The 57,671-nt window shown below is 41.0% G+C and carries 45 protein-coding genes and 1 pseudogene (1 of these 46 running past the window's edge); 14 read left to right on the top strand and 32 right to left on the bottom strand.

Going from position 1 to position 57,671, the window contains the following annotated elements:
• The 5 genes from ABD873_RS11585 to ABD873_RS11565 form a co-directional block, all read left to right on the top strand.
• On the top strand, positions 1-3,233 hold the 3' portion of the coding sequence (locus tag ABD873_RS11585; protein WP_345068489.1) for a SusC/RagA family TonB-linked outer membrane protein. Its footprint begins 34 nt before the window's first position; the window shows 3,233 of its 3,267 coding nt (coding positions 35-3,267); its start codon lies off the left edge, out of view; the stop codon is at positions 3,231-3,233.
• Between the two features lie 26 nt (positions 3,234-3,259).
• Positions 3,260-4,963, top strand: a complete 1,704-nt coding sequence (locus ABD873_RS11580; RefSeq protein ID WP_345068487.1) for a RagB/SusD family nutrient uptake outer membrane protein — start codon at positions 3,260-3,262, stop codon at positions 4,961-4,963.
• A 58-nt stretch (positions 4,964-5,021) separates the two neighbouring features.
• On the top strand, positions 5,022-5,501 hold the full coding sequence (locus tag ABD873_RS11575) for a gluconate 2-dehydrogenase subunit 3 family protein (protein WP_039052686.1): 480 nt from the start codon (positions 5,022-5,024) through the stop codon (positions 5,499-5,501).
• A 6-nt stretch (positions 5,502-5,507) separates the two neighbouring features.
• Positions 5,508-7,220 (top strand): GMC oxidoreductase, encoded by a 1,713-nt coding sequence (locus ABD873_RS11570; protein WP_345068484.1) that lies wholly within the window; start codon positions 5,508-5,510, stop codon positions 7,218-7,220.
• A gap of 85 nt (positions 7,221-7,305) precedes the next feature.
• Positions 7,306-7,962, top strand: a complete 657-nt coding sequence (locus ABD873_RS11565; RefSeq protein WP_039052687.1) for an HAD family hydrolase — start codon at positions 7,306-7,308, stop codon at positions 7,960-7,962.
• A 106-nt stretch (positions 7,963-8,068) separates the two neighbouring features.
• On the opposite strand, the gene ABD873_RS11560 is transcribed toward ABD873_RS11565, so the two are convergent.
• The 5 genes from ABD873_RS11560 to ABD873_RS11540 all read right to left on the bottom strand — a co-directional run bounded on the left by ABD873_RS11560 (position 8,069) and on the right by ABD873_RS11540 (position 13,538).
• On the bottom strand, positions 8,069-9,541 hold the full coding sequence (locus ABD873_RS11560; RefSeq protein WP_345068480.1) for a S41 family peptidase: 1,473 nt from the start codon (positions 9,539-9,541) through the stop codon (positions 8,069-8,071).
• A gap of 179 nt (positions 9,542-9,720) precedes the next feature.
• On the bottom strand, positions 9,721-10,707 hold the full coding sequence (gene nrdF / locus ABD873_RS11555) for a class 1b ribonucleoside-diphosphate reductase subunit beta (RefSeq protein ID WP_345068478.1): 987 nt from the start codon (positions 10,705-10,707) through the stop codon (positions 9,721-9,723).
• Between the two features lie 97 nt (positions 10,708-10,804).
• The gene (nrdE, locus tag ABD873_RS11550; protein ID WP_345068475.1) at positions 10,805-12,910 is read right to left on the bottom strand and encodes a class 1b ribonucleoside-diphosphate reductase subunit alpha; all 2,106 of its coding nucleotides are present in this window, start codon (positions 12,908-12,910) and stop codon (positions 10,805-10,807) included.
• Positions 12,870-13,274 (bottom strand): class Ib ribonucleoside-diphosphate reductase assembly flavoprotein NrdI, encoded by a 405-nt coding sequence (gene nrdI, locus ABD873_RS11545; protein ID WP_039053865.1) that lies wholly within the window; start codon positions 13,272-13,274, stop codon positions 12,870-12,872. Before nrdI ends, nrdE begins: the two co-directional genes overlap by 41 nt.
• A gap of 27 nt (positions 13,275-13,301) precedes the next feature.
• Positions 13,302-13,538: a glutaredoxin family protein gene (locus tag ABD873_RS11540; RefSeq protein ID WP_345068472.1), complete on the bottom strand. Its 237-nt coding sequence runs from the start codon at positions 13,536-13,538 to the stop codon at positions 13,302-13,304.
• A 426-nt stretch (positions 13,539-13,964) separates the two neighbouring features.
• Between ABD873_RS11540 and ABD873_RS11535 the strand changes: the two genes are divergently transcribed.
• The 3 genes from ABD873_RS11535 (at position 13,965) to ABD873_RS11525 (ending at position 17,572) form a co-directional block, all read left to right on the top strand.
• Positions 13,965-16,367: an alpha/beta hydrolase family protein gene (locus ABD873_RS11535; RefSeq protein WP_345068470.1), complete on the top strand. Its 2,403-nt coding sequence runs from the start codon at positions 13,965-13,967 to the stop codon at positions 16,365-16,367.
• A gap of 95 nt (positions 16,368-16,462) precedes the next feature.
• Positions 16,463-16,870 (top strand): Rrf2 family transcriptional regulator, encoded by a 408-nt coding sequence (locus tag ABD873_RS11530; protein ID WP_345068468.1) that lies wholly within the window; start codon positions 16,463-16,465, stop codon positions 16,868-16,870.
• 51 nt (positions 16,871-16,921) lie between these two features.
• Positions 16,922-17,572 (top strand): NAD(P)-dependent oxidoreductase, encoded by a 651-nt coding sequence (locus ABD873_RS11525; RefSeq protein ID WP_345068466.1) that lies wholly within the window; start codon positions 16,922-16,924, stop codon positions 17,570-17,572.
• Between the two features lie 48 nt (positions 17,573-17,620).
• Here the strand turns inward: ABD873_RS11525 and ABD873_RS11520 are convergent, their stop codons facing one another.
• The 22 genes from ABD873_RS11520 to atpD form a co-directional block, all read right to left on the bottom strand.
• On the bottom strand, positions 17,621-18,145 hold the full coding sequence (locus tag ABD873_RS11520) for a DUF2911 domain-containing protein (protein ID WP_039053862.1): 525 nt from the start codon (positions 18,143-18,145) through the stop codon (positions 17,621-17,623).
• A gap of 191 nt (positions 18,146-18,336) precedes the next feature.
• Complete coding sequence (ilvA, locus tag ABD873_RS11515; protein WP_345068463.1) at positions 18,337-19,590, bottom strand: threonine ammonia-lyase IlvA; 1,254 nt, start codon at positions 19,588-19,590, stop codon at positions 18,337-18,339.
• A gap of 286 nt (positions 19,591-19,876) precedes the next feature.
• The gene (locus ABD873_RS11510) at positions 19,877-21,751 is read right to left on the bottom strand and encodes a phosphodiester glycosidase family protein (RefSeq protein ID WP_345068461.1); all 1,875 of its coding nucleotides are present in this window, start codon (positions 21,749-21,751) and stop codon (positions 19,877-19,879) included.
• Between the two features lie 181 nt (positions 21,752-21,932).
• Positions 21,933-23,663, bottom strand: coding sequence for a RagB/SusD family nutrient uptake outer membrane protein (locus ABD873_RS11505; RefSeq protein WP_345068459.1), 1,731 nt, complete (start codon positions 23,661-23,663; stop codon positions 21,933-21,935).
• An 11-nt stretch (positions 23,664-23,674) separates the two neighbouring features.
• Entirely contained in the window at positions 23,675-27,202 is a 3,528-nt protein-coding gene (locus ABD873_RS11500; protein WP_345068457.1) for a SusC/RagA family TonB-linked outer membrane protein, read from the bottom strand.
• Between the two features lie 168 nt (positions 27,203-27,370).
• Positions 27,371-28,546, bottom strand: coding sequence for a FecR family protein (locus ABD873_RS11495; RefSeq protein WP_345068455.1), 1,176 nt, complete (start codon positions 28,544-28,546; stop codon positions 27,371-27,373).
• Between the two features lie 68 nt (positions 28,547-28,614).
• Positions 28,615-29,181 (bottom strand): RNA polymerase sigma factor, encoded by a 567-nt coding sequence (locus ABD873_RS11490; RefSeq protein WP_345068453.1) that lies wholly within the window; start codon positions 29,179-29,181, stop codon positions 28,615-28,617.
• A 250-nt stretch (positions 29,182-29,431) separates the two neighbouring features.
• On the bottom strand, positions 29,432-30,586 hold the full coding sequence (locus ABD873_RS11485; protein WP_345068451.1) for a 2-isopropylmalate synthase: 1,155 nt from the start codon (positions 30,584-30,586) through the stop codon (positions 29,432-29,434).
• Positions 30,587-30,621: 35 nt separating this feature from the next.
• Positions 30,622-31,695 carry a 3-isopropylmalate dehydrogenase gene (leuB, locus tag ABD873_RS11480; protein WP_345068449.1) on the bottom strand — a complete coding sequence of 358 codons (1,074 nt, stop codon included), beginning with the start codon at positions 31,693-31,695 and terminating at the stop codon, positions 30,622-30,624.
• Between the two features lie 67 nt (positions 31,696-31,762).
• Positions 31,763-33,253, bottom strand: coding sequence for an ATP-binding cassette domain-containing protein (locus ABD873_RS11475; protein ID WP_345068447.1), 1,491 nt, complete (start codon positions 33,251-33,253; stop codon positions 31,763-31,765).
• An 8-nt stretch (positions 33,254-33,261) separates the two neighbouring features.
• Positions 33,262-33,864: a 3-isopropylmalate dehydratase small subunit gene (leuD, locus tag ABD873_RS11470; protein ID WP_345068445.1), complete on the bottom strand. Its 603-nt coding sequence runs from the start codon at positions 33,862-33,864 to the stop codon at positions 33,262-33,264.
• A 34-nt stretch (positions 33,865-33,898) separates the two neighbouring features.
• Positions 33,899-34,720, bottom strand: a complete 822-nt coding sequence (locus ABD873_RS11465; protein WP_345068443.1) for a methyltransferase domain-containing protein — start codon at positions 34,718-34,720, stop codon at positions 33,899-33,901.
• A gap of 17 nt (positions 34,721-34,737) precedes the next feature.
• Entirely contained in the window at positions 34,738-35,424 is a 687-nt protein-coding gene (locus ABD873_RS11460) for a class I SAM-dependent methyltransferase (RefSeq protein ID WP_039053867.1), read from the bottom strand.
• Positions 35,425-35,434: 10 nt separating this feature from the next.
• A complete protein-coding gene (gene leuC, locus ABD873_RS11455; RefSeq protein WP_345068441.1) occupies positions 35,435-36,832 on the bottom strand; it encodes a 3-isopropylmalate dehydratase large subunit in 1,398 nt (465 codons plus the stop codon).
• Positions 36,833-36,920: 88 nt separating this feature from the next.
• Entirely contained in the window at positions 36,921-38,402 is a 1,482-nt protein-coding gene (gene ilvC, locus ABD873_RS11450) for a ketol-acid reductoisomerase (RefSeq protein WP_039053857.1), read from the bottom strand.
• Positions 38,403-38,442: 40 nt separating this feature from the next.
• Positions 38,443-38,910: a DinB family protein gene (locus ABD873_RS11445; protein WP_039053866.1), complete on the bottom strand. Its 468-nt coding sequence runs from the start codon at positions 38,908-38,910 to the stop codon at positions 38,443-38,445.
• A gap of 6 nt (positions 38,911-38,916) precedes the next feature.
• The gene (ilvN, locus tag ABD873_RS11440; protein ID WP_345068438.1) at positions 38,917-39,507 is read right to left on the bottom strand and encodes an acetolactate synthase small subunit; all 591 of its coding nucleotides are present in this window, start codon (positions 39,505-39,507) and stop codon (positions 38,917-38,919) included.
• 1 nt (position 39,508) lies between these two features.
• A complete protein-coding gene (gene ilvB, locus ABD873_RS11435; RefSeq protein WP_345068436.1) occupies positions 39,509-41,251 on the bottom strand; it encodes a biosynthetic-type acetolactate synthase large subunit in 1,743 nt (580 codons plus the stop codon).
• Positions 41,252-41,323: 72 nt separating this feature from the next.
• The gene (gene ilvD, locus ABD873_RS11430) at positions 41,324-43,024 is read right to left on the bottom strand and encodes a dihydroxy-acid dehydratase (RefSeq protein ID WP_345068434.1); all 1,701 of its coding nucleotides are present in this window, start codon (positions 43,022-43,024) and stop codon (positions 41,324-41,326) included.
• Positions 43,008-43,898, bottom strand: coding sequence for a branched-chain amino acid transaminase (locus tag ABD873_RS11425; protein WP_039053855.1), 891 nt, complete (start codon positions 43,896-43,898; stop codon positions 43,008-43,010). The genes ilvD and ABD873_RS11425 overlap by 17 nt, the downstream gene beginning before the upstream one ends.
• Positions 43,899-44,265: 367 nt before the next feature.
• Positions 44,266-44,514 (bottom strand): ATP synthase F1 subunit epsilon, encoded by a 249-nt coding sequence (gene atpC / locus ABD873_RS11420; RefSeq protein ID WP_039053854.1) that lies wholly within the window; start codon positions 44,512-44,514, stop codon positions 44,266-44,268.
• Positions 44,515-44,598: 84 nt separating this feature from the next.
• A complete protein-coding gene (atpD, locus tag ABD873_RS11415; RefSeq protein WP_039053853.1) occupies positions 44,599-46,104 on the bottom strand; it encodes a F0F1 ATP synthase subunit beta in 1,506 nt (501 codons plus the stop codon).
• A gap of 280 nt (positions 46,105-46,384) precedes the next feature.
• On the opposite strand from atpD, the gene ABD873_RS11410 reads away from it, so the two are divergent.
• From ABD873_RS11410 to ABD873_RS11400, 3 genes are all read left to right on the top strand, one after another.
• Entirely contained in the window at positions 46,385-47,950 is a 1,566-nt protein-coding gene (locus ABD873_RS11410; RefSeq protein WP_345068431.1) for a M14 family metallopeptidase, read from the top strand.
• Positions 47,951-47,960: 10 nt separating this feature from the next.
• A complete protein-coding gene (locus tag ABD873_RS11405) occupies positions 47,961-49,721 on the top strand; it encodes a M14 family metallopeptidase (RefSeq protein ID WP_345068429.1) in 1,761 nt (586 codons plus the stop codon).
• A gap of 141 nt (positions 49,722-49,862) precedes the next feature.
• Positions 49,863-51,005, top strand: a complete 1,143-nt coding sequence (locus ABD873_RS11400; RefSeq protein WP_345068427.1) for an aldose epimerase family protein — start codon at positions 49,863-49,865, stop codon at positions 51,003-51,005.
• A gap of 100 nt (positions 51,006-51,105) precedes the next feature.
• Here ABD873_RS11400 and ABD873_RS11395 read toward each other — a convergent pair whose 3' ends face one another.
• On the bottom strand, positions 51,106-51,579 hold the full coding sequence (locus ABD873_RS11395) for a hypothetical protein (protein ID WP_345068425.1): 474 nt from the start codon (positions 51,577-51,579) through the stop codon (positions 51,106-51,108).
• A 415-nt stretch (positions 51,580-51,994) separates the two neighbouring features.
• Positions 51,995-52,834, bottom strand: coding sequence for a hypothetical protein (locus ABD873_RS11390; RefSeq protein ID WP_345068423.1), 840 nt, complete (start codon positions 52,832-52,834; stop codon positions 51,995-51,997).
• Positions 52,835-53,273: 439 nt separating this feature from the next.
• Here ABD873_RS11390 and ABD873_RS11385 point away from each other — a divergent pair, with 439 nt between their 5' ends.
• Together ABD873_RS11385 and mobV are read left to right on the top strand one after the other, a co-directional pair.
• The gene (locus ABD873_RS11385; protein ID WP_345068421.1) at positions 53,274-53,435 is read left to right on the top strand and encodes a plasmid recombination protein; all 162 of its coding nucleotides are present in this window, start codon (positions 53,274-53,276) and stop codon (positions 53,433-53,435) included.
• Positions 53,432-53,869, top strand: coding sequence for a MobV family relaxase (gene mobV, locus ABD873_RS11380; protein ID WP_345068419.1), 438 nt, complete (start codon positions 53,432-53,434; stop codon positions 53,867-53,869). Before ABD873_RS11385 ends, mobV begins: the two co-directional genes overlap by 4 nt.
• Positions 53,870-54,229: 360 nt before the next feature.
• On the opposite strand, the gene ABD873_RS11375 is transcribed toward mobV, so the two are convergent.
• Positions 54,230-55,354 carry an IS3 family transposase gene (locus tag ABD873_RS11375; RefSeq protein WP_345068417.1) on the bottom strand — a complete coding sequence of 375 codons (1,125 nt, stop codon included), beginning with the start codon at positions 55,352-55,354 and terminating at the stop codon, positions 54,230-54,232.
• Between the two features lie 175 nt (positions 55,355-55,529).
• Between ABD873_RS11375 and ABD873_RS11370 the strand changes: the two genes are divergently transcribed.
• Positions 55,530-55,664, top strand: coding sequence for a hypothetical protein (locus tag ABD873_RS11370; RefSeq protein ID WP_345068415.1), 135 nt, complete (start codon positions 55,530-55,532; stop codon positions 55,662-55,664).
• A 394-nt stretch (positions 55,665-56,058) separates the two neighbouring features.
• Here the strand turns inward: ABD873_RS11370 and ABD873_RS11365 are convergent, their stop codons facing one another.
• Both ABD873_RS11365 and ABD873_RS11360 read right to left on the bottom strand, forming a co-directional pair.
• A complete protein-coding gene (locus ABD873_RS11365; protein WP_345068413.1) occupies positions 56,059-56,931 on the bottom strand; it encodes a hypothetical protein in 873 nt (290 codons plus the stop codon).
• Positions 56,932-57,304: 373 nt separating this feature from the next.
• A pseudogene (locus tag ABD873_RS11360) lies at positions 57,305-57,671 on the bottom strand (integrase core domain-containing protein); the annotation flags it as partial.

The raw sequence follows: 57,671 nt of genomic DNA, 5'->3' as shown, positions 1-57,671 counted from the left end.
TACCAAAAGGTATTCCATTTAATCGTTGCATTTGCGTTTCTGCAGCAGTTGTGCTTAGCAGTCATATTGCAACAGCAAATCATTTCACTCATCATTTTTGGGCGGACCCACCTCATGCTTTATGGATACAGGAGCAAACGATCAGAGGAACCGTAGTTTCTGCTTCTACCGGTGAGCCCTTACCAGGTGTTACCGTACGTGTTGTGGGAAAGACGTCTGTGACGGCCACGAATCAAGATGGACAGTTTGAAATCAAGGCTTCGGCAAATGATGTCTTGGAAATTAGCTATGTAGGATATGCATCGCAAACTGTTACCGTGAGCTCGACGACTTCCTCCCTTCAGATTCGATTGCAAGAAAATAGTCATTCGTTGGAAGAGGTTGTCGTGACAGGTTACGGATCGCAGCGTAAGAAAGACCTTACGGGATCTGTGGCGATAGTCGATGTGGATCAGCTCAAAGCACAGCCGGCAGCTACGGCAGTGGAAGCTTTACAAGGTAAAGCGACGGGGGTGCAGATTGTAAATGACGGAGCTCCAGGCTCTACTCCACAAATCAAAATTCGGGGATATTCAACAATTAACAACAATGAACCACTTTACATTATAGACGGAGTGCCTTTTGAAGGCAAGCTCAGCTGGTTGAACCAGAATGATATTGAATCTATGCAGGTGTTGAAGGACGCTTCTGCAGCATCTATCTACGGGGCACGGGCAAACAATGGTGTGGTGATCATCACTACACGTCAGGGAAAGATGGGAAAACCTCAGTTTACGTTTGACGCTTATGCGGGCTCTCAGGTGCCACAGCGTGACCGCTTCCCGAAGATGCTTACGCCGCAACAGAACTTGGATATGCAAAATCAGATTAACGGTACCAACCTTACTTTGCCGGAATATCTGTTGGCGGGCTCTAAGTCCGGTCATGATGTGACTGCGGCAGATGCCGACATGTCCAAATACAACTATTCGCGTGATTTCAGTACCTTCTATCAGATAACAAAAGCGAACAAAGAAGGAACGGACTGGTTCAGAGAAATTACGCAGAATGCTCCAACCCAGTCGTATCAGATAGCGGCTTCCGGAGGATCCGACAATACGAGCTATTCGATGTCCGGTGGATTTCTAGACCAAAAAGGAACTGTAATCCACTCCAGCTTTAAGCGCTATAACATACGTACCAATACGCAGTTCAAAGCTTTTGAGGGTAAACTGCGTATCGGGGAAAACATGCAGTACAGCTACACAAGAGGAGTAGGGATGGGGGTAAACCCTAATACGGCTGGAGGCTATATGGGAGATGAAAGTGTTGTGGGATGGGCATATCGTATCCAGACTATAGTTCCCGTGTATGATGAGGGCGGAAATTTTGCAGGAACAAGAGGAGGTTATGGGAATGGACAAAACCCTGTCGCTGTGGCTTACCGCATGAAAGATGATGTTAACAAAAGCAACTTCTTCTTCGGAAACGTCTTTGGGGAAGTGGACCTTTTACCGGGACTGATGTTCCGCACGAATTTCGGTCTTCGTTATGAAAATTATAACGGCATTGACATTACCTATCCTAACCCTGAATTTGGTGAGGGCTCGATGAACAATGCACTAAGTGAATATTTTGGTTATGGTTCGGAATGGACATGGACCAATACGCTTACTTGGAGGAAACAATTCGACCAACATAGCCTGAATGTTTTGGCCGGTACGGAAGCAATCAGCAACAGAAGTAGGGACCTGTCAGGAAGCAGAAACAGTTTCTTCACGCTAAACAGTCTTGATTATTTCTATCTGAATGCAGGAACGTCCAATTTTGGCAATGCGGGGTCAGGTGGTGTAGGGTCGCTCTTTTCTATCTTCGGAAAGGTGGATTATAGCTATAACGACCGTTATATTCTAAGTGCGACGCTTCGTAGAGATGGTTCTTCCAACTTTGGTCCTAACAACAAGTATGGTTTGTTTCCTGGAATCTCGGGAGCATGGCGTATTTCCAGCGAAGAGTTCATGCAGAATGTTTCTTGGATTACGGACTTAAAGTTTAGAGCAGGTTATGGTGTTACAGGTAACCAGCGTATCCCAGGCTTCCAATATATCAACCGTTATGCTAGTTCAATTACTCAATCTTCATATCCTATAGGTGGTGCCGTACAAAGTGGATTGTGGCAAAGTGACTATTCTAATGAAGATGTAAAATGGGAGCAAGTAAAGGCATTGAATATAGGTATGGACTTTACCCTATTCGATGGAGTTTTTGACGGTGCTGTTGAATATTATGATAAGAAAACAGAAGATATGCTGTTCCGCGTGCCGTTGCCGGCCATTGCGGTGGGACGTGCCAACTCCCCTTATGTCAATGTAGGTAATATGCGTAACCACGGTGTAGAGCTGTCTTTGGCCTATCATCATGGACGCAATCAAAACAAAGATTTCACATTTGATATTAGCGGTACTTTCTCAAAGAATGTAAACAAGGTTGTTGCTTTAGCGCCGGAGGTTACTTCACAACTGTATGGTAACTTCAGAAGTATTACCACTACTATCCTTACCCCAGGACAGTCGTTCGGTACTTTTTATGGCTATAAAGTGTTAGGCGTGTACAGGGATGATGCTGACGTAGCCAATTCACCTAACTATGCTGATGGCAAAGCTAGACCGGGAGGCCTTAAATATGCTGATATTAACAACGATGGTGTCATCAATGACCAAGACCGAACCTTCATAGGAAATCCGCATCCCGATTTTATTTACTCCTTGGGTATCAATGCTAACTATAAGAACTGGGACCTATCGATGTTCTTCTACGGGTCTAAGGGCAATGATGTGTTCGACATGACCCGCTACTTTACGGACTTCTCGGTATTTTCGGGAGCGAAGAGTGTAAGACTTCTAGAGGCTTGGTCGCCGACAAATCCTAACTCGAATATGCCGTCGCTGACGTCAAATGCTTCTGCCTTTGAATATGCTACTTCCAGCTATTTTGTGCAGGACGCCAGCTTTTTGAAGATGAAAAATTTGCAGATAGGTTATACTCTTCCTGTAAAATCCTTATTTGGAAATAATACCAATATAAACCGTCTGCGTATGTATGTAGGAGTGACCAACCTGTTTACTATCACCAAGTATGACGGCTTGGATCCTGAGGTGACAGCTACACCTTCAGATTATCCTGCTATAGGCGTGGATTTAGGTGTATATCCGCAGTCACGTCAGTTTTTGTTTGGTTTGAGTTTAGGTTTTTAACTATTGAAATTTTGAATATTATGAAAATGCGTTCTATATATACAGCCTTAATTGCGTCAGGCTTATTGCTTAGCAGTTGTGGTAAAGACTTTTTGGAGAAAATCCCGCAAGGCCAACTGGGAGAAGGGCAGGTCAGCAATGGGGAAGGTATTGAAGCGGTGCTCTTGGGGGCCTACAGCATTATGAATGGTAATGTTAGTGGTACCTGGGGCAATTATGCTGCGGCGCCAAGCCAATGGATTTTTGGGGAAATCACCTCCGATAATGCACATAAAGGATCGGAAGAGACGGACCAGCCCAACATGAACCTGTTGGAAATGCTGAATCCCAATCCTGCTAATGACAACTTGACTACGATGTGGCAGGTGTATTTCGAAGGGGTGTTGAGAGCCAACACTACCCTCCGTCTATTGAAGAAGGACCAAGAAGGTGCCAAAGAGATTTCTTCAGCAAGGGCCTTAGAGATCGAGGCAGAGGCGCGTATGTTGCGTGGCCACTATTATTTTTTCATGTGGCGGGTCTTCAGAAATCTGCCATGGATAGATGAAAACACTCCTCTCGAAGAAGCCAAGACAAAGCCTAATGATACCGATATCTATGATAAAATCATTGATGACGTAAAGTTTGCTTCGGAGAATCTTCCTGTAACGAAAATCAAAGGAGAAGCCGGACGTATGGATAGAAATATTGCCAAGGCTTATCTGGGAAAATTATATCTCTATCAAAAGAAATATGATTTGGCTCTTCCTTTATTTCAAGAAGTGATAGCAGGTAAGGACCTTACGACCATGCCTTTCCAAGACAACTTCGATATCGACAAGGAAGATGGTCCTGAAGCATTGTTAGTATCTAAACATGCTATCAACCCTAACGGATCGGGCGATAATGCCAACGTGGGCGACATGCTCAGCGGTATTTATGCTGCACCAGTAAGCTGCTGTGGCTTTTATCAGCCTACCATTGACTTGGTCAATGCTTATAAGGTAGATGCTAATGGCTTGCCTTATCTAGATAACGAATACCGTAATAACCCTTACCTTTCGGATTTTGGATTGACAGGAGCGGCTAAGACCAACTATCAGGTGGATGTGACCCTTCGTGTTGACCCTCGTTTAGACTATACGGTAGGGAGAAGAGGGGTTCCTTTCCTAGATTATGGCATCATGCCGGGAGACGCTTGGATACGTTCGGTATCTTTTGCAGGCCCATTCGTGGGTATTAAAACCATGATCAAAGAAAGCCAGTTTGCTGGAAATACCGTTTCCGGAGAAGCTTATATCACAGGCTTAGACGTAAATATCATGCGTTTGGCCGATGTGTATCTGATGGCCGCAGAATGTGCGGTGGAGCTGAATGATCTTTCCACCGCCTTGGAATATGTAAATGCTGTGCGCCGTAGAGCTGCCACTCTTCCTCCAAAGACGGTTAATGGGGTGCCGGTAGCTGACTATCAGGTGAATCCTTATCCTTCGTTCCCGAATCAGGAGTACGCGCGCAAAGCCGTACGTATGGAGCGTCGTCTGGAGCTGGCCCTCGAAGGTCACCGCTATTTCGATTTGGTACGTTGGGGAATAGCTAAAAATGTACTGGAAAGCTATTCACAATTTGAAGGCACTTATCTGCCTTTCTATAGAGGGTTGGTTTATAATAGTCATAACGACTATTTCCCGATTCCACAGACTGAAATTGACCGCAGTGGCGGCACATTAAGACAGAACTTGGGGTATTAATCCCCAAAAAGATAGCCTTCTAATTAGGAAGGCTATCTTTACTTTTAAACTTGTTTATATGGAAAGAAGAACAGCTATAAAGCAGATGTTTATCCTGGCCGGAGGTATGCTGATAGCCTCCTCTTGTGTTAACGATGGTAACAAGGCCAGTATAGCGCTCAGCAATGTAGACTTTTCCAAGAGCGATGAGGAGCTACTGGCACAGCTGGTAGAAGCTATTATCCCCGAAACAGATACTCCGGGAGGCCGCTCACTGAACCTGCATCTTTTCGTGATGAAAATGGTGGACGACTGTCATAGTCCGGAGGAACAGGCCGCTTTTGTGAATGGGCTGAGAGTAGCCCGAAAAGTAAAGGATAAATCCACTGAGGAAATATTGTCCTATATCAAATCTTTGTCTCAGGACGATACTTTTAGCGTCATTCTCAAGCAAAGAACCATTATGGGCTACCTCAACTCGGAATATGTGATGAAGAATAAGCTCATCTACGAGCTTGTTCCAGGACGATACAATGGAGAAATGAAAATCAAGGCATAACAAATAATGGCTTATCTAAATATTGATTCAAAGAAAGAAAGAACCTATGATGCTATAGTGATAGGGTCAGGCATAAGCGGAGGATGGTCTGCCAAAGAATTATGTGAAAAAGGGCTTAAGACTTTGGTGCTCGAAAGGGGACGTGATGTCAAACATATAAAGGATTATCCCACAACCAATATGTACCCTTGGGAATTCGAACATCGCAATGAGATACCTTACCAGATAAAGAAGGAAAATCCTATTGTGAGCCGCTGCTATGCCTTCCATGAGGATGCAGCTCATTTTTTTGTCAAGGATGCCGAACATCCATATTTACAGGAAAAACCTTTCGACTGGATTCGCGGATATCAAGTAGGGGGCAAATCGTTGCTATGGGCGCGGCAGACCCAACGTTGGTCCGATTTTGATTTTGAAGGTCCCGCACGGGATGGCTTCGCCGTAGATTGGCCTATACGCTATGCTGATCTAAAACCTTGGTACGACCATGTAGAACGTTTTGTGGGTATTGCAGGCAATAGGGATGGCTTGCCGGAATTGCCGGATGGAGAGTTTTTGCCCACATATCCGCTGAATATTGTGGAGAAATATTTCAAAACAATCATAGAAAAGCAGTTCCCCGAAAGAAAGGTTATCTCTGCACGCTGTGCCCATATATCCAAGGTGCAGCCTATCCATATAGAGCAGGGCAGAGGGCAATGTCAGAATCGCACATTGTGTCAGCGCGGCTGTCCTTTTGGAGGATACTTTAGTTCAAATGCCTCTACTCTCCCTTGGGCAGCAAAAACCGGAAATCTGACCTTGCGCCCCGACGCTGTAGTACATTCCATCCTCTATGACGAGCAAAAAGAAAGAGCCATAGGGGTTAAGGTTATTGACCGTAATACTAAAGAAGAAATAGACTTCTATGCTAAGCTTATTTTTGTCAATGCGGCGGCACTGAATACTAATCTTATTCTGTTAAACTCTAAATCAAACAGATTTCCGGAAGGCTTAGGTAACGATAGCGGCACCCTTGGCAAGTTTGTAGCTTTCCACAACTATAGTGCGCGTATCTACGCTGAATACGAGGGGCTTTTGGATTACGCTGTGGATGGTAGAAATCCTGCGGGAGGAGGCTATATCCCACGTTTCCGCAACCTACACAGACAGGAAACCGACTTTTTGAGGGGTTATGCTGCAGGATTTTCAGCATGGCGTTCACGTAAGCCGGATACCTCTGCCTTAGGTGAAGAGCTAAAGGAGGCCTTATTAAATCCAAAATGGGCGAATTGGGAAGTGGGGTCTCATATGATGGGAGAGACCATTCCTAAAGAAAGCAACTATGTGGCACTCAGCAACCAAAAAGATGAGTGGGATATGCCGCTGCTGAAAATTTCTGTGGATTATGATGACAACGATCGGAAGATGCAAAAGGATTATCTTGATACTATGGAGGAAATGTTTACGCTTGCCGGATTTAAAAATATACGGCGAGATGAACATTGGCAAGCTCCGGGTCTTGATATCCATGAGATGGGAGGTGTTCGGATGGGAAAAGACCCTAAAACTTCCGTCTTGAACAAATGGAATCAGATGCACAGTGTTCCGAACGTTTTTGTTACGGATGGGGCCTGTATGACCTCTACCTCCACACAAAACCCTTCACTGACTTATATGGCTTTCTCCGCACGAGCAGTAGATTATGCCGTAAGTGAATTAAAGAAAGGTAATATCTGATGACGACCTATCGCTTGTTGGTCCAAAGCTTCAGCATGGAGCTTTGGATTTTTATTTCTACCTATTTTATGCGACCTTTGAAATTATGACGATATCTTCCATAAAAGCTGTTCTCTTTGATCTTGATGGTACTCTAATTGATTCTGAGTTTTTCTATTACAGCAATTGGGCTCCCATTTTGAAAGAGGAATTTGGTTTGAACATCACATTTAACGATTGGATTAAAGATTTTGCGGGGCATACGCTCTCTGCTAATGTGCAGATGCTAAAAGAGCGGTTTGACATCCACACAGACGATGAATTTATGTGGCAGCGCACTAGGGCAAACTATGCCAAGGCAGATATGACGACGATACGTCTTATGCCTTTCGTGAAAGAAACGCTGCATACGCTTCATGCCAAAGGTATTAGGACAGCTTTGGTTACTTCTAGCTATATGAGTACGGTAAATACGGTTCTGGGACACCATAACCTACTTGATGATTTCGAATTTTTTGTGACTCGAGAGGCGGTGCAGTATCCTAAGCCTGACCCTGAACCTTATCTGTTGGCCACGGAGCGTCTTGCTTTGCCTTCAAACAGCATTATGGCCGTAGAGGATACATTGACAGGATTTCGGGCAGCGACAGGAGCAGGTTTGCGTTGTGTGGCGGTAACTAAGCATCAAGCTGAAAAAGAGCGTCTTTCACAAGCAGAGTTCTTAGTAGAAGATCTTTCTCAATTTTTGGATATCATAGTATAAAGAGACAGAAGTTTCGTGAATAGCCCTTATGTTGTTCGAGACGAATCTGAGTTTAATAGCACCACTATAAAAGCATAAAAGGCCTCTTACAAGGCCTTTTATGCTTTTATAATTTTGGTGAACGTTTGTGCATCTTAAACATACCTTTGGAATGTATATCCAATGCTTGATGTTCTAGCTTATAGGTTGTCTTATCCGTGCTGCGGGCACCCACCTTTGAAGCAGAAGAGTAACTTCCATAACGGATATGATTGAGGGCTTCTGCGATAAAGCCTTCCGTTTCATCTCCTAGCTGCTTGCTGAAAGATTCGTTGGCCAACTTGTTTGGTTGCAATCCTGCGAAGTAGTCGCCGAAGTTGTTAGCATTAAACATTTGGAAAGAGGTAACATATAAGGTTAGTTCTTTGTTTTTGTGTTTAAGTGGTGTTCCCCAGAATCCAACCGGCTTGCCATATGTGTTTTCAGATCCTATAATTTGTACATCCATATAAGGTGCTAGACTGTTTATCAATAGTTCGCTGGCAGAAGCCGTACTTGAAGTCACCAGAAAATATACCTTATTGAGTTCTAGATTTCCTCTTTTGATGAAATTTACCGCAGGAAAATATTCTCCAAGTTCTTCCTGAACTATAGTGTTCAGCTTGTACGAATACATTCTTTTGCCGGTAGCTGAGGCGGGAGCAACACGGTTAGCCAGATATTCTGCTGTCTGTACGTCACCTCCTCCATTGTAGCGTAGGTCTATTATAAGGTCTTTAACCTGTTGCTGTTCGAAAGTGTTGAATATTTGTTCGAAATCGCTGAAAAGTGCTGTAGGTCCATTTCTGTCTACTATGCTTACAAAAGAGGAGAAGGCTATATATCCCACCTTATTGCTATTATCTAGGGTGAAAATTTTAGCAGCATTGATAGGGTTATAGTTATATCTGGTACTGGTAAGTGTTTTCTCTATAATTTCGTTGCTCGGAGTTTGCCATTTTAGGGTTATGGTATTGGAATAGAGAGCATTAAGTACATCGGCAAAGTTTTTAGCCCTTTGAGAGTTATAGTCAATATTGGTATTGCCGTTGATGCTCAATATTTTGTCGCCGCGTTTTAATCCTGCGAGGTCTGCTGCAGAGTTTCGGTCTACCAATTTTACGTAGAGATCTGCATTGGTAGCATTTGCCGAAGGCAACAGATAGATTACCGAAAGACCAAACCCTGTGACACGAGCATTTTGAATTTCATCGCTCACGGCATCCTCTCTGTCTATAAAGCTGAATCGGTCTATAGGCTGATTGTTTACGCCGGTGGGTGTCTGGCCGATCAGGTAATCCAATACCGATTCACTGTCTTCAAAATTTTTGGTGATAGCTCTAACCTTATTGGAATCAAGTATATCGTTTATATTTCGTGGGTCGATATAATTCTGCCATAATGATAATAATTTGGTATAATATAGGGTAGAGTCTTTAAGATAAGCTTCTGCAGAGTAATCCCATTGTTCTTCTTTATCTGGCGCAGGGCCGTCTTTCTTACTGCAAGCACTATTCAATACAAAGAATAATACCGCTACAACTACATGCCATCTTTTCATAAAAGTTAGTTTTGTGTCCTTTCAGACTTAGGATTTTTTTGTACAATGTACTAATTATTATTCAACTCACAAAACAAAAAAAGTCACTAAACGAAAATCCGTCATAGTTTACTGCTATGGATATAAAAATAGCGCCATCTCAAGGAAGATGGCGCTATTATATTTTAGGGAAGCATAAGTTAAATTTCAACGGTGGTATCCATAATGAAATCTTCGTGTTTCAAGTGAACGATTTCTGTGGCCTTTTCGTAGTTTGTAGATTTCTTAGAGAAGAAATCGTGCTGTGTTGTTTCGGTATTCAGACCGTTCAATACGATAGGGTTCACTTGTTTCACTTCGAAGATAGGGTCAAAACCTAAGTTCATCAATGCTTTGTTGCCGTTGTAGCGAACGTATTCTTTCACTTCGGCGGTAAGACCTATTACGGTGTAAAGCTCTTCGGTGTATTTTATTTCGTTTTCGTACAATTCGTACAGCAAGTTGAGGAATTTTTGTTTTACCTCTTCTTTGTTAGGAAGTTTGGCAAAAACCTCTTGTGCTATTAATCCTACGAATACGCCGTGGATAGATTCGTCGGCAATGATTTTTTTGATAATATCGGCCGATGCAACCATCTGTCCTTGTCCACACAACCATAGAGGGAGGAAGAATCCTGAATAGAACAGGAAGGACTCCAGCAATACGGAGGCGGCTAGAGCCATGAACAGCTCTTCGTCTGTTACGTTTTCTTTATCTATCGCGCGGTAATATTTGTCGATGGTGGCTGCTTTAAACTGTAAGAATTTGTTTTGTGATACCCAGCCGAAGACGTCGTTGATCTCATTGGTGGTGGATACCGTGGTGAAGATGGTTGAGTAAGACTTTGCATGGATAGCCTCCATCATACACATATAAGACAATACGGCCTTGTTTTGCAAAGAATCTATGTGGTCGATAATCTTAGGCATACCCGTATGGCTTTGCAGGGTATCTAACAAAGTCAGACCTCCCAGCGCCTTTTTGTAGCACTCCTTCATATCCCAGCTAAGACCTTTCCAGCTGTCGATGTCTTTTGAAGGGATATACTCAGTATCAATCCAGAATTGTTTTAGGTTTTGCTCCCAGAACATTAATACGTAGTCGTTTTCGGGAGTGTTCCAGTTTACTGCTTTATATTGCTTACTCATGTTGCTTAATATCTTTGATAAAGACGCTGAATAAAATCTAATTTATTCAGCGTCTTGGTTTGGGTTTAATATTGTGATTTACCTACTTCTCTAACGCTTATGCGGAGCATGAAATACACTCTTCGATTGTTGATTTACGTGTACGAGTGTAGTACAGCGATTTTAAGCCTAGCTTATGAGCATAGATGTAGTATCGGGCCAAATCTCTCGTAGTATCTTTGGAGTTGGTATGTAAGATGGTAGAGATACCTTGGTCAATATGACGTTGGATTACCGATACCAGCTTCAATACTTTCATCTGGTCCATATCGTATGCCGACTTGAAGTAGAAGTAATTATCATTGGTCAAGTAAGGCATAGGATAATATGTTGTACTGTCGCCGTATTCACGTACTTCGATGATATCAACGATAGGCATTACCGATGGCGTAGCATTCATGATGTATGCTGTAGACTGGTTAGGGGCTATAGCCAAGCGGTAAGCGTGATATAGTCCGTGTTCTTTAACCTGTTCTTTGAGGTTTTTCCAGTCTTCGATAGTCGGAATGTGGATGCCTTCGAACAATTCTTTGACCTTGTCGGTCTGTGGTAAATAATCCCTTTCCAAATATTTGTCGAAGTATTTACCTGATGCGTAGTCTGTTTTTTCGAATCCTACGAATGTTTTGCCACGTTCTTTGGCGATTTCCATAGATGCTTCTATCGAATAGAAGTTCATCATCATGAAGAAGGTGTTGACGAAGTCCAATGCTTCGCGCGATTCGTACATGATGAAGTTTTTGGCCAAGAAGCCGTGTAGGTTCATTGCTCCTAATCCTACAGAGTGTAATTCTCTGTTGGCTTTAGCGATGGAAGGAACCATGTCTATGTTTGTCACGTCGGATACTACGGTAAGGGCACGCATCGCTGTTTTAACTGTTTCTTTGATGCGTTTGTTGTCCATTACGGTAGCGATGTTGAGTGAACCCAAGTTACATGAGATACCGTAGCGGATAGTGTCTTCTTTGCCGTAGCTGTTGATGTCCGACACTTCCGAAACCTGCATGATTTCGGTACATAGGTTGGAAAATTTGATTTGGCCTATGCCGTTTAATGCATGGGCACGGTTTGCATTTTCTTTGAAGAAAATATATGGATAGCCGGACTCTTTTTGGGTTTGAGCGATTCTTACCAATAAGTGACGGGCATTTACTTTTTTCTTTTTAACGTTAGGGTTGGTGATAAGCTCATCATACCATTCGTCCATGTCCAGTTCGTCCAGATACTTGCCGTATTCCATCATCACGGTGTGTGGATAGATGAGATAACAAGGCTCGTCCTTTTCGGCAAGTTCCATGAACTTATCCGGGATGATGATGCCTATAGATAAGGATTTGATACGTACTTTTTCGTCAACGTTGATTTTCTTACAGTCTAAGAACTCTTCGATGTCTGAGTGGAAGATGTTCAAATATACGGCGCCGGCGCCGGGGCGTTGTCCCAGCTGGTTAGCATAGGAGAATGTGTCTTCCAAAATTTTCATGATAGGAAGTACACCTCCGGCACGGCCATCTACCCCTTTGATAGCTTCGCCGCGTGCACGGATTTTTGAAATATTAAAAGATACTCCGCCACCGATGGATGACAGTTTCATGGCTGAGTCTACAGCGTAACCAATACCGTTGAGGTTGTCTCCGATTTCGTCGAGGAAGCAAGAAACCAATTCTCCGGAACGTTTTTTTCCAGCGTTTAAGAATGTCGGGGTAGCAGGTTGATATTCTTGGTTAATCATGATTTCGGCGTATTCTAATGCTTTTTTTACGCCTTCCTCACGTGCTAAAAACAAAGATACAGCTACGACACGGTCTTCGTAGCGCTCTAGGAATTTCTCTCCAGAGTCGTCACGAAGGGCATAACTTTGGAAAAATTTGAAGGCAGCCATGAAGGATTGGAAGCGGAATTTCTTTGCGTACACAAAGTTGTATACTTCCTGCATCTCTTCGAATGTATACCACTGGTAGAAATTGATATAATAATCGTGCTCGATCAGATAGTCTATTTTTTCTTTGAGCGTGTAGAAGAATACGGTATTCTTGTTCACGTAGTCTAAGAAATAGGCGCGAACAGCTTCTTTGTCTTTGTGCAAGCTGTACTCACCATCATTTTTGATCATGATCTCGTTATTAAGCAATATCCAGCTTTTTGCTACCTCGTTTGCTATCATAGTATTGATTTTTTATTATATCGATAAATTGATAAATGTCATCCATTGTTCCCGACAGTTCAAATTTGAAAGCCAACGGAATATCAAACAATGACGAAATTTTGTCTGCCGCTACACCAAAGTTTCTTCCCCAGTTGCGGTTGCCGCTAGACGATACAGAGAAGATTTTGGAACTGTTGCGGTCCATGAAATCCTGCGTAATAGCTGGGATTTGTCCAAAGTTAGTCGTGAAAGTCACCAAGTGACCTTCCTCTTCAATCTGCATACTTTCCTGTATGCGGACTGCTGTCCAACCGGTGATTTGCACCACCTTGTTGATGAAGCGCTGCACATTGCCGGTTTTGGTGTCGTAATATAGTATCATAAACGTTTCATTTTATGATAATCAATTTTATTGACTTATAGCTTCATCCAACTCTTGTGGTTTGAAGCCTATTACTCTATGTTTAACCTCTTCGCCTTCCAACACGATTACGGTAGGAACGGTGCGAACTTTAAACTTAACAGCCAACTCAGGCTCATCAAAAGGGTTTATAGTCTCGTACGAAACACCTTTATTGTCCAAGTATGCTGAAACCTGTGCACATGGTACACAATCGTTTTTTTCAAATTTTATGATTCTTGCCATATTGTTTGTTAAGTTTGACAGTAATTCGAACCCATCCAGAGTTTGGGTTGTTTCGTTACTAAGTTTATGAAATAACGCTTAAGAAATCCGAAGATTATCGGGATCCTTTAACAAATATCATATATTTTACTTCGGAGCGGTAGTCATACTTTTCCACATTCTCCATAAAAAGGCTCTCAAACATCGTTCTGTAGCTTATTTTGTTGTGTAAAAACCTGAAAACCAATATTTAAAGAATGTGGATAACTTTAAAAATTGCATATTTCACTTAAAATTTGCATGGCTTTTTGAATAAGAAATATTACTGTCAAAAATGATTTTTTGCTCTTCTTTTTTCATCGTTTTTTGGTATATTATTAGGATTTCACTAAAGATGAAATTAACTTCACGTCAACAAATCAAAATAACCATTTATTAGAATCCATTATGAGGAAATCGATCAGTTTTATTCTGTTTCTTTTGGCCACTTCGGTGTATGGACAGGAGAATGTTACCTTCCAAAAGCCGTCACCAGAAATCTTGGCTTTGGCCGACTATCAAAGACCTCCGGCATTGGAGTTAAGTCCGGATAAGGCGTGGGTGCTTTTAAGCTACCGACCTACGTACAAATCCCTAGAGGAGTTAGGACAGGAAGAGGTGCGTCTGGCCGGTCTACGTATCAATGCCAAAGCTCGTATTTCGAGCACCGAAAATTATTTTAATAATCTTCGTTTGCGTTCGGCAAAGGATGGACAGGAGTTTGATATTGACGGGATTCCGGCTAACGCTCTTATTGCCAACATCTCTTTTTCGCAGGACAGTAGATATATTGCTTTCACCAATACCACCAATAAGGGGGTAGCACTATGGCTGGTGGATATTGCCTCCAAGAAAGCCAAGCAGCTTACGGACTACAACCTCAATGTGGTGTTGAACAATCCGTATCAATGGTTACGCAATTCACAAGGCCTTCTTATCAGTAAGACACCTGCTAATACTCCTTCGCTTATCGACCGTAGCAATGAGCTCCCTAAAGGACCGGTAGTGTCTACCAGCCAAGGCAAGGTATCACAGCTGCGTACCTATCAGGATCTGTTGAAAACTCCGGAAGATGAATATGATTTTGAAGTGCTGGCTAAGGCTGAACTGCATTGGATAGACCTCGATGGAAAAGAAACACCGTTTTTGCCGGCAGACCTTTATACTCAGGTGAGTATTTCGCCGGATGGGAAGTATGCCTTGGTTACCAAGCTGAAAAAACCTTTCTCTTATGTGGTACCTTACAATTCTTTTCCGCAGGAGACACATGTCTACGATCTGCAGGGTAAAGTAATCCGCAAGGTAAATGAAACACCTTTGATGGAAGTGAGGCCAAAGGGTTTTTCTTCCACAAGACCGGGCAAGCGTATGCTCTCATGGCGTGCAGATAAGCCTAATACTTTGTTTTTCGTACAGGCATTAGACGAAGGAGATGCTTCCAAAAAAGTAGAATACCGTGATGAGCTGTTCACCTGGGAATTTCCTTTTGATGGAGCCCCTAAGTCGCTAACCAAAGTTAAAGATCGCTTTGCCGGAATTATTTGGGGTAATGACCAATATGTATTGGTATCTTCGAGTTGGTACGACACAAGAAGTTCGAAGACTTTTGTATTAAACCCTACCACGGGGGCGTCACGACTGCTGTTCGATCGCAATAGTCAGGATATCTATTCCCATCCGGGAAATGTGTACCGTGAAAGAAACGGGTTTGGAACCTTAACCATGTACATCCAGAAAGATAAGACCTACTGGATAGGGGCAGGACATACAAAAGAAGGAGAGTTTCCGTTTATTGATGAGCTGGACATGAAGACCTTAAAGAAAAAACGTCTTTATACGGCTCCGGCTTCGGAAAAGCAAGAACGTATAGCCGATGTCATTGATATTGCTAAAGGAGATATCCTGATTTCTTTACAGTCTCCTAAAGATTATCCTAATTTCTATGCAAAAAATATTAAAACAGGGAAGATAAAGGCTGTAACGGCTATTGAAAACCCTTTCAAAAGCCTCGAAAATGTACACAAGCAAGTGTTGAACTACAAGCGTAAAGATGGGGTGGACCTTTCGGGTACACTTTATCTGCCTGCTGGCTATGATTTCAACAAGAAGGAAAAACTACCATTGTTGATCTGGGCTTATCCGAGGGAATATAAGGATAAAAATACGGCTAGCCAAAGTACTGCGAATCCAAAGGAGTTCACATTCCCAAGCTATGGCTCTTTCATCTATTGGGTAGCCAAAGGGTATGCCGTGTTGGATAATGCCGCTTTCCCTATCGTGGGGGAAGGTACTGCTGAGCCTAACGACACCTTTATCCCGCAGTTGATAGCCAATGCTGAAGCAGCCATCAATGCTGTAGATTCGTTAGGCTATATAGACCGCAAGAAAGTAGCTATCGGTGGACACTCCTACGGCGCATTCATGACGGCACATCTATTGTCTAACACCGATTTGTTTGCCTGTGGGGTGGCACGTTCGGGAGCTTACAACCGTACATTAACTCCTTTCGGATTCCAATCCGAGCAACGCAACCTCTGGGATGACCCACAGCTGTACATGACCATGTCACCATTCCTCAGTGCTGACCGCATGAAAACACCTATACTCTTGGTGCATGGATCTGCCGATAACAATCCTGGAACATTTACTATGCAGACAGAACGTTATTTCCAAGCGTTGAAAAACTTGGGAGCTCCTGCACGTATGGTCATTCTGCCAAGAGAGTCGCACGGATATGCCGCTAAGGAAAACATCCTTCATTTACTATGGGAACAAGATCAGTTCTTTGAAAAATATCTTAAAGGAAAATAAAAGAAAAGGGGAGAGCATCTAAATCTCCCCTTTTTTTTAAAAAATAATGTAACAAGATTTGTTACATATAAAAATGTGTGTATCTTTGTCTTATTATGAACAACTTACGGTTCGCTACGGCGATACATATTTTGGTGTTGTTGGATAAAAACCGAAACGAATTAATCACCTCCGATTTTATTGCTGGAAGTCTCAATGTCCATCCTGTAGTGGTAAGACGGGAGATTAAAGTGTTACGCGAGGCTGGTTATATTGAATCAAAGAAAGGTAAAGAAGGAGGGTGTGCCTTGGCAATGGAGGCAAATAAGATTCTGTTAGGTGATTTGTATAAATTGGTCAATAAGGAAAATATGTTGGGACGGAAAAATCGGCCTAATCCGGACTGCGCAATAGGTAGGCAGATGAACGATAAGTTGGACGTGCTTTTTAACAAGGCGGAAGAAGGGCTGGTGGCTTTATTGAATAAGCAGTCTTTAAAGGATTTTTCAGATAGTTTCGAATAAAAAATTTTTAAACAATATTGTAACAAAAAGTGTTTCATTTAGAAAAACAGTATGAAAATAGCAATTATCGGAGCCACAGGCTTTGTGGGTAAGCATCTTGTAGCTGAATTGTCAAGTCGTCAGCATGATATTAAGGCTTTTGCCAGAAATATTGACATTGTTCCGTCGAGTGAGAACTTAGAGAAAGTAGCCTTGGACGTAAACGATGTGGAAAAATTGGCTGAAAACCTGGCTGGAGTAGAAGTGGTGGTTAGTGCTTTCAATGCAGGATGGTCAAATCCCAATTTATACGATGACTTTTTGAATGGGTCGAAAGCCATCCAGGAAGCAACGAAAAAAGCCGGCATAAAAAGACTTATCGTCATTGGTGGGGCAGGAAGTCTGTATGCTGCAGAAGGTGTACAAATAGTGGATACCCCCGATTTTCCGACAGAGATCAAACCGGGAGCCTTGGCAGCACGGGATTACCTGAATATATTGAAGGAAGAACAGGATTTGGATTGGACATTCTTCTCTCCGGCTATAGAGATGCATCCGGGTACTTCTGGTATACGCAAGGGAACATATAGGGTAGGAACTGATTATCCTGTCGTGGATGAAAATGGCAGAAGTGTGCTGTCCGTAGAAGATGTGGCTGTGGTTATCGCTGATGAGGTGGAACAGCCAAAACATATCAAAAAAAGATTTACAGCGGCATATTAGAGGTAAGACAGCAAAGATGCGCTTTCTATTGGCATCTTTGCTGTTTTGTTATCTGCCCGCTTTTACCGCAATGGGGATAATATATTCATCCCAAGCGAGGTTAATCTGTCCTGACGGTTCTACCGAGATGGTAAATTGTTCTACCGAAGGATTTCCTTTGATGTTTTTAACGTTTACACGCAGTTGGTCCTCCTGATCGCTGTAATTGACTCCCCAACCTTTCCATTTTTTGCTGAAGATCACGGTTGTCTCGTCTTCACCGGGGATAGTCCAAAGACCGTATTTACCGCGCGGCAAGGCTTTACCTGCCACGAGCACATTTTTGTCGAACTCGATGACTGTAATAGCATTGGCTCCTGTACGCCATACCTCACCGAATTTAGCTAGGTCTACACCAAATTTTCGTCCTCGTAAGGAAGGTTTGCTATAATTTACCTTGATGGTTACTCCGTCATTGGTCGTAACCGACACAGAGTCCGGAGGACTCAAGATGGTTTTGTCCATCTGTGCCATAGCTGTATTGGCTGTCAGGAACAAAACAATTACCGTAATAATGCTTAATGTCGTCTTCATAACTTTTCATATATTGTTGTTATCGGATATTCTTTCTTTATGGGTTAAATGGTTTTGTTAAGGGAATTATATATAATCTTTTCTTTATAACGTTTGAAGGGTCAAATTGTTATGGATTTTTTTCAGAAAGAAAAAGGAGAGGGAAGAAAACAAATAAGGCCGGAAATATTTCCGGCCTTATTAAGCTTGTGTTAGACTAAATATTCAAACAAGGTTTGATCTTTATTGACCTCGATAAAGTCGAATTTATAGGCTTTCATGCGCTCGATAAACGGTATATAGTCTTTAGGGCTGTTTAGCTCGATACCTATCAAGGCAGGGCCGCGTTCGCGCTCCGTTTTCTTGATGTATTCAAAGCGGGTGATGTCGTCTTTAGGGCCTAACACCTCTGTAACCAGCAGGCGTAAGGCTCCCGGTCTTTGAGGGAAGCGGACGATGAAATAATGCTTGATACCTTCATAGAGCAGGGACATTTCTTTGATCTCGCCCATGCGGTCAATATCGTTGTTTCCTCCCGATACGATACAGACTATCTTTTTGCCTTTGATTTCCTCTTTATGAAAATCAAGAGCTGCTATGGACAAGGCTCCGGCAGGTTCTGCGACGATAGCGTCTTTATTGTATAGTTCCAAGATGGTTGTGCATATCTTTCCTTCAGGAATGGATTTAACCGAATCCAAGAGTTGAGAGCTAATTTCATAGGTCAGTTGTCCTACTTTTTTTACGGCGGCACCATCCACGAATTTGTCTATATGATCCAGCTCTGTGGGACCACCGTTTTGGATGGCAGCCTGCATGGAAGGAGCTCCTTCCGGCTCTACGCCATACAATTTGGTGCTTGGCGAATATTTGCGCATGTGATAGCTTATTCCTGAGGAGAGCCCCCCACCACCGATAGGGATGATGATAGCATCCACATCGGGTAGGTCTTCCAAGATTTCTACCGCCACCGTTCCTTGTCCTTCGATGATCTGAAGGTCATCGAAAGGAGGAATAAAAGTCATGTTATATTTCGCGGCATAATCTAAGGCGGCCTTTTGGCAGTCGTCAAAAGTATCTCCTGTAAGGATAATCTCTATGTTGCCATTGCCCCACATTTCGGTTTGTGTAATCTTCTGACGTGGTGTTGGCCCCGGCATAAAGATAACACCTTTGATATTCAGTCTTTTGCAGGATATTGCTACCCCTTGAGCGTGGTTGCCGGCACTTGCACATACAACCCCGGCAGCACGTTGTTCTTCTGTTAAGGAAGAAATTTTGTTGAAGGCTCCTCGTAATTTGTATGAACGAACAACTTGTAAATCTTCTCTTTTCAGATAGATATCAGCACCATATTTTTCGGAAAGGTGCAAATTATATTGCAAAGGGGTACGGGTGACTACCGACTTTATTCTTTCTTTTGCTTGTAAACAATCTATGGAGAAAGTGTTTAAATCTACACTCATTATGCTAATTTGTTATATATACATTTGAATATTTCAAATTTAAAAATATATACCCAATTTTTGTTATGAATTTATTAATAAATCACTATCGTGATTTTATCTTCTGTGATTGAGTTTTTGGGACAAAGATAAAATCTATTCTTTTGCAGAAAGAGAAAAGTTAGTAGGAGTGGGAATAAATTAAAGGTATTGGCTGGAAGCAATAAGCATGCTCGGCTTATTAAAAAGAAATACGCTGTTTGACATGTCAAACAGCGTATTGATTTATGGTCAGGTTGATAAATTGTTACTGATAGAAAGTATCATAATCTCCTCTAAGGAATAACCATTGTAGGATCGGTTTACCATTAGCATTGGTAGTTGAAGCCCATGAGTTATTAGGACCTAATTTCCATCCTAAAATACTACTGTAATTGTTCATGTCTTTCAAGAAAAGGGCAGTTTTAGTTTCGCCGTCATAAGCAATTTCTTTAGTGGTGACTTCTCCTGTTACATAGGCAGAAGATGGCACAAGCACATTATTCTTTTTAACAGGAACCGTTTCTAGGGCCCAACAATTTTCTCCCTGTGCGATTACTCCGCTTACTTGTCCCATTGCCGAGGAAATTCGACCTGCGTTAGCGGTAGCGCCAGCAACAGATACCAAACTGTTAAATGCGACAGTACCCCTAAATTTATAATCCGCCCATCCGACAATACCACCTGCGCCTTTGCCTGAAGCCGCATTTGAAATTACTTCACCTGAAGCAAAGCCGTTCTCTAATATTCCACCTTCATAAATGATGCCCACCAATCCTCCGGCTCTACTGCTTGAACTTGTATTGGTCGCGATAACTTGAGCGGTAGAGAAACAATTAGAAATTCTACTTGGTGTAGTTGAACCTTGGACCTGAGGTTTGCCAATATTACCTATCAAGCCTCCCACAGCGTCTGTTCCTACGACTTTTCCTGTTGAAAAACAGTTTTCTAATATTCCGATTTTTCCTGGTTTATCTGGTGATTTTAGTCCTAAATAACCGGCGAAAGCACCAGCTCCATTACTAGATTCTATATCTACATTTACCAATCCTAAATTTCTGCATGAGCCGAAGAGAACACCAAAGAAACTACCATATGTAGATTTCGTTACTTTTAAGTTTTTAATAACGTGACCGTTACCGTCGAAGTGTAAATATTTTGTATATGGGTCAACATTATTCAATGGTGTCCAGACACGACCGACCATGTCAATGTCTGCGACCAGCTTAAAGTAATAAGGGTTAGTTTCTGTATTTGACCAGTTCAGCTTATGCATGTTCTCTAGTTGAGATGGAGTTGCTATTAAGTAAGGGTTGTCTTGAGTTCCATCCCCTCCGGCAAAAGTGTCTTCATTTGTTCCACGTTTTTTAACCAAAATAAAGGTTCTTAATGTTCGTTGGCCGTAGTGGTTACGTTCTCCATTATCTGTAGGGTAATTGACCACACCTTTGAATCCTTTATCCTTTACAAACATTGTGGTTGATCCGCCGCCATCCATATTCAACGCATATTGCGGTTCAAAATAGTTAGCCAGAAACTGTGTAGATTCTTTTGCTGTCATTCCTGCAGATTGCGAAAAGCGTCCATCTATAGTCACCAGCAACAACTTTTTGTTTTCCGTGAGTGCTACTATTGTGCGAGGGTGGCGTACCCCTTGATGACGTCTATAGTCTTCGTAGTCAAGGCTGTTGAGGTTTATACCCGTAACATCACCAATAAAATCTTCTCCTACTTTTTTGTAATTATCTATTAACATGGGAGCACCCGAGAAGATATTTAAATATTGAGATTGACTATAGCTTTCTTTAGTACCATATTCAATTTTGAAATCTTGTCCCGCATTATAAAAGAGAGCTCCTTCATGTTTCCAATATCGCAGATGGCCAGGCTCTAAAGTTATAGAAGAATAGACCGTTCCATTTGATTTAATGTAGGAAGCATCAAATTCATAGGTGCCATTGATAGCCGCAATAGCTCCTCTGCTGTTAGCGACAGCAGATAAGGTATCTTGACTGCCTAGGGTGACAAATTCAAGTTCATATTCCGGATTAGTCAAGTCTACCTCTACTACATTAACAAATTGATTTGCCGACTGCGTTTGCACGTATTTGGAAAATTGATAATGGATTAGACCATTATCCAATGTATCCATTATCCAGCCATCTTTATCTTTTAGTGTAACATCAACTCTCGGTGGAGTTGGTTCTTTCAGTTCTGGAAGTAAATGATCATATAATGAGTTATCCAGAATTTTTTTACTACAACTCGGTGCTGCAAAGAGCGTAGCTATGAGTAGTATTAAATAATATTTGGTTTTCATAACACTACCAATTTGGGTTTTGTTTAAGAATGTTATTGGAAAGATTTATTTCTTCTGAAGGAATTGGATATAAATAATCCCTATCTTCTCGGAATACACGATGTATATTTCCGTGAACTTCAATATAGCCTTTGTCTCCCTCTGTCAAGATTATATCTTTACCTACTTCCAAAAATATACTTGCTGTAGAGCTTGGTTTAGTTCCTTGATATAGACAAACGTCAATAGTTCCGTTATTATCTAAATCAAAGTTTCCTAATCTACTGAAATACATTCCGAGGAAAGGTTTTTCAAAGAGTTTGCCGGCTTTCCATCTCATAATATCATAATATCGGAATCCTTCCATCATCAGCTCTACGGTACGTTCTCTACGGATTTCCAAGATCACGCCTTTGTTAGGGCCTGTTACATTTGGGAATCCGTACTCTCCGGTAGACAAATAAGGATCAGGATTGGCATTTGCATTAGCTAGATTTAGTGCCGGCATGGATACTCTGCTTCTCAAAAGATTTATGGTTTTGTTTAAATCTTCTTGGGTCAAAGTTCCCAATTCGGCTTTCGCTTCCGCTAGGTTGAGGTAGACTTCTGCTATACGGAATATAGGCATATCCGCAATACTTTTGTTATTCGCATCATATACTTCCTCCATGCTATATTTGGTGAAATGATATCCTGTTACTGTGTAAGACAGGTTGGGTGCTACTGGAGTAGTTTTTCCAATGCGGGTATAACCCGGTGTACGGATAGTCTGTGCCATACGTGGGTCACGGTTCTTTGTCTCCTCGACAAATTCCATTTTATCATAGTTTGGTAGATCTGTAAATCTACCGCCTGAAGAGGTCAGATAGTAATTTGCAACACTCTTAGACAAACCAGGGCGGCCTTTAGTACTCGAATTTTGGAAGTTTTGGACGTCATGAACAAGCGATAGTACATCATCATAGTCTCTAGCCAGAATGACTTCTTGTCCTATGGCTTTTGAGTTGGCAAATAAATCTCTGTATGGTTCTGTGCCTGTTCTGTAAAGAGAATATCCGCCGTTATCAATTAATTCCTGTGATGCTTCAACGGATGCTGTCAAATATTTCTCGAAGCCATCTATACCGTGATACTTTCTGAAAGTACCTTCAAAAAGGCCTACTCTAGACTTCAGTGCTAGAGCTGTCCATTTGTTCACACGATAAACATTCTTTGTTGTCGGCAGATATTGTATGGCAAAATCCAAATCCTGTAGGATAGAGTCGGCCACCAAATTACGGCTATCTCTTGGCTTAAACAGATCTGGATCTTGAGAGCCTAATACTTTATTAAACCAGGGCACTTCCCCAAAGCGTTTTAACTTTTCAAAATAAAAGTATGCCCTGAAAAATTTAGCTAAGGCATCGTATTCATTGCGCACTCGCAGATCAGGGGTGTGATGAGAGTTTTCCAATAAGTAATTAATTCTTCTCAACGCCGTCCAACTCCAGCCACCTCCCGTGGCAGGTACGGTACGTTGACCAGAGACAGCAGTACTCAACGGTGTAACCACAATGTCGTCGGCATTTTCACCGTAAATGGCTGATGCCTCCGGTAAAATATCTTGATAAAACTTATTGCTATACAGTTTCAATTCCTCTTCTGTCGAAAAAAAGGTTTCCGGAGACAGAGCGGATAGCGGAGTTTTATCCAAATCACATGCTACAGTCATCCCTAGAATGATGAGCACGCCTATAAAATATCGTTTTATATTCATTATAATCATCTTTATAAGCCAATATCAATTCCTAACATATAAGTCTTAGCCCAAGGGTATGTCCTAGCATTACTAGTGGATACTGAATATGTATTTGCTGTAGAAGCTTGCTCCGGATCTATATACTTGCTTTTTAACTTGGTATATGTCCAGATGTTCTCACCACTTACGTAGATGCGTAACTTGCTAAGACCTATTTTACTGATGACATTTGTCGGAACAGTATATCCTATGTTTAGGTTTTTAAGTCTTATGTACATAAGGTTTTGGAGATATTTGCTGTTTGCTACACCTAAAGATCTGTTGGAATTGTTCAAGGCTATATATCCTCTTGGTCTAGGGAAATATGCATCAGGATTGTCTTCACTCCATACTCGTGATAAGAAATCTTTAGGGATGAAAGTCATATAAGGTCTAGAGTATGGTCCCCAGAATGCCGATGCGTCGGTGCCCGGATACCAATGCTGTCTGCCAATGCCTTGGAAGAACACAGACACATCAAATCCTTTCCATGATGCGCCACTCGTAAAATTAAAGTTGTAGCGTGGTAAGGAATTACCTATTATTTTACGATCTCCAGGATTATCTGCGGTATTATTTCCTAATGAAATAACTTTATCACCATCCAAGTCTTCAAATTTCAAGTCACCGGCACGTAATCCTTTATCAATAGCCGAAGTGTTGATAATGGTATTAACAGATTGTTGATCGACATCATAATTTGCTGCTTCATCATCTGTTTTGAAGAATCCTTTTACTTCATATCCCCAGATTTGTCCCAAAGTCTGTCCTTCATAGAAGTTAGCGAGATTTCTATTGGGGTTATCGAATCTTGTGATTTTCGAAATATTGTCACCTAGACCGATTCCGAAATAGTAGGTAACAGGATTAGCAGCTATAGAGAATTTATCTTTCCATTTCACACTCAATTCCCATCCTTTTGTCAACAAGTCGGATGCATTTTCCCGTGGTATGGAGGCCCCATAATAGACAGGGATAGCTTTTCCTGCTGTCAACATATTCAAGGTTTCGCGTTGATAGATATCACCTACGATATTTAGTCGTGATTTAAATAAATCTATATCAAGTCCGAAATTTGTTGTATTTACTGTTTCCCAGGTGAGAGCGCTTGAGTTTGGAGCTGTTTCATCAGCATAAGGAGCTCTGCTGCCATCTCCAAAAGTATAGGATAAGGTACCTCCTGCATTAATTTTTTGCAGATAATCATAATAGCCTACTTGTTGATTCCCTAGAGAACCGTAAGAAAGGCGAAGTTTAAGTCCTGTAACAAGGCTTTGATCTAGATTTTTGAAAAATTCTTCATTTTCAATTCGCCATCCCGCGGCGAAGGAAGGAAAGAATCCAAAGCGATGACCTTTGGCAAATCGTGATGTACCGTCGTATCGACCAGCTGCTTCAAAAAGATATTTGTCTTTATAATTATAATTTACACGATAAAATACTCCGAATAAAGCATACTCATTCTGCCCTCCATTAACTTCGATAACTTCGCCGGTCGCTAATTCTAGGTCGGATAATTTGTTGCTTAATAGTCCATCTCTTGCCGCTTTGACATCTTTTAGATATTTGGTCTCATAGTTATATCCTCCCATTACTTTGAAATGGTGTGCTTCAGCAATACTTTTTTCATAAGTAGCATACATATTCACACCTTGGAAATAATGATTAGTTTGATTTTCTGACAACCTATTGTTACCAATACCTGTAGAAATGGTCAGTACTTCACCAGGGTATTTGGAGTATGGGATATTTACTGAGCGATTCTTCGTTTGGTAATTGTAATGAATGAATCGGTAGCTGGAGCGCAATTCCAATCCTTTGATAGGTCTTAATATGGCTTCTATGGTAGGAGAGAACTCCGATATTTTGTCTATGTTATAGTGGTCTCCTTGTGACAATAGCGCCGCATAGCCATCCATAACGGAATAATTGCTGATAGTGGTAGTGTATACGAACGTGCCATCAGGATTTACCGGTACTATACTTGCCAAACCGTGTGCAGTAGAACTGTTGAATGTATTTTCTACTCCGCCCGGACCAGGATATTCATATGCGGAATTAAAGTAGCTTAGATTGGTGTTGATATCTAACCAAGGTTTTACTTTAAAATCGATTTTAGAGCGTAAATTATATCGCTTTATTTCATCTGTATTTTTCCTGAAAATACCTTTTTGATCATAGTAGTTTCCTGAAAGACTATATTTAATATTTTCCGCTCCCCCTAATATGTTAATATCATGGGTATGCATAGGTCTTTTGTCGTTGTACAGGTAATTGTACCAATCAGTGTTGGCATAATAAATATAACTATCCCGTCCATCTCGATTGTCAATAACTACCCATGGTCTATCCGGATGTTCGGTCTTATCATTACGTCGTATCCATAGTTGATAGTAGTCCTCCTCTGTATAGCGTGTATAAGGGGTTCCTGCGTATTGCGAGAAGAATTTATCATTGATAGCTGCTGAATAATAGCCTCTAGTTTCATATTCTGTTGACGTCGTCGGACTACTTATCGATGTCTGTGCGCTGTAGGATATTTTACCACCGGTGCCTGAACCTGATTTTGTGGTTACAATAATAACGCCATAGGACGCTCGGGCTCCATAAACAGCAGCAGAAGAAGCGTCTTTCAATACCGTTACAGATTCTATATCGTTAGGGTTGATACGGTTGATGTCCCCCTCAAATCCATCAATGATTACCAATGGTGTTGCATTGCTGGAGATGGAGTTTACCCCACGAATGTTGAAACTTCCAGTTGCGCCTGGTCTTCCCGTTGTAAACTTGACCTGCATGTTAGGTACAGCACCTTGCAAAAGAGAAGAAGCATTTGCCGCAGGACGATTCTTTAATAATTCTGAATCTACAACAGTAGCTGCTGCAGTAAGATTTTCCTTCTTCTGAGTACCAAATCCGACAACCACAATATCCTCTAATACGTTTAATGCTTCTTCTAACTCCACATTAAACGTAGAGCTTGTCGGTTTGACGGTTTTTATATTATAACCGATATAAGATACCCTGATCTCACTTTCACTACTGCTTAAGGTAATGGTATATTGTCCATTCGCATCTGATATAACAGTGTTGGTGCTTCCAACCTCCGTTATGGTAGCCCCCGGGATTTTTTCCCCCTTTGTATTTGTAATAATGCCCGTAACGACTCTTTGTTGATTTATTTTATCGCTTGTTTCGGAAGCTGTATTAACGTTTACCTGACGTTGAGATATTATTATATTTTTATCTACGATCTTATAGGATAATGCATATTGACTGGATAAGTCATCCAAAACCTGTTTCAGATCGGCATTAATATATGGCCCCTGTACAATATCAGAAGAGGACAAAATAGACTCATTAAAAAAGACATTATAGCCAGTTTGCTTCTTAACAGCTTTTATCACATCTTCTACCTTTATCCCTTTCTTTTTCAGTGTTATGGTTTGCCCAAAGGAAACCGCGTTAACCTGAAGTGAGGTAGCCAGAATAATTGGTATAGCAATGCTCAATTTCATGAAAGTAGATTTAATAATTGGACTGGGTTTTATATGTTGAAACTCAAGTCTTTGATTTTTTTCCATACATTTGTGTTGATTGTTAGTTAATTACATTTGTTAGTTAAGTTTTCAATCAGGTCATTATTTGACTTAGGGCTAGAAGTGCGTCACCACTTCTAGTCTTTTTTACAAATTGGATTTTTGTACTATAATTTTCCTCCCTTCTCTTTTTAAGTTAATTGAACCGGTTAATTCCATTGTTTTTAATAATTTGTCAATATCCTCGTACCGAGAGATTGTACCCGTGAAGACGTCATTCTCGAAATTTCCTCTATATTCAATATCGACGCTATACCATCGCGCGATGCTCATCATTACTTCTTCTAATTTGGATTTGTAAAAAGCAAAATCTCCATCTTTCCATGCTGTAGTATACAAAGGGTCTACTTCTTTGATTTCGAATTTATTGGTCCAGATGGCTTGCTGATTAGGCTTTAGGGTTACAGAATTATTATCTTTGTCAACTATACTGACTTTCCCCTCTACAAGTGTGGTAACCACACGATTATCGTAGCTATTGACATTAAATTCAGTTCCTAGAACTTCTATTTGCTGACCTTTAGTCAACACTCTAAAAGGTACTTTTTTACCTTCGTTATAATATGTTTTCACTTCAAAATACACTTCACCCTCTGACAGAACTTTGCGTTCATTATGAATAAATGCATTCGAAAATTGTATAGTGCTTTCAGCATTCATCCATACCTTACTTCCATCGGGTAACTCTAGGGTTAGTTGCCCTCCTTTAGGGGTGGTCACTGTATGTAATTTATTGTCTGCAGCTCTACGGGCTAGCAAATATTTGAAATATAACTTACCATTTTGATCGACCTTACGTTCCAATCCGTATGCTTTCGCTTCATCTTCGCTGGTCAAGGTATCTAATAAGAGAATCTTACCGTCATCTGTTACTATTTTGGCTCGGTCATAGCCGGGAGTGACAAGAGCAACTTTATTATCCAGATTTTTAACTCCTGAATACCGGTAGTAATAGAACAAGACCGACATCGAGATAATAAACAATAGAGATGCGGCAGCTAGCAGTTTTTGCCATAAAGAGAAGTTTCTTCTGTTAAAGGCAAAGTGCTCTTGGGTATCAGCAAGAATCTCTTTAAAAACTTTTTCTTGAGTATGTTTTGGAAATTGGATATGAGACAATTCAGGCAAAGAATCATAGATTTCTTCCAGCTCTGAACTATCCTTGTTTTCCAGAAAGAATTTAAGTTCTTCAAACTCTTCAGAAGTACATTCTCCTGCTAAATACCGTTTTACTAAAAAGGCTAAGCGGGTATTCTTCATCATAATAGACTTGTTGTATAGATATACACGCGCCTATAGAAGAAATGTACTATTGAATATTCAGAATTTTTTTAAAAGAGTATGGTTAGGAGTTTATTTACTTTTAGGCGGATAATTTTCGTGGCTATAGCGATCTGATTTCTTACAGTATTAGGTGATACGCCCAACTTTTCAGCAATTTCTCTATAACTCAAATCTTCAATCTTGTTTAACTTAAAGACCTTAGCTTGCTTTTCAGGTAAAGTGTCCATGACGTCATGGATTTTGGTGCTTAGATCTTTAGAGACTATACTCTCTAGGAGATGTTGATCTCTTTCATCGTAATATTTTTCTAGGTATTCTTGATATACCATCTCAGATACGGATTTCCTGAAGGAGGAAATGGCCAGTCGTCTCGATACCGTATACAGATAGGGGAAAATCCCTTCTCTATCCTTGATTTTATCTCTATGGATAAATAGCCTTGTAAAAGATTCTTGAACAATGTCTGCACAAATTTCAGAGTCTAGGCATAGCCGGAATACTTTCCGATAAATCAAATTACTGTATAAATTATATATCTCTTCGAATGCAATGGAATCTCCTTTTTTGAAAAGTTCAAAAGTAGATTCCTTGACACAAATAGTTATACAATTCATAAGTTATAATTTGCTAGATTCTCTGAATCAAGATTTTAAATGATATATAGAACAAATCTAAGATAGGAAATTTGAAATTAAAATTTCAATATTCTAATAAGGTTTAATGTAAAGTTAATAAGAGGGAGTAATTATTTGCAGCTAATGTTAATTTATTGGTTGCGCAATAAATTATAGCGCAAGTTAAGAGAATAAAAAACGGGGACTTTATAATTATAAAATCCCCGTGTTGCAAATCGGATTAGAATTTTTATTTAACCAATGTCAGTAAATCATCATCAGTAATTTCTTTTTTGGCGTCGGCAAGCACTAAGAAACGTTGGTAAATGTCTGCCAACTGTTCTTTATCCAGATGATAGCCAAGACGTTCTAAGTGGTGTTTCAAGGCATGACGCCCCGAACGTGCTGTAAGAATAATATCTGCATCTTCCAATCCAACATCTTCTGGACGTATGATTTCGTAGTTTTCACGGTGTTTTAGGAAGCCATCTTGGTGGATACCGGAGCTGTGGGCAAAGGCGTTGCGCCCTACGATGGCCTTATTAGGCTGCACAGGCATGTTCATCATTTCCGAAACTTTTCGTGAGATATAGGTGAACAGCTTGCTATTGATGTTTGACGTAAGACCTCCGAAGGCTTGGTTGTGTACTTTCAAGATCATAGCCACCTCTTCCAAAGAAGTGTTTCCTGCTCTTTCACCGATACCGTTTATAGTACATTCGATTTGGCGGGCACCGTTTTGTACGGCAGCTATGGAATTGGCTGTTGCCAAGCCGAGGTCATTGTGGCAGTGGGCAGAGATGATGGCATTATCGATGTTCTTGACATTTTCTTTCAAGAACTTAATTTTTGCACCGTATTGATCCGGCAGACAATATCCATTGGTATCCGGAATATTAACTACAGTAGCGCCTGCGGCAATTACAGCTTCAATCATTTTTGCTAAGAATTCTACATCCGCACGGCCCGCATCTTCGGCATAGAATTCTACATCTTCTACATAGCTTTTTGCGTGCTTTACGGCTGCTACGGCGCGTTCGAGGATTTCTTCTCTTGTGCTGTTGAATTTATATTTGATATGTGTATCAGAAGCCCCTATACCGGTATGTATACGAGGTCTTTTCGCATATTTCAGAGCTTCTGCTGCCACGTCAATATCGTTTTTGTTGGCACGAGTCAGTGCACAGATGATTACATCATCTACAGCCTTGGAAATTTCGACTACAGACTGAAAATCACCGGGACTGGACACGGGGAATCCCGCTTCTATAATATCGACGCCTAAGCGTTCTAAATCTTTTGCAATTTCGACCTTCTCAGGCGTAGTCAACTGACATCCTGGGACCTGCTCTCCATCTCGTAATGTCGTGTCGAATATGTATAAGTGATTCGGATCGTGTAACATAGTCTTACTTTTATATGTTTATACCTTGGTTAATCTTATTTAATATACGCCAAAACTTTCTCACCCATTTCTTTTGTTCCCAAAATTTTGTCCGCCGGTGTAGAGGCATTAGCAATGTCTCCTGTTCTCCAGCCATCTTTAAGGGCTTCTGCTACGGCATTTGTTACAGCTTTAGCTTCTTCCTGGAGGCCAAAGGCTATATCCAACAGCAATGCTGCCGACAGGATGGAAGCCAGCGGGTTGGCTTTGTTATGTCCAGCGATGTCGTGTGCCGAACCGTGGATAGGCTCAAAGAACCCTGTGCTATCACCAATAGATGCTGACGCCAACATTCCCATGGATCCGGCGATCTGGGATGCCTCGTCGGTAAGGATGTCTCCAAACAAGTTTGCCGTCAATACCACATCAAACTTTTGTGGGTTTTTAATCAGTTGCATGGCCGCATTGTCGATAAACATATGTTCGGTTTCCACATCAGGATATTCTTTGGCAATTTCTTGCACCACCTCTCTCCACAGACGAGAAGTTTCCAGAACGTTGGCCTTGTCCACCGAGCACAATTTTTTACGGCGAGTGCGGGCTGCGTCGAAAGCTTTGCGTGCAATACGCTCAACTTCGTAACGGTGATAGTTCATCAAGTCCGAGGCGAAGTTATTATCTTCACTACGTTTTTTCTCTCCGAAATATACGTCTCCTGTCAGTTCACGGAAGAAAAGGATATCCGTGCCGCGCAGTACTTCCGGTTTTAAGCTAGAGGCATCCAACAGCTCATCAAACAGTAGGATGGGACGTAGGTTGGCATATAACCCCAATTCTTTACGGATTTTCAAAAGACCTTGCTCTGGACGTACTTTGGCTGTAGGGTCATTGTCGTATTTAGCATGTCCTATAGCACCAAATAATATGGCATCGGAAGCTTTCGCTTTTTCCAATGTCTCGTCAGGAAGAGGATTTCCCTTAGCTTCGATAGCTGTATGGCCCATGATAGCTTCATCGAAGATGAAGTCATGGTTGTATTTGTCAGCTATAGCTTCTAAAACTTTCTTTCCCCAAGTAGTTACTTCTTGTCCGATTCCGTCGCCCGGAATGATTAGAATATTTTTCTTCATTGCTTCTTCAAAGTAAAAAGTAATAATCAAAAGCCTGTATGCTTTACTTTTCTACAGCTTTCAATGGTTATGCTATAACGCTTTCTTTAATCTTTTTGTCGTTCAATACAATATCTTCAATGGCTTTTACTTCGCCATGCTCTAATACAATTCTATGGTCTATACATTGTGGCAGCTGGGACTCGTAATGACCGACGTAAATCAACGTTTTGCCGTAATGAGCCAGTTCGTCTACCACATCATTAAAATATTGGGTTTGATCGCTATCCAACCCTTGACAAGGTTCGTCCAGCACCAGTAGGGGCGGATTTTTCACTATGGTCCTTGCCAATAATGCTAACCTTTGTTTGCCCAAAGGGAGGGTATGTAAGATTCTGTCTTTGACATCCCTCAAGTCAAAAAATTCCAGCAGCTCTTCGATCTGAAGTTTCTCGTGGAATTTAACATCGATAAACCATCCGTTGCTATCATAGAATCCAGATGCTATGGTATGCCACACGGTAGCATTGGTGTCAAAATACCAATGCATTTCGGGAGAGATCATGCCTATTTTCTGCTTTATATCCCATATACTTTCTCCCGACCCTCTAGGTTGTCCGAAAAGCTTGAGGTTAAGTCCATATGCTTGAGGATGGTCTCCGTTGATGAGGCTGAGGAGGGTGGATTTCCCCGACCCGTTAGGCCCCTGCAATAGCCATTTTTCACCAACTTTTACGGTCCATGAAATGTCTTTGAGTACTACCTTGTCGCCATAGCGGATGTTAACATTTTCCATCTCGACAATGGTGTCGAAAGAAGTTTCGGGAACTTCTTTCAGGAAGGCAGGGATATCTTTTTTATTTCTTTTGCTGTCTCGGAAAAAGGAGGTTGGAGAAGACACGGTCTCCACCTTGCCGTTCACTATCTGTGCATAGCGGTTGATAGCTTTCGGAAGGTTATTGTCGTTTGTAATGAGAATGAGTTGTACTCCCTGATTGGCCCAGTCGTCAAGCCATGCGTTGAGTAAGGCTCTGGATTTGGTGTCTAGGCCGGTGTACGGCTCATCGATAAGAAGAAGCTGCGGTTTTATCCATAGTCCTCGGATTAGCTGCAGTTTCTTATGCTCACCGCTGGAAAGTTCGATAAGCTGAGTGGATTGAGCATGTTCAAAGCCAAAGTCATGAATACGCTGTTGGATGTCTGCAAAGCAGAGTCCTTCTTTTTGGGCAAAATGCTCTAAATCTCCTTTAACACTTAACGTATCTTTTCCTTGGTGGCGGTTATATCGCTGTTGATAATAGAAGTTTCTGTCACCTTCCAAATTGGTAAATTGATACCAGTTAGCGATGTATTCTACCTTGGCACGTAGCGGACTTTGAGTGTCAAAATGTATTTGTATTGCATCGTTGGCAGGTATAAGTCCGGCTATAGCTTTGGCTAATGTAGTTTTTCCAGAACCGGACTTTCCTCCAATAACATAATGTTCTCCCTTGCGGATAGACCATGATAGTCCATCCAATACCGTATGGTTTTGGTATTGAATGGTTAAGTTATCAATATGGACGACAGGTTCTGTCATGATATATTTTATCTATAAAAAGAAAAAGGTCTTGTTTGTTCGAAGTTCTCGATTTCTTTTTTATGGCTTAAGATAAAGTTTATGTCATCGTAGCCGTTCAAAAGGCAAGACTTTTTGTAAGGATTTATTTCGAACTCGAAAGACTCCCCTGTAGCAAGGATAGTGATAGTTTGTGCCTCCAAGTCCACTTCGAATTGTGCTTCCGGATTTGCAAACACCTGTGCAAAGATTTTTTCTAAGAACTCTTCCGACACAGTGATAGGCAATACGCCATTGTTGAGAGCGTTTCCTTTGAAGATGTCTGCGAAGAAGGAGCTTACCACCACTTTGAATCCATAGTCTTGGATAGCCCATGCCGCATGTTCACGCGAGGAGCCGCAGCCAAAGTTTTTTCCCGCCACCAAGATTTCTCCTGAATATTTCGGGTCGTTAAGCACGAAGTCCGCTTTCGGTTGGTTGTTGCTGTCAAAGCGCCAATCGCGGAACAGGTTGTCGCCAAAACCTTCACGGGTCGTCGCTTTCAAGAAGCGCGCCGGGATGATCTGGTCTGTATCGATATTTTCAATCGGTAGCGGAACTACACGTGAAGTTAATTTTTCAAACTTTTTCATTCCAAAATTATTTTTAGGGTTTAGAAACCTCTATTTAGTTTAATACTGCTGTAACTTCTCTTAGTTTAACGGTCATACGGATAGCGTTAGTATCCACCCAGTGGTTGTAATCTTCGATGGCTTGTTGACGTTCACTTTCCGAAACATAACCTTCTTTTACCAGCTGGTTGGACGCAGCTACGGCAGACCATAGTTTGATAGGCTTTAGATGTTCGGCATTTGTACTTTCGTATTGTTCGTCGGCATTACGAACATGAATGTCGGAGAAGCCATGTTCTTCGAAAATTTCTACCAAATCGAATCCTATACGGTTATTCATGCCGCCATCCTTTCGCCACATCAGAAACATATTGTAATAGTTTTGCATGCTGGCAGGCACCTTAGGCGTCCAGCTTATTCCTTCATGGTTATAATCCAGTATGGAAATCTGTCCCTGAGGTTTAAGTAGAGCCTTTACCTTATCAATGGCCTTATCTAGTGTAGATATCCATTGAAAGGTGCATGCAGAGATGATGATGTCAAATTTTTCGATGTTATCGTAGGTAAGAAAATCTCCGTGGATAAGTTCCAGGTTGGCGATATCTTTAAACGCTTCCTTGCCTTGGGCAATGCGAAGAGCGTTGTTGTCTATACCTACGACATGACCTTCTGGCCCTACCCGGTACGCTATATCCTTGGCTAAGGAGCCGTTGCCACAGCCTATTTCCAACACGCGCATACCCTTCTTTAGGGTTGGCAATAGTGTCTTGAAGTTCTGCTGTAAGGAGCGCGTGACACTCCCTATGAATGCATCATAGATTGAAGTGTCTATGACCTTATTTTTAGTAACGGGCAATGCCTGGCAAATTTGACACATAACAATGTTTTTTTAATCTATTTGTGTGCGGCAAAGACCACAAAATTCATATATTGATAATAGCAATGCGCATCATACAATTGGGCTTCTTCGAGCCATCTCAGCTGGTCGGAAAGCTTAGCCATCTTATCCAATCTGACACGTTTGAAGACGGCTTCTTTCTCTTCTGCTGTTAGTTTTTGCTGGTTGAGTACATGGTTTGTCCAGTCACTTTTGAAAAATGCTTCTGCCGTCTCATTTTCTCCTAACACCTGATCTGCATTGATGAAATATCCTCCTTTGCGAAGGCTTTTCTGTATCTTCTGAAACAATACTTTCTTTTGTTCATCTTCCAGATGGTGTATGGCCAAGCTGGAAATTACCAAGTCGTATTGGTCTTCTCCGAAGTCAGCTTGTGTAATATCTTCCTGACGGAAGGAGAATCCCTCTTCGCCTATGAATCGTGTCTTTGCCTTTTGGAGCATTTCTTCCGAAAAGTCTACCAAGGTGCAGTGCGCCTTAGGAAACTTTTGTTTGAAGAAGGCGCTCAACAGGCCCGTGCCTGCTCCTATATCTAAGATGCTGTGCACGGACTCTACCTGATCAGCAACTTTCAGGGCCATTCTGTAGAAATCCTGAAAACAAGGAATCAATAGCGGTCTTTGTCGGTCATATTTTGCCGACACGGCGTTAAACTGCTTTTGAAGTTCTACAGACTGATCCATATTCTTCAATCTAAATGTATTCTCTTACATCTACAACTTTTCCGGTGATGGCTGCTGCGGCAGCAGTCAGTGGACTAGCAAGCATGGTGCGTGCGTTAGGACCCTGACGTCCTTCAAAGTTGCGGTTCGATGTGGAAATACAATATTTTCCTGCAGGGATTTTATCTTCATTCATACCCAAGCATGCCGAACATCCAGGCTCGCGAAGTTGGAAACCTGCCTCTTCGAAAATTTTGTCAATGCCTTCGGCTCTGGCCTGTGCTTCTACCTGCTTTGATCCCGGAACTACCCATACTTCCACGTCGTCAGCTTTGCGTTTTCCTTTGACGAAAGTTGCTACCTGACGTAGGTCTTCTAGACGTGAGTTGGTACATGAGCCGATGAATACATAGTCTACTTTTTTTCCGAGGAGGCTTTCGCCATCGGTAAAGCCCATATATTCGAGAGCTTTTTTGTATGACGGTTGTTCACTTTCCGGTTGTTCGGAGGTAGGAGGGATGCTTTGTGTCACTCCAATACCCATTCCCGGGTTTGTTCCATACGTGATCATTGGTTCGATGTCTGCAGCGTCGAAGGTCAACACCTTGTCGAACTGAGCATCTTCATCCGAATATAATGTTTTCCAATAGGCTAATGCTTCATGCCATTTTTCCCCTTTAGGAGCAAATTCTCTGCCTTTGATATATTCGAAAGTGGTTTCATCCGGTGCGATAAGGCCTCCACGGGCTCCCATCTCTATACTCATGTTGCAAACGGTCATGCGTCCTTCCATACTTAATGAGCGAATGGCGGAGCCAGCATATTCGACGAAGTAGCCTGTACCTCCTGCAGCGGTAACTTTGGAGATGATATAAAGGATAATATCTTTGGCGCCGACACCTTTTTTCAGTTCGCCGTTCACCTCGATTTTCATTGTCTTCGGTTTCGACTGTAAAAGGCACTGGGTAGCGAACACCTGCTCCACCTGTGAAGTACCGATGCCGAATGCTATGGCTCCGAAGGCTCCGTGCGTTGAGGTGTGGCTGTCCCCACATACTATGGTTTTGCCCGGCAAGGTGATACCTAATTCGGGACCTATCACGTGTACGATACCTTGGAAAGGGTGACCTAGACCATATAGTTCTATGCCGAACTCTTTGGTGTTTTTGGTCAGCATGTCTACTTGGTAGCGTGATAATTCCTCACGGATAGGGAGATGTTGATTTAATGTTGGGACGTTATGGTCTGCAGTAGCTATAGTCTGCTTTGGGCGGAATACAGGAATTCCTCTTTTGCGTAACCCGTCGAATGCCTGAGGTGAAGTTACCTCATGGATTAGGTGTGTGTCTATGTATAGAATATCCGGAAAACCTTCTTCGCGTTTGACGACGTGAGCGTCCCATATTTTTTCTACTAATGTTTTACCCATCTTATGCGTTTATAGTGACAGTAATTTCGAAAGGGATACGGTCTTTGGAAGACCATATCCCTCAAATTCTATTCAAAATTACAAAATATTAAACTGTTTTTATCGCTTTCATGGCAGTCATCGCTTTACGCAACTTACGACCTACGATTTCTACAGGGTGGTTGCGGATGATGTCGTTCACCTGGATGAGCTGGATGTTGTCTACGGAGCCGTCTTTACCTTCATTGAAGTTTTTGCCTAACACGTCGGTGTCGATTTTCTTCATGAAGTCAGCCAATAGAGGCTTACAAGCTTGATCAAACAGGTAGCAGCCATATTCTGCGGTATCTGAAATCACGCGGTTCATTTCATAAAGTTTCTTACGAGCGATAGTGTTGGCAATAAGAGGAGTTTCGTGTAATGATTCATAGTATGCCGATTCAGGTTTTATGCCCGCTTCTACCATAGTTTCGAAAGCCAACTCCACACCAGCACGGATGAAGGCTACCATCAACAAATATTTGTCAAAATATTCTTGTTCGCTGATGTGAACATCTGCAGCTGGAGTTTTTTCGAAAGCTGTTTCTGCAGTTTCTGCTCTCCATTTCAATAATTTAGCGTCACCATTTGCCCAGTCTTCCATCATTGTTCTGGAGAACTCACCAGACATGATGTCGTCTTGGTGTTTTTGGAACAAAGGACGCATGATTTGTTTCAACTCTTCCGACAATTCGAAAGCTTTGATTTTTGCTGGGTTGCTCAAGCGGTCCATCATGCCCGTGATACCTCCGTGTTTCAAAGCTTCAGTGATCACTTCTACACCGTATTGCACGAGTTTAGCGGCATAACCAGGTTCAATACCTTTTTCAACCATCTTGTCGAAAGAAAGGATAGAAGCTGTCTGCAACAAGCCACAAAGGATAGTTTGTTCACCCATCAAGTCAGATTTCACTTCAGCTACGAAAGAGGATTTTAATACGCCCGCACGGTGACCACCGATACCTACGCAGTAAGCTTTAGCGTAAGCCCATCCTTTGCCTTCCGGGTCGTTTTCAGGGTGTACGGCGATCAAGGTAGGAACACCGAATCCTCTCAAATACTCGGCACGCACTTCAGAGCCCGGACATTTAGGAGCTACCATGATTACGGTAATATCCTTACGGATTTGCATACCTTCCTCTACGATGTTGAAACCGTGAGAGTATGATAAGGCAGCACCTTGTTTCATTAATGGCATCACGGCATTGATTACCGATGTATGTTGTTTATCCGGAGTTAGGTTGATTACCAAGTCCGCTGAAGGAATCATTTCCTCATATGTGCCTACCTTAAAGTTATTATCGGTAGCATTTTTCCAAGAGTCTCTTTTTTGTTCAATAGCTTCTTTACGTAATGCGTAAGAAACGTCCAAACCGCTATCTCTTAGGTTTAACCCTTGGTTTAACCCTTGAGCACCAGCACCTACGATTACGATTTTCTTACCTTTTAAAGCATTAACACCATCGGCGAATTCGGAAGAATCCATGAATTCGGCCATGCCTAATTGTTTCAATTGCTCTCTAAGAGGTAATGTGTTAAAATAATTTGCCATTGTAGTACTATTTTTAATCTATGTCTTTTCGTTAATTAATTTATTTGTTGATTAATCTTCTTTGTGCTATTGCATAGCCATAATGAAGGTTGTCGTGACCCGCAGTGAGTGTGATAACATCTTCTATGCTAGGCAATGTTTCTTTGTAAGTGTCAGTAGCAAAAGGAGTTATGTTGCTGAACTTTCCGGCTTTGTAGTCTTGTTCGATCTGATCGATAGTCTGTATCGCCAATCTTTTCAGCTCATCCACCTCTTCTTGTGACACAAAATAGGTAGGCTTAGACCCTTTGACGTAGGATTGTACGTATTTTATAGAACTGGCATCGGGAAGGATGCCCGAGCGTACATAACAAAGGGCTTGAGTGGCTACCACAATATGTCCGAAATTCCAGATGATATTGTTGTTGAATCCCTCCGGAATCTGGTTAATCTGTTCTAGGGTCAGGCCATCCAGAAGTTCTATGAAAGCTTGACGTGTATTACGTATAAATTTAAAAACCTGCTCCATTTCCAATTACATCGTAAACACTTTGTCCTGTTGATCCAAGTATTCGTTTTCCACTATTTCCGGTGCCGGTTCTTCTTTTTCAAACTGTTTTAGTTTTTCGTGGAAGCCGGCGCTAGCCTTGATGATGGCGATACGTGCTCCGCGTACGAACTCTATCAAGCCGTATTTTGTGAGCTCTTGAGTTAGTTTGTCGATTTCTTCGCGGTGACCGGCTGTTTCGAAAACGATATAGTCCGGACGGATTACCACCACATTGGCACCGTATTGGCGCAATAGACGTTCTACATACACTTTTTCGTTTACCACTTGGGTAGGAACCTTATACAAAGCCTGTTCCTGCCATATCAGTTCGTCATTGGTATTGAAATATGCTTTAAGCACTTCCACCTGTTTTTCGATCTGACGACAGAGTTTACGTACTACATCTTCCGACTCGGTAATCAAGATCGTGAAGCGGTGTATGCCTTCAACCTCTGAAGGAGAGGTGTTCAGACTTTCTATATTGATCTTGCGACGTGAGAAGATATTAGAAATACGGCCGATCATCCCTACGGCGTTTTCTGTGTATATCGTAATGGTAAATTCTTGCTTTTCCATTTTATTTCAATCTAATTTCTGATACAGAAGTACCTTGTGCAACCATCGGGAATACGTTGTTTTCTTTTCCCACCATTACTTCTAGTAGGTATGCTCCATCGTGGTTCAACATAGTTTGCAAGGCCTCTTTAAGGTCTTTGCGTTCTGAAATCTTTTGCCCTTGGATGCCATACCCTTTGGCCACGGTGACGAAGTCCGGGCTGGTTATGTTCACAAAGGAGTAACGTTTGTCGTGGAACAGCTGTTGCCATTGACGTACCATACCCAAGAACTGGTTGTTCAGGATTAATATTTTCACTTTGGCGCCAAACTGCATGATGGTTCCTAATTCTTGGATGGTCATCTGGAAGCCTCCATCTCCGATGATGGCGATGACATCACGATGAGGTGTGCCGTACCAAGCACCTATTGCTGCTGGAAGACCGAAGCCCATGGTACCCAATCCACCGGAAGTGACGTTGGATTTAGATTGGTTGAACTTGGCGTAGCGGCAAGTTACCATCTGATGCTGGCCTACGTCTGTTACTATGACGGCATCGCCTCCATTAAGTTCGTTCAGCACACGTACTACCTCTCCCATGGTCATAATGTCTCCTTTAGGGTGAAGCTCATCGTGTATAACTTCTTTAACTTCTTCTTGCTCCAGAGTTCTGAACTCTTGTAACCATTTGTCGTAGTTGCCTTTCTTGATAAGTTCGGTCAACATAGGGAGAGTTTCTTTACAGTCTCCCCATACCGGAACGGTAGTTTTTACGTTTTTGTCGATTTCTGCTGGGTCTATGTCTAGGTGAATAACCTTCGCCTGTTTGGCGTATTTATCCAGACGTCCTGTGACGCGGTCGTCGAAGCGCATACCCACAGCGATCAACACATCACATTTGTTGGTCAGAACGTTAGGAGCATAGTTGCCATGCATTCCCAACATCCCCACATGCTGTGGGTGGTCTGTTGGCAAAGCGCCTAAACCCATGACCGTAGCAGCAGCAGGGAAGCCTCCTTTTTCGATGAATTCTTTAAATTCCTGTTCGGCTTTCCCTAAGATTACCCCTTGACCGAACAATACGAAAGGGCGTTCTGCGGCGTTTATAACATCTGCCGCAGCTTCTATATATTCTTTACGCACAATAGGTTTAGGTCGATAACTGCGGATGTGATCACAAAGCGTATAACCTTTGTAGTCGAATAACTGTAATTGTGCGTTTTTGGTAATGTCAATCAATACGGGACCCGGACGGCCTGTACGGGCAATATAAAAAGCCTTTGCTAATACAGCTGGTATTTCTGTAGCATCCGTTACCTGATAATTCCATTTGGTAATAGGGCTTGTGATGTTGACTACGTCCGTTTCTTGGAACGCATCCGTACCTAGCAGGGAAGCAAACACCTGTCCTGTGATGCACACTATAGGGTTGCTGTCGATCATGGCATCTGCTAAACCTGTCACCAAATTGGTGGCACCCGGTCCTGAAGTAGCAAAAGCCACACCTACACGTCCAGAAGTACGTGCATACCCTTGAGCTGCATGTATTCCACCTTGTTCGTGGCGGACCAGAATATGTTTGATCTTGTCGTTGTAGTCATACAATGCGTCGTAGATAGGCATGATAGCGCCACCTGGATAACCAAATACGGTATCTACTCCTTCATGAATCAAAGCTTCCAATACCGCTTGCGAGCCTGAAATCTGTGTGTTGGCTGCAATAGTTTGTGATTGCTTTGTTTCTGTTTTCTCCAGTGTATTCATTTTGTAGTATTTTGTTAAAAGTAAAACTCAACAAGCTGGTTTCTTACCTCTTCTTTTTTAGTGTCTTATTTATTAAAGGTCTGTAACGCAGCCTTCCGATGCATCTGATACGGTTTTGGCGTATTTATAAAGCACGCCTTTTGTCACTTTGAGAGCAGGTTGTTGCCATTTGGCGCGACGTTGGGCGATGACATTTTCATCGACTTTCAGAGTAATGGTATTATTCACCGCGTCAATTTCGATGATATCGTCGTCTTCTACCAGACCGATAAGCCCTCCTTTATAGGCTTCCGGAGTGATATGTCCTACTACGAAGCCGTGCGTTCCTCCCGAGAAGCGCCCATCGGTAATAAGAGCTACGGAATTGCCTAGACCTGCTCCGATGATTAAGGAGGTTGGCTTCAACATTTCCGGCATGCCGGGAGCTCCAACCGGTCCCTCGTTTTTGATAACGACCACGTCGCCTTTTTTGATACGTCCGGAGGTAACGCCTTCCACGAAGTCATGTTCGCCGTCGAATACGCGCGCTGGTCCTTCAAAGCGTTCCCCTTCTTTGCCCGATATTTTGGCTACAGAGCCTTTTTCAGCAAGGTTACCGTATAATATCTGAAGGTGACCTGTAGGCTTGATAGGCTTGTCCAATGGCTTTATGATCGGTTGGTCATACTCCATGATAGACTTTACGTTGGCTAGGTTTTCGGCAACGGTTTTTCCTGTTACAGTCAAACAGTCTCCATGCAATAAACCTTCATCTAGCAGGTATCGCATCACGGCAGGGGTACCGCCATATTGATGTAGGTCTTGCATCAGATATTTGCCGGAAGGTTTGAAGTCTGCCAGTACGGGAGTCTGATCCGACATGCGTTGGAAGTCATCCTGTGTGATGTCTACGCCGGCAGCCTTGCCTATAGCGATGAAATGCAATACTGCATTGGTACTACCTCCTAAAACGATAATCAGACGCATGGCATTTTCGAAAGCCTTGCGCGTCATGATATCTGAAGGCTTAATGTCTTTTTCTAATAGAAGGCGGATATATTTTCCTACTTCAAGACACTCTTTTTCTTTTTCTTTTGATACGGCAGGATTTGAGGAGGAGTAAGGTAAGCTCATCCCTAAAGCTTCGATGGCGGAGGCCATGGTGTTTGCCGTATACATACCGCCACAGGCTCCAGGTCCGGGACAGGTGTGTTTGATAATACCTTCGTAATCCTCATCCGAAAGGTTGCCGCAAAGTCTTTGCCCTAGCGCTTCAAATGCCGAAACGATGTTCAGCTCCTGTCCTTTATAATGTCCGGGAGCGATGGTACCTCCGTACACCATAATGGAAGGACGATTCAATCGGGCCATAGCCATGATAGCGCCAGGCATGTTTTTGTCACATCCAGGGATTGCAACTACAGCATCATAATATTGACCGCCGCAGATGGTTTCTATACTATCGGCGATAACATCGCGAGATACCAAAGAGTAGCGCATACCATCCGTTCCATTACTCATGCCATCGCTCACACCGATAGTACCGAAGGTAAGTCCTACCAAGTCGTTTGCCCACACACCTTTCTTGACCACTTGGGCCAAATCGTTTAGGTGCATGTTACAGGTGTTTCCATCGTATCCCATGCTGGCAATACCTACTTGTGCTTTGTGCATGTCGGCGTCGGTAAGACCGATACCATACAACATCGCTTTGGCAGCAGGTTGCGTTTCATCTTGCGTAAATATTCGGCTGTATTTGTTTAATCCTTTTGCGTTATCAGATGATGACTTCATAATTCTCTTGCTCTAATACTAAGTTTTTATATTTTATCTGAATAGTAGCTCCGATACTATATTCCCATTCTTCTTTATATACTATATCGTCTACCTGTTTGATGCCTATAATTTCGGCGGCGGTACCACAGAGAAAAGCATTATCTGCAGTGTATACATCTTGTACTGTAAGTTTCTTTTCGATGATATCGATGCCTAATTCTTTACAGATATCGATGACTGTTTGACGTGTAATGCCCGGGAAAACATTCTCTAATGGCGGTGTGTAGATTTTATAGTCTTTTTCAATAAATAAATTTTCACTTGACGCTTGTGCTACATAGCCGTCCTGATCCAAGAGAAGTGCCTCGTCGAATCCTTTACGTATAGCCTCAGTACTCGCCAGAATAGAGTTGATATATTGTCCTGAGATCTTTGCGTCGATATGGAAAGATTTTGGATTGGGTCTTTCGTAAGAAGAAATGTTGACACGCAACAAGTTTTGACCCAAGTAAGGTCCCCACTCCCAAGCAGCCAACATGATATTTGCATCTTCCGAAGAGGTCAAATGCATATTTGAACCAGAAAACACAAGCGGTCTTATATAAGCTGCGCGTAGGTTGTTCAGCTCCAAAAGCTCATAACACTGTTCGATGAGATATCGATTGTTCCAACGATAGGGTAGACCGATAGACTCACAGGATTTTTTTAATCGTTCGAAGTGTTCTTCAGCTTTGAAGATTCGAGTTCCATTATGGGTGTTGTAAGCGCGTAATCCTTCGAATGCACCATAGCCATAATGCAACGACTGTCCGAACAAATCTATGCCGGCCGATTTTGCGTGGACAAATTCGCCGTTTAGAAAGATTTTTGTGTTCTGATTATAGTATTGCATAACCTTAAAATTTAATCTGTACAAGTCTCTCCCCAAAGCATGTGTACAATCTCCGAATTAGATGCTAGCTCAAGTTAAGATGAAAAAAAATTCTATACAATAGACAAAAAGAGTATTTTAAAAAAGTTTTTTATTTGGTGATTTTGTTGTAATTAGATATTTATTGTTTGTTTTTCTGGTGATGATAAAATTATATTTTTTCAAGACTAAACTAAAATTAAAATTGGTTTATTTTTGGTTTTTGGAGAAAAATGAAAATTTCTGCAAAAATCTTCGCAAAATGGACTTATACGGTGAAAAAGTTGTAAAAAAAATAGCCCTTAAAACCTGAAGTTTTAAGGGCTATTCTATCATGTTTTTAATGTTATTATCCTTGTACTATTCCTTCGGCCAAAACGATGATATTGTTGTCCTTAACTTCAACCACACCACCTTTAATGTTAATGACCTCTTCGCCATTACCGCTTTTGATAATGACTTTTCCGTCTTCTAAGGTAGAGACAATAGCAGCGTGATCTTTCAAAATCTGAAAAGATCCTGCAGAGCCAGGGACAGTCACGGCTGTTACCTCGCCTTCGTATGCTAATTTGTCTGGAGTTATTACTTGTAATTTCATGCTATATATAGTATTGAGTATGGAGTATTGAGTACTGAGTAGAGAAAATCTCATTACCCTATACTCAGTACTCAATACCTATAATTAAACTGCTGCTTCTGCTAATAATTTCTTACCTCTTTCTATAGCTTCTTCAATAGTACCTACTAAGTTGAAAGCTGCTTCAGGGTATTCATCTACTTCACCATCTAAGATCATGTTGAAACCTTTGATAGTGTCTTTGATGTCTACGAACACACCTTTCAGACCTGTAAATTGTTCTGCTACGTGGAAAGGTTGAGATAAGAAACGTTGAACACGACGAGCGCGGTGTACGATAAGTTTATCTTCATCGGATAACTCATCCATACCCAAGATAGCGATGATATCTTGAAGCTCTTTATAGCGTTGTAAGATTTCTTTTACGCGTTGAGCTGTATTGTAGTGTTCTTCACCAAGAACTGCAGGAGTAAGGATACGAGAGGTAGAATCTAGAGGGTCTACCGCTGGATAGATACCTAACTCAGCAATTTTACGTGACAATACTGTTGTTGCATCCAAGTGAGCGAAAGTTGTCGCAGGAGCAGGGTCAGTCAAGTCATCGGCAGGAACGTATACGGCCTGTACAGAAGTGATAGATCCGTTTTTAGTTGAAGTGATACGCTCTTGCATCAAACCCATCTCTGTTGCCAAAGTCGGTTGGTAACCTACTGCTGAAGGCATACGTCCTAATAGAGCGGATACCTCAGAACCAGCTTGTGTGAAACGGAAAATGTTGTCGATGAAGAATAACACGTCACGACCTTTACCTTCTCCATCGCCGTCACGGAAGTACTCGGCGATAGTAAGTCCTGACAAGGCTACACGTGCACGAGCACCTGGAGGTTCATTCATCTGACCGAACACGAAAGTACATTTAGAGTCTTTCATCAATTCATAGTCAACTTTGTTCAAAGGCCATTGACCTTTTTCCATGTCTTCCATGAACTCTTCGCCATATTTGATGATACCTGACTCCAACATCTCACGCAACAAGTCGTTACCTTCACGAGTACGCTCACCTACACCGGCGAATACTGAAAGACCACCGTGTCCTTTAGCGATATTGTTGATAAGCTCTTGGATCAATACGGTTTTACCTACACCGGCACCACCAAACAAACCGATTTTACCACCTTTGGCATAAGGCTCTAACAAGTCGATAACCTTGATACCTGTATAAAGTACTTCTGTTTCTGTAGATAAATCTTCGAATTTTGGAGGTGTGTTGTGGATAGGACGTCCATTAGCTTTGTCCAATTCGCGAATACCATCAATAGGATCTCCAACTACGTTGAATACACGACCTTTGATCTCTTCGCCAACAGGCATTTTGATAGGAGCGCCAGTGTCAACTACTTCCATGCCACGTACTAAACCTTCTGTAGCATCCATTGCAATAGTACGAACACGATCCTCACCTAAGTGTTGTTGTACTTCTAAAACGATACGTTGACCATTTTCTTTCTGAATGTACAATGCATCGTAAATCTTAGGAAGATTTTCATTGTCGGCAAAGGTGACGTCAACCACTGGGCCGATAATCTGCGCTATTTTACCAATATTGGGCATATTATAGGGACTAAAATTTATTAATCAATTTATTATAAGCTACTTCTATAGCTTACTTTTCGGACTGCAAAAATAATGTATATCTGTTGAAAACCAAAACGATTATAAGAATAATTTTATTTTTGTCTTATTTCGTTCCAAAGCCCTTCTTTTGAATTGTATTATATATGTTACTTCCTTGATTTGAACATATATTTATCTTTATACAAGAAAAACATAACAACCAATTATACTTTCATTTCAATTTAAAATGAGGAAGTTTTTTTTGATTTTTTGCGCTATGGCTCCCTACTGGAGCTTTGCCCAGTTTAATTATCCGTCCTATGATGCTTTGCTTAACAGAATCAACCAGCTGAAAGGAAAGAAAAACGTGGCTGTAGAATCTGTGGGTAAAAGCTTTGGGGGTGAAAACATTCCTGTCATCAAAATAGAACAGGACAAGAAGGCTAAACCTACCTTATTAGTGGTGGCAGGTATTGATGGCAAGCATCCTGCAGGAGTGGTGGGCAGTCTAGAGGTGGTAGACCGCTTGACTTCTTTGGCTCCTGATTCGTTGAACCGCTTGTTGTCAGGTCGTTCGGTATGGATTATTCCTCTGGTAAATCCTGATGCTTATAAAAGAAACTCTAAAACAGGTCACTGGCTGTCCGGGAATGCGAGAGTTGTTGATAATGACAGAGACGGACGTGTCGACGAAGATCCTGCCAAAGATCTTAATGGTGATGGAGTCATAGCTCAGATGCGTGTCAAAAGAGCCGGCGGAACCTATAGAGTACACCCTACCTTTAAGGATATACTGGTGCAAGCCGACAGAAGCAAAGGCGAAAAGGGTGAATACCTATTGCTCACCGAAGGTATAGATGCCGACTTTGACGGTAAATATGGCGAAGATGGGGAAGGGGGAGTAAATATAGACAGAAACTTTACCTTCGACTATCCCGCATTTGTATCCGAAAGTGGAGAGTATGCTGCTTCAGAACCTGAAACAAGGGCTCTGGTGGATTTCATCTTCGCTAACCCACAGATTTGGGGAATAGTACATTTCGGATTGACCAACAACCTTTCGGAACCTGAAAAATATAATCCAGCAAAGGCTAGAGAAAGAATCATCAGCTCTTGGAGCGAAAGCGATGCTGAGGTGTCCAAGTACGTGAGTACTCTTTATAAGGAGGCTGTCAAAGGATTAGGAGAAGCACCTAGAATGGAGCATAAACCGGGAAATTTCGTCAATACGGCCTATTATCATCTAGGGAAATTTAGCTTTGCAACTCCTTTGTGGTGGCCTGTAGCCCAAGATTCTTCGAAGAAGGTGAAACCGGAAGATGTGTTCTATCATTGGGTAAGCAAAAATAATGTCGCTGGAGCTATCCTTCCATGGACCAAAGTACAGCATCCTAACTTCCCGAATCAAGAAGTGGAAGTGGGTGGCGTAGTAGAAATCTTTAAAAACAATCCTCCCGTTCAGTTTTTGTCTGAACCGGCAAAATTACATGCAAACTTTGTCTCTAAGCTGATAGATGCCATGCCGCAGCTGGTATACGAGCAGCCCGTGGTGACACCCCTAGGAGGAGATGTGTATCGTGTAGAGCTTACCGTGACCAACGTAGGTAAGACAGCCAGCTACCCCGAGATAGCGGACAAGATAAAGTTTATACCTAAGTTTAAGACTGTCTGTGAGCTTCAGAAAAACCAACAATTCCTCAATGGAAAAAGACTGCAGCTATATTCCTCTTTGGGGGCGGGCCAATCTCTATCTTTCTCGTGGCTCATAAAAGGCAAGGGTACCGTATCCATCACTGCCGGTTGCCCTAGCGCAGGTGAAATTAAAATGGATGTAAAATTCTAAAGTGACATTTATGAAACTCAAAAATATTTTGTGTGCTGCTCTTTTGACTTCCCTTTCTTTTTCGACTGCTTTTGCACAGAAAAAAGGTGAAGAAATCGATATCCCGGGATTGCGGGCAATAGGTTCTCCTGCCAACCCTAAGGTGCAGATGAACTGGAACCGCTACCACGATACTAAGCAGATAGAGCAATTCTGCAAGGATTTACAGAAAGCTTATCCTAACCTAGTGAAGTATGAATCCATAGGTAAGTCCTATGAAGGCCGCGATATTTGGGTGCTTTCCATCACGGATTTTAACTCTGGAAATGCAGACCGCAAGCCCGCGATGTGGATCGATGGCAATATCCACGCCAATGAGCTGCAAGGATCCGAGATTGCCATGTATACAGCATGGTATCTTGTAGAAAACTTCCATCAGGTGCAGTTTATTCAAGATTTACTGAAAGACAAGATTTTCTATATCGCGCCAACCATCAATCCGGACTCGCGTGATTACTTTATATACGAGCCGAATACCATGCACTCCTCACGTTCGGGAAGAAGGCCATTTGATAATGACGGGGATGGACAGGTTGCTGAAGATATGTTCGATGACTTGGACGGTGATGGACATATAGTCATGATGCGTCGAAAGTCCAAGACTGGTCGTTACAAGGTGGATCCAGACAATCCTAACCGTATGGTGCTCGCCAAGCCGGGAGAGGTTGGTGAATACGAGCTGTTGGGGTATGAAGGGATCGACAACGATGGCGACGGGCTGGTAAATGAAGACCAGACCGGAGTATACGATCCTAACCGCGACTGGGGATGGAATTGGCAGCCTACCTATGTGCAAAATGGAGCCTTGTATTACCCTGGAACTTTGCCGGAAACGCAAGCAGTAAAAGAGTTTTTCTATAAACACCGAAATATTGCAGGCGCGCAATCTTATCACAATTATGGTGGCATGATTCTTAGAGGTCCGGGAGCTGCCCAAGACGACAAATACTATTCAAGAAAAGACGTACAGGTATATGACGCCTTAGGCAAAACCGGAGAACGTATGCTTCCGGGATATAATTATATTGTAATACATAAAGATCTGTATACCGTTTTCGGCGGTGAGATTGACTTCTTCGCCCTTACAAGAGGTATATATACCTTCTCAAACGAGCTCATGACTACCTACAAACTATTCAATGAGAAATCTCCTTCGAGTGGTTTTGGACGTAATGATGAATACTATGAGTTTGACAAACTGTTGCTGTTTGGTGATGCTTATGTACCTTGGAAAGAATTTGACCATCCACAGTTCGGAAAAATAGAAATCGGAGGCGCGAAGAAAAATTATACCCGAAACCATCCGGGATTCCTTCTGTTGGAGGATGCCCATCGTAATGCGGCTTTCACAATCTTTCATGCTTACCACACCCCAAAGTTGGAGTTTGTGGATGTGTCGACGAAAAGTCTAGACGATGGTCTTACAGAAGTAGTAGCTACCGTGTGGAATAGCAGAATCATTCCTACCCATTCTGATCATGATGTAAAATATGCGGTAAACCGACCGGATTATATCCGCTTGGAAGGTGCCGAAGTCATCACAGGAATGCGTATTCTGGATAAAGATTTCAATGTTACTGTCGAGCAAAAATATAAACCGTATCAGATTGAAATTCCTACCATTGACGGCATGTCCGAAGTGCGGGTCAAATGGATAGTAAAAGGAAATCCCAAAAATGCTAAGATTGTAGTAGATAGCGAAAAAGGTGGTTATCTCGAACGTAAATTATAATTAACATCAGTAAAAGGATAGCTATAGGCTATCCTTTTTTATTCTTCATGAGTGATTGAGATATATAAAATTAGGTGGATTATAATGATATTAGTAAATTTATTAATCTGAATGAAAAAACTAAGAAAATAAACTTAAGTTATGATGAAAAAAATTATTTGGGTGCTGGCAGTATCTCTTGCCACCGCATGCCACCAAGCCAAGAAAGAAGACACGACAACATCCATTGCGACAGTTGGGGTGGATTCGTTGCATTTCTCAACACAATTGGACAGTCAAAGGGTTGCCCTTTATGAAATTGTAAATGACAACATGAAAGTTCAGCTTACTAATTTCGGAGCTAGGATTGTGTCTTTAGTAGTGAAGGATAAGCAAGACTCTTTCGTGGATGTGGTGCTGGGATATGATACGGCGGAAGAATTTATCCAGAACAGCCGAAATTTCTACGGCGCCATTGTCGGTAGGTATGGCAACCGTATAGGTAAGGCCTCCTTCGTGTTGAACAACACAACCTATAATTTGGAGAAGAACGACAACAATAATACTCTGCATGGCGGCTTCAATGGAGTATATAATAAGGTATGGAAAGTAGATCAAGCTTCCTCTACGTCCATTACTTTCTCTTACTATTCTCCGGATGGAGAAGCCGGATATCCAGGGAATGTGTTGATGAAGGTAACCTACTCCTTGAATGATAAGGGAGGTTTAGAGATAACCTACGATGCAGAAACAGATAAGGAAACCGTGTTGAATTTGACAAACCATGCTTATTTCAACCTCAATGGAGCAGGGGATTCCACCATCTTGGATCACCATCTGTGGATAGATGCCGATAAAATAACCGAAGTGGATGCAGAACTTATCCCGACAGGAAAAGGGATAGATGTGACGAATACACCTTTTGATTTCCGTGTTAGTAAGGAAATAGGCAAGGACATAGGTCAGGACCATCCTCAGATTGCTTTTGGCAAAGGATATGACCATAACTTTGAACTCAACAAAAAGGAAAATTTTGCGGAGGTGGCCAAACTTTATGCACCACGGACCGGAATAGAAATGACCATTTTAACTACCGAACCGGGATTGCAGTTTTATAGTGGTAATTTCATGTCGGAAAATGATCCTAAAGGTAAAAAGGGACAGACTTACCCATACCGTTCAGCCTTGTGTCTGGAAACTCAACATTTTCCTGATGCACCCAATCATCCTAATTTTGCATCCACCGTCTTGAAGCCCGGCGAAAAATATGCCTCAAAGACAGAATATAGATTTGCAGTAAAATAATATTGATTTATCTTTATTTAGGTCAATAAGAAACGGCGGAGGAATACATTTCCTTCGCCGTTCTAAATTTTAATATTGTCAGGGACAAAAGCTAGAAAGATTAGGAATCTCTTTTAAGCTGTTCGTCTAACAGTTGTCGTTTTAGTTTTTGTTCGGTTTCCATAGCTTTTTTCTTATAAGCTTGGAATTCGTTTTGTAGTTCATCCACGGTCTTTTGATGCTCCACAGCATCCACTTTAGCTTTTCGGTATACGGTCAGCAGGGCAAACGAAAGGATAGCCAAAACAATGATGATGCTCCACACCATAGTATGGTAAGCCGATTTACTAAAATTATTTCCTAAAAAAGATATGCTGTCGGTTTTCTTTTGCTCTTCGGCAAGGCTTTGGCTTAAGGCTTTCACCGAGTCCTGCAGGATTTCAACCTGCTGGGAGGAGGAAGAAGAATTTTTCTTCAGCGCGGTAATCTCCTTCGTATAACGAGCTATGGAGTCATTGACATTGCGCTGGATGATTTCAATGTTAGACTTCCTTATGATCTTGAAATCAGCATCTTGACTTCGTGATTGTGACAAAAGTAATTGGAATTGAGTATTTAACGGGATATCGGTCTGTAATTTTTGCTGCAAAGTAAGTTGCGCAAAACTGTTGAAACAAAAAAATAATAAAATGGAAGTTAATGAAGCTTTAAGCATATCCTTTTTTCTGTAGTTTGGTTTTAAAGGTGAACAAAACATTTTAAATCTACTATAAAAATAGTGCTAAATCAACTTTTTTATGCCTATTGTGGAGAAAAAATGTTACGCGCAGGTTCAATGAGGTGAGGTTGTCGTAGAGCATGCATGATAGTCCATAACAGTTGAATGAGGAAATGCATTTATCTTCGAAAGACCTTTTATAAATCTAGCACGAAAAAAGAAATAAACATAAATAGCCATTGAATTCCGAATTCAATGGCTATTTATATGTTCCTGTTTTATATATTTAATATTATGGATTGGGATTTTCATTAACTTCTTCAACAGTAATTGTCATTTTACATTGGTCACAAGAACATTGAGTTGTTTTTGTTGAATGAATATATTGTTCTTTACAATCACAAGAACCAGTACAATCAATTGTTGTAACAGTTTTACCATCATCTAATAAAGCATATGTAGAAGTATTATCAAACGAATCACTATATTCAACTAAAGCAAAAATATTACCATCTTCTAAATGACTAAATTTAATAGAAGAAACCTCTATTAAATTTAAATTTCTATTCAATTCACTAGATGCAATTTTTCCTTTAAGTGTGTTTTTGTAGCTTAATTTTGCAATATTCTTTAAGGAAGAAGTATTATTTGTAATAGTTGAAATAATATTTTTAGCATTAGGCTGATCTATTTCAGTAATAATTAAACTACAATTTTGACATCCTTCACATTGAGTAATCCAGCCCTCACTCGTTTTTGTTGTCCTCATTTCATCGCATGCCTCTCCCCCACAAGAACCCCCACAAGTAAGTTGTACAACACCTTCTTTATTATTCTGAACTAAAAATGACTTTTTAATATCGTTATCAAAATAAGTTATTTTAAAATCACCATCTGATAAAAATTGAACTTCATCTATAATAGGGTTTTTTAACGAAGGATTCATCGCTAAGAGTAAATTCGAAAAAACTTTTACATCTACCTTTTCTTTTTTTACAGATATATCTAATTCATTATTTTTATCCAATTCTATAGTATCCTTATCACTTCTTTCACAAGAATTAAATAAAGAAAATCCAAATGAAATAAAAAGAATAAAACAAAAATTTCTAATAAAACTTGATTTTCTCATAATCATGTAATTAATTGTTTATAATTGAATGTATAAAAAATATTAATATTAAAGAAAAGTATATTTTTTATAAAAAATGCCCTAATCTTCACTATTAAGATAGCTTAGAATAAGGAATTTGTTTGTTTAAAATAAAGTTAAAAACTTTACTTGAAATCAACAACCTTTGTCGGTTGTTTTTTGTCTCTTGTTAGAACCTTTGTTTCAATAAGGTTTCGCCCATTAGACTTTACATTCGCTATGCTCTGTAAAGTGGGCTCTTGCAGAGGGCTTCAAAGTCCTGTTCGGACTTTGCCAAAAACGCTACTAACCGCAAGCGATTTAACGCATTTTTGATGTTTGCCATTCGTAAACTTGAACGGCAAAAGAAGAGACATTGTTTGTTTATCTCTCGAAAACATATCCGAGAAATAATCAAACAATTTTAAAAAACTTAAATATGGGATACGCAGTTTTTCACGCATCAAAAGGAAGTGGAGGAGGGGTCAAACTTGGCGCACACATTGACCGAGATAAAAGCCAAAAACAGACTTTCAAATCAGCAGACCCCGAAAGGGAATATCTGAATAAAGATTTAATTGATAATCTTATTCAAAAATGAAGCTACCTGATGCAATCAATGAGCGAATCAAAGAGGGCTACAAAGGAAAAAAAGTACTTCGGAAAGATGCAGTCAAATTCATTCCAATGGTTATGACTGGAAGTCACGAGGAGATGAAAGCCATTTTTAAAAATTCCGAAAAAGCCAATGCTTGGCTAAAAGCAAACTATAAGTTTGTTTGCAAGGAATTTGGAAAAGAAAATATAGTTCGCTTTACACTTCACTTGGATGAGAAAACCCCACACATTCACGCTGTTGTTGTGCCTTTGACCGATGACGGACGTTTATCGGCTAAAGAACGTTTTGGAAATCGCAACGATCTTTCAGACAGACAAACTCGTTATGCTGATGCAATGGAACAATTCGGCTTAAAAAGAGGTATTGTAGATTCAAAAGCAAAACATACCTCAGAGGGGTGGTACATCGGAAAATAGCTTGAAGCTGAAAAAGCAATTTTAAACCCCTTAGAGCGGTTGAATTTTTTAGAGAGACTGAACCTTAAAAAAGATAGAAGTTTTAACGGAGGGCTTAAAATTAACCCAAAACCACAAGTTTGACAGCGAACAAAAGGCAAAGAGAGAAGAAGCTAAAGTTTTGAAGCTGCAGGAAAATTATTCAAATCTCCAAAAGGAGTATTTAAAGATTATTCGAAATGAGGCTTATTTTAAAGAAAAACAATCTGAAGTAATTAAAAAACTTCAATCTGATATATCTTACGAAGTGAATATGTAATCTTCCCTTAGCTAGCTACATTCAAAACTAAAAAATTCCAATCAGATGACCTCTCCCCATATCTAGGAGTCTTCTAAAATAGAAAAACCGGCTGTTTTTACCTGTTTTTCTATGAACATTTCAGGTGTCAGATTTCCCAGAAAACTATGCGGCCTGAAGGTGTTGTACTCTTCTCTCCAGACTTCTATTTTCTCTTTGGCATCTTCCAGTGAAAGAAACCAGTGTGCGTTTAGGCACTCATCCCGGAAGCTCCCATTGAAGGACTCAATATACGGATTATCTGTGGGTTTACCCGGTCTAGAGAAAATTAATTCAACCTGATGCTCATAAGCCCACCTGTCGACTTCTTTAGAAATAAACTCCGATCCGTTATCCACCTGGATCTTTTTCGGCTTTTCACCTTTCAATAAACGAAGTTCCTCCAAAACGGCAACTACGTCGCCCCCTTTTAAACGCTGTCCGACTTGAATCGCCATGCATTTACGACTATAATTATCGACTATAGTTAAGCAACGGATCTTTCGGCCATCGAACAGCGCATCTGCAACAAAATCCATACTCCAACAATCATGTAAATTGGAAAAAACAGGCCGCTCGGAGCGGTGTGAAGCAGCCCGGCAACGCCTAGGGCGCTTCACACGCAGATTCAAGCCCTCTTCTTTGTAGATACGGTAAACACGTTTATGGTTGTCTTTCCAGCCCTCCCTTTTTAGTAAAACAACAATCCGCTCGATACCGTAGCGAACCCGCGTCTCCGCAATATTCCGTATGCGCTGCCGTAGTGGAGCATCGTTCTTGCGAACATTTTTATAATACCACACGGACATACTCAGCAGTGATACATTGCATGCTCTGCGAAGGGAAATTCGATAATCAGAAACCAATCCAGCAACCATTTTTCGACGTTGAGCAGGATTTAATACTTTTTTTAAGAAATCAACCTGTATCTGTAGTTCCCCAATCTTGGAATAAAGCTCTTTCTCTTTGGTGTCATCCTTTATCGGGCTTTTCTCTGTGGTAAAAACCGATTCCGCATTATCCAAAAACTCCCGTTTCCAGGTGTTGATCTGTGTTGGGTGCAACTCGTATTTAACAGCCAGTTCCTGGATGGTCTGCTGCTCCTTGATAGCTTCTATGGCTACCTTCGCCTTAAAGCTTGCACTGAATTTCCTGCGTTCTTTTTTCATTTTCAACTGCTAATTTAAACATTTATGCAGTTGTCCAATATTTGGGTAGTATGATACATTAGAAATAGCTTTATCTTAAATAGAGAATACTACAGAACAGAAAATAAAAACGGCAAAGCAGGTTTATTGGCTTGCTGGTATTGTAGCTATTGTTTTAGGAATTACAACTATTTTCTTGGAAATAAATAGAAGTATAGATAAAAAGACTATTACAGCAGCTGTTCAAGGAAAGGCAGAAGTTAAAGCATGGAAAGCAGATTTAAAACAATGGATGAGCGAGAATCCAAAAGATGCAAAAAAGCTTTATTGAGTGGAATAAAATTAGATATAGTAAATAAGATTCTAAATGCTTATTTACTATATCTAGTATTTTCTTAAAATAAAAATTGTTAATCAATAATTTTCAAATCTATCTTGTACGTAAAAGTATACCAGCTTATTGCAATGATAAAAGATAAGGATAATATAAATAATATAATTTCAAATAATATAACACTGGCTTTTATTTTCTGTTCAGAGAAATTTTTTTTTGATAACTTATTTAAATTTAATGTGGTTATTGAATTAATTATTTCCAATCCAGGAATGATTAAAAGTATATAGCATGTAATTATAATATAAGAGCTATTACTTTGTCTTAATGCAATAATTAGACAAGTATAAAAAACGACTGTTAAACTATGTTTTGTTCTCATAATATTAAATTAGGCTTCTCCAGTTTCAGCCCATTGAATAGTATCAATATTTATTGGTGGCTCTGGAACGTCCTCATCAAAAAACACTTTTTCTGCAATACAGAAAGCAAATCCAATTGCCATTCCTGGAGCATTACTTCCTGCAAAAGTTTGAAAGGCTGATCGAGAAACATTAACAATACCCCTCCATCCTAAATTATAACCTGTTATAACAGAATGAAGCTGTTTAAAAAGTTTAAAAGAACCAGCAACAGCTCCTCCTACAGTTTGTAAAGCACAGGCACCTACTTCTTGCCAAGTTAAATCCATGTCCCCAGGAGGATCGATAGGCGGCTCTTCTGGATCGATTGGTTCTTCTGGCATTTCTGAAGATGCTAGTTTATTAATGGATAAACGGTTATATCGTAAAGTAGATACTTTTTTTAGTTTAGTGTTTTTAAGATTATTTGTTTGTAAATTTTGAGAAATTTTAAAAAAAACAGCAGACTGTATATTAGCATCTTCAGAAGAAAGTTCATTATGATTACTCATAATGAATAATACATTTGCTAAATTTCGAGTGTGTAGATCTAATAATTTAGTGTCATTAAGGTTATTTTTTACATAGAATTCTTTTAAATCATTATAACTTGGATTTTGGCGAGAAATCATCATATACTCTTTTAGTAATTGTTTCCCTCCAACCTTATTTATTTCATTAAGAATAGCCATTGTATTATTAACTATGCTATCTAATGAGTTAATAAAAATATCACTATTTTCTAATGAAAGTGATATTTCATCTATTTTATTAACTTCTTGCTGTTGCACTAGGTCTTTTTTACAAGCGCTTAAGAAGAGAGCTGTTCCAAAAAAAACACACATAAAAATGTTTCTTATCATAATATTAATTTAAATTATTTGTGCGAAAATAAAAAAATATTTCTAATATTATTTTTATTTACACAAACTTGATTTTTCTGATAATAACTTTTTTAAAGAATAATAGTCTATTTAGTTTTTATAGACAACTATTGTTAATAGCTTCTTTAATAAAATTTAATCATCCTTTTTTGTATAAAAAGGATGATTAAAAGCAATTATAATTCATTATCTAAATGCTTTTCCTTTGCTTCAATCCAATTTCTTTGAGTAGCATTATTTAAAGCTGTTTGATGCATTTGTATAAATTCTTTATGCAAATGCATCTGTAATCTTCCCTTAGCTAGCTACATTCAAAACTAAAAAATTCCAATCGGATGACCCCTCCCCATATTTAGGAGTCTTCTAAAATAGAAAATTCGGCCGTTTTCACCTGTTTTTCTATGAACATTTCAGGTGTCAGATTTCCCAGAAAACTATGCGGCCTGAAGGTGTTGTACTCCTCTCTCCAGACTTCTATTTTCTCTCTGGCATCTTCTAGTGAAAGAAACCAGTGTGCGTTTAGGCACTCATCCCGGAAGCTCCCATTGAAGGACTCAATATACGGATTATCTGTGGGTTTTCCCGGTCTAGAGAAAATTAGTTCAACCTGATGTTCATACGCCCACCTGTCGACTTCTTTAGAAATAAACTCCGATCCGTTATCTACCTGAATCTTTTTCGGCTTTACGCCCTCTAATAGACGAAGTTCCTCCAAAACA

Origin of the sequence: Sphingobacterium thermophilum (genome assembly GCF_039541675.1) — a bacterium.
GTDB lineage: Bacteria > Bacteroidota > Bacteroidia > Sphingobacteriales > Sphingobacteriaceae > Sphingobacterium > Sphingobacterium thermophilum.
Note: the sequence above shows the minus strand (reverse complement) of the source record. Positions and strands in the feature narration are given on the sequence as shown.

Coding starts and splice junctions, on each gene's coding strand:
- ABD873_RS11535 (WP_345068470.1), top strand. CDS start 13,965: ATGAGGAAATCGATCAGTTTTATTCTGTTTCTTTTGGCCACTTCGGTG.
- nrdE (WP_345068475.1), bottom strand. CDS start 12,910: ATGATAGCAAACGAGGTAGCAAAAAGCTGGATATTGCTTAATAACGAG.
- ABD873_RS11445 (WP_039053866.1), bottom strand. CDS start 38,910: ATGGAGCAGGTTTTTAAATTTATACGTAATACACGTCAAGCTTTCATA.
- leuD (WP_345068445.1), bottom strand. CDS start 33,864: ATGAAAAAGTTTGAAAAATTAACTTCACGTGTAGTTCCGCTACCGATT.
- atpD (WP_039053853.1), bottom strand. CDS start 46,104: ATGCCCAATATTGGTAAAATAGCGCAGATTATCGGCCCAGTGGTTGAC.
- ABD873_RS11390 (WP_345068423.1), bottom strand. CDS start 52,834: ATGAGAAAATCAAGTTTTATTAGAAATTTTTGTTTTATTCTTTTTATT.
- ABD873_RS11365 (WP_345068413.1), bottom strand. CDS start 56,931: ATGATAAGAAACATTTTTATGTGTGTTTTTTTTGGAACAGCTCTCTTC.
- ABD873_RS11560 (WP_345068480.1), bottom strand. CDS start 9,541: ATGAAAAGATGGCATGTAGTTGTAGCGGTATTATTCTTTGTATTGAAT.
- ABD873_RS11505 (WP_345068459.1), bottom strand. CDS start 23,663: ATGAATATAAAACGATATTTTATAGGCGTGCTCATCATTCTAGGGATG.
- ABD873_RS11405 (WP_345068429.1), top strand. CDS start 47,961: ATGAAACTCAAAAATATTTTGTGTGCTGCTCTTTTGACTTCCCTTTCT.
- ABD873_RS11530 (WP_345068468.1), top strand. CDS start 16,463: ATGAACAACTTACGGTTCGCTACGGCGATACATATTTTGGTGTTGTTG.
- ABD873_RS11375 (WP_345068417.1), bottom strand. CDS start 55,354: ATGAAAAAAGAACGCAGGAAATTCAGTGCAAGCTTTAAGGCGAAGGTA.
- ABD873_RS11500 (WP_345068457.1), bottom strand. CDS start 27,202: ATGAAATTGAGCATTGCTATACCAATTATTCTGGCTACCTCACTTCAG.
- nrdF (WP_345068478.1), bottom strand. CDS start 10,707: ATGAGTAAGCAATATAAAGCAGTAAACTGGAACACTCCCGAAAACGAC.
- ABD873_RS11485 (WP_345068451.1), bottom strand. CDS start 30,586: ATGTTACACGATCCGAATCACTTATACATATTCGACACGACATTACGA.
- ABD873_RS11575 (WP_039052686.1), top strand. CDS start 5,022: ATGGAAAGAAGAACAGCTATAAAGCAGATGTTTATCCTGGCCGGAGGT.
- ABD873_RS11525 (WP_345068466.1), top strand. CDS start 16,922: ATGAAAATAGCAATTATCGGAGCCACAGGCTTTGTGGGTAAGCATCTT.
- ABD873_RS11410 (WP_345068431.1), top strand. CDS start 46,385: ATGGCTCCCTACTGGAGCTTTGCCCAGTTTAATTATCCGTCCTATGAT.
- ABD873_RS11460 (WP_039053867.1), bottom strand. CDS start 35,424: ATGGATCAGTCTGTAGAACTTCAAAAGCAGTTTAACGCCGTGTCGGCA.
- ABD873_RS11425 (WP_039053855.1), bottom strand. CDS start 43,898: ATGCAATACTATAATCAGAACACAAAAATCTTTCTAAACGGCGAATTT.
- ilvN (WP_345068438.1), bottom strand. CDS start 39,507: ATGGAAAAGCAAGAATTTACCATTACGATATACACAGAAAACGCCGTA.
- ABD873_RS11475 (WP_345068447.1), bottom strand. CDS start 33,253: ATGACAGAACCTGTCGTCCATATTGATAACTTAACCATTCAATACCAA.
- leuC (WP_345068441.1), bottom strand. CDS start 36,832: ATGGGTAAAACATTAGTAGAAAAAATATGGGACGCTCACGTCGTCAAA.
- nrdI (WP_039053865.1), bottom strand. CDS start 13,274: ATGATACTATATTACGACACCAAAACCGGCAATGTGCAGCGCTTCATC.
- ABD873_RS11570 (WP_345068484.1), top strand. CDS start 5,508: ATGGCTTATCTAAATATTGATTCAAAGAAAGAAAGAACCTATGATGCT.
- ABD873_RS11520 (WP_039053862.1), bottom strand. CDS start 18,145: ATGAAGACGACATTAAGCATTATTACGGTAATTGTTTTGTTCCTGACA.
- ABD873_RS11540 (WP_345068472.1), bottom strand. CDS start 13,538: ATGGCAAGAATCATAAAATTTGAAAAAAACGATTGTGTACCATGTGCA.
- ABD873_RS11495 (WP_345068455.1), bottom strand. CDS start 28,546: ATGATGAAGAATACCCGCTTAGCCTTTTTAGTAAAACGGTATTTAGCA.
- mobV (WP_345068419.1), top strand. CDS start 53,432: ATGAAGCTACCTGATGCAATCAATGAGCGAATCAAAGAGGGCTACAAA.
- ABD873_RS11490 (WP_345068453.1), bottom strand. CDS start 29,181: ATGAATTGTATAACTATTTGTGTCAAGGAATCTACTTTTGAACTTTTC.
- ilvD (WP_345068434.1), bottom strand. CDS start 43,024: ATGAAGTCATCATCTGATAACGCAAAAGGATTAAACAAATACAGCCGA.
- ABD873_RS11400 (WP_345068427.1), top strand. CDS start 49,863: ATGATGAAAAAAATTATTTGGGTGCTGGCAGTATCTCTTGCCACCGCA.
- ilvB (WP_345068436.1), bottom strand. CDS start 41,251: ATGAATACACTGGAGAAAACAGAAACAAAGCAATCACAAACTATTGCA.
- ABD873_RS11565 (WP_039052687.1), top strand. CDS start 7,306: ATGACGATATCTTCCATAAAAGCTGTTCTCTTTGATCTTGATGGTACT.
- atpC (WP_039053854.1), bottom strand. CDS start 44,514: ATGAAATTACAAGTAATAACTCCAGACAAATTAGCATACGAAGGCGAG.
- ABD873_RS11465 (WP_345068443.1), bottom strand. CDS start 34,720: ATGTGTCAAATTTGCCAGGCATTGCCCGTTACTAAAAATAAGGTCATA.
- ABD873_RS11385 (WP_345068421.1), top strand. CDS start 53,274: ATGGGATACGCAGTTTTTCACGCATCAAAAGGAAGTGGAGGAGGGGTC.
- ilvA (WP_345068463.1), bottom strand. CDS start 19,590: ATGAGTGTAGATTTAAACACTTTCTCCATAGATTGTTTACAAGCAAAA.
- leuB (WP_345068449.1), bottom strand. CDS start 31,695: ATGAAGAAAAATATTCTAATCATTCCGGGCGACGGAATCGGACAAGAA.
- ilvC (WP_039053857.1), bottom strand. CDS start 38,402: ATGGCAAATTATTTTAACACATTACCTCTTAGAGAGCAATTGAAACAA.
- ABD873_RS11580 (WP_345068487.1), top strand. CDS start 3,260: ATGCGTTCTATATATACAGCCTTAATTGCGTCAGGCTTATTGCTTAGC.